This is a genomic window from Paraneptunicella aestuarii (assembly GCF_019900845.1).
Lineage (GTDB): Bacteria > Pseudomonadota > Gammaproteobacteria > Enterobacterales > Alteromonadaceae > Paraneptunicella > Paraneptunicella aestuarii.
On sequence record NZ_CP074570.1, the window covers coordinates 4556047 to 4613717 of the forward strand.

Sequence of the window (57671 nt, forward strand, 5' to 3'; positions counted from 1 at the left end):
CCAAACGACCTTCTGTCGCTGTGATACGACCTTCTGCATCAGTCAAACGCCCATCTTGAACTCCATTCGCAACATTAATTGCCGCGATATCCGCATCGTGTCCGTCTAAACGAGTTTCCGCCGCTGTTGCACGGTTTTCAGCAACATCTAATCGGCCATCTTGTACGCCATTCGCGGCATTAATTGCAGCGATATCGGAGTCATGTCCGTCTAAGCGAGTTTCCGCTGCTGTCACACGGTTTTCAGCAACATCCAAACGGCCTTCGGCATCAGTCAAACGACCATCTTGTACGCCATTCACAACATTAATTGCAGCGATATCTGCATCATGTCCATCTAAGCGAGTCTCCGCCGCTGTTGCGCGGTTTTCTGCAACATCCAATCTGCCTTCGGCTGAATCCAAACGGCCTTCTGTCGCAGTGATACGGCCTTCTGCATCCGTCAAACGACCATCTTGTACGCCATTCGCAACATTAATTGCAGCGATATCTGCATCATGTCCATCTAAGCGAGTCTCCGCCGCTGTTGCGCGGTTTTCTGCAACATCCAATCTGCCTTCGGCTGAATCCACACGGCCTTCTGTCGCTGTGATCCGGCCTTCGGCATCAGTCAAGCGACCGTCTTGTACGCCATTCGCAACATTGATTGCAGCGATATCCGCATCGTGTCCGTCTAAACGAGTTTCCGCTGCTGTTGCGCGGTTTTCAGCAACATCTAATCGGCCTTCTGCTGAATCCAAACGACCTTCTGTCGCTGTGATCCGGCCTTCGGCATCAGTCAAGCGACCGTCTTGTACGCCATTCGCAACATTGATTGCAGCGATATCCGCATCGTGTCCGTCTAAACGAGTTTCCGCTGCTGTTGCGCGGCTTTCTGCAACATCCAATCGGCCTTCGGCTGAATCCACACGGCCTTCTGTCGCAGTGATACGGCCTTCTGCATCGGTCAAACGACCATCTTGCACGCCATTAGCAACATTAATTGCAGCGATATCTGCGTCATGTCCATCTATACGCGTTTCCGCCGCTGTTGCGCGGTTTTCAGCAACATCTAATCGGCCTTCGGCTGAATCCAGACGACCTTCTGTCGCTGTGATCCGGCCTTCGGCATCCGTCAAACGACCATCTTGTACGCCATTCACAACATTAATTGCAGCGATATCTGCATCATGTCCATCTAAGCGAGTTTCCGCCGCTGTTACGCGGTTTTCTGCAACATCCAATCTGCCTTCGGCATCAGTCAAACGACCATCTTGTACGCCATTAGCAACATTGATTGCAGCGATATCTGCATCGTGTCCATCTAAACGAGTTTCCGCTGCTGTTGCGCGGTTTTCTGCAACATCTAATCGGCCTTCGGCTGAATCCAGACGGCCTTCTGTCGCAGTGATACGGCCTTCTGCATCGGTCAAACGACCATCTTGCACGCCATTAGCAACATTAATTGCAGCGATATCTGCGTCATGTCCATCTATACGCGTTTCCGCCGCTGTTGCCCGGTTTTCTGCAACATCCAATCGGCCTTCTGCTGAATCCAAACGACCTTCTGTCGCTGTGATACGACCTTCTGCATCAGTCAAACGCCCATCTTGAACTCCATTCGCGGCATTAATTGCAGCGATATCGGAGTCATGTCCGTCTAAGCGAGTTTCCGCTGCTGTCACACGGTTTTCAGCAACATCCAAACGGCCTTCGGCATCCGTCAAACGACCATCTTGTACGCCATTCACAACATTGATTGCAGCGATATCCGCATCGTGTCCGTCTAAACGAGTTTCCGCTGCTGTTGCGCGGCTTTCTGCAACATCCAATCGGCCTTCGGCTGAATCCAGACGACCTTCTGTCGCTGTGATCCGGCCTTCGGCATCAGTCAAGCGACCGTCTTGTACGCCATTCGCAACATTGATTGCAGCGATATCCGCATCGTGTCCGTCTAAACGAGTTTCCGCTGCTGTTGCGCGGCTTTCTGCAACATCCAATCGGCCTTCGGCTGAATCCAGACGGCCTTCTGTCGCTGTGATCCGGCCTTCGGCATCAGTCAAACGACCATCTTGCACGCCATTAGCAACATTAATTGCAGCGATATCTGCATCATGTCCATCCAAGCGAGTTTCCGCCGCTGTTGCGCGGTTTTCTGCAACATCCAATCTGCCTTCGGCATCAGTCAAACGACCATCTTGTACGCCATTCGCAACATTGATTGCAGCGATATCTGCATCGTGTCCATCTAAACGAGTTTCCGCTGCTGTTGCGCGGTTTTCTGCAACATCTAATCGGCCTTCGGCTGAATCCAGACGGCCTTCTGTCGCAGTGATACGGCCTTCTGCATCGGTCAAACGACCATCTTGCACGCCATTAGCAACATTAATTGCAGCGATATCTGCGTCATGTCCATCTATACGCGTTTCCGCCGCTGTTGCGCGGTTTTCAGCAACATCTAATCGGCCTTCGGCTGAATCCAAACGACCTTCGGTGACATTAATTCGACCTTCTGCATCGGTCAAACGACCATCTTGCACGCCATTAGCAACATTAATTGCAGCGATATCTGCGTCATGTCCATCTATACGCGTTTCCGCCGCTGTTGCGCGGTTTTCAGCAACATCTAATCGGCCTTCGGCTGAATCCAAACGGCCTTCTGTCACTGTGATCCGGCCTTCGGCATCAGTCAAACGACCATCTTGCACGCCATTAGCAACATTAATTGCAGCGATATCTGCATCATGTCCATCCAAGCGAGTTTCCGCCGCTGTTGCGCGGTTTTCTGCAACATCTAATCGGCCTTCGGCTGAATCCAGACGGCCTTCTGTCGCTGTGATCCGGCCTTCGGCATCAGTCAAACGACCATCTTGCACGCCATTAGCAACATTAATTGCAGCGATATCTGCGTCATGTCCATCTATACGCGTTTCCGCCGCTGTTGCGCGGTTTTCAGCAACATCTAATCGGCCTTCGGCATCCGTCAAACGACCATCTTGTACGCCATTAGCAACATTGATTGCAGCGATATCTGCATCGTGTCCATCTAAAAGAGTTTCCGCTGCTGTTGCGCGGTTTTCTGCAACATCTAATCGGCCTTCGGCTGAATCCAGACGGCCTTCTGCATCCGTCAAACGACCATCTTGCACGCCATTCGCGGCATTGATTGCAGAAATATCAGCATCATGTCCATCCAAGCGAGCTTCTGCGGCATCTAGACGCCCATCCTGCACAATGTTGGCAGCCTCAAGATCAGCAATAACACTTCCTCCGCCTCCGGTGCCACCATTACCATTTCCTCCACCAACGCCTGCTGGCGGAGCCGCCATTGCAGATGTTGAAACACCTATTGTTGCCACCAGTATTGCTGCGGTGATCTTATTTTTCTTTATCATAATTATCATCCTTCATTTTCAATTAATCGTCATACCACCTCATTGACGATACGCTTACCTTGTACCGCTAATTGATATACATGGGATATGCCTTTTCCTTATGCAGTAACAAGATATGTTGAGTTCCAATCTCACTCACTATCAAGCCCGAAACCTTATAGCCTCGCCTGACGGTGACATCTCCATATTGGGTTTTTAAGGTCGCCTTCAGAACCCCTTGCTTGTCTGCATATATTGAAGTTAAAGAAATGTTTGCAATGGGATCGGATTCTGATTCGCCCTTCTGGCTTTGCGCCAGTAAATGCTGTCTTTCAACCTGTAATTTGGTTAGCTCGTTTTGAAGTTTTTCATGCTCCAGATTTTGTTTTATTTCCTGCAGCTTTAAGCGATTAATATCGTTAACAAGTTGCTGCTGTCTCCAAGAATTGGCAGCGATGATATTTTCTGCCACTTCACTCTCTGATAAACCGTTTTTAATGAGTTTGGCGGCGGCTTCGACTTCATCAAGTGATGGCACTTTTGCTAGTAATGGTTGTATATCCGTTCCTTTGTCTGCCAAGACTTGGGTGACAAGGATAAATATCCCAAACAATGCAGCCAGGATCATCGAAGTACGTTTATTCATGAGTTAACTCCAACCATTTTCAGGCTAATTTCTCCGCTAAGTCCTTCAGAGTCAGAGACGTCAAGTTCTGCATATGAAAATGAAATAGGCAGGCCATCAATTAAAGTCCCCAAGTCCAGCAAGTCCTGATATGAGTATTGCTTCAACTGTATTCTTACAATGCGGGTAAAATAGGCTTCGTTATGCTCTTCATCTTCTTCAAAAAGAGGAGGGGGTTTATTGGGTAAAGTAAATCTGAATGCGTCCAGCAAATAAGCCGACACATCCGAGATATTCATTAGTTTTGCTTCCGTAAGCACAGGAAGATTTTTCTGACTTCTAACCAGAGCTGTACCGTTATGATCGACATTGACAAAGAAATAATGTTGGGTGGCCCAGTCTTGGAGTTGGGCTAGCGTGCCGTTACGATTTTTCAGGAAATAAAAGCTATGGTTGCTAACCAGTTTGATTTTATTGACTTCCCATCCCTGCAACTCTTGATAGTCACTGGCATCTATCAGGAGCCCATCGAAGACCATCTTAACGTTAGTCCCATCTTTGGTGAGCAGCTCGATCAAACCATCATACTTTTCTTCCTTACCAAAAAAATCAAAACAGCCAACCAATAAAAAGAGACATGCGCATAGCAACGAAAACCTAATGACCATAGAGCTCTCCCGTTCGTGTACCGCCGTTCAGTACGTGCGGTGATAGCAGGATGAGCATTTCGCTACTTTGTTGGTCGTAAGATTTACTGCCTGATAACCAAGGCTGACCAAACAGTCCTCGCTCTTTTACCTGATTGCGGGAGTTCTTGAATCCAGCCAACATTAATGTGTCGCCCAAAGTCACTTTGGCTTTTTGTAAAATGCGTTTATTTCTGACGTTCGGAGCTTGTATCTTGGAATTGTTCGATTCCACGGTTGTAATATCTTGCAAGGTAGAGAAAGTGCCAAACACCTGTAGAAGCACTTCATCGCCAACCAATAATGGCAAGACATAAAGCTCCAGTCCTGCTTGTACGACTCCAGGTCTGAGTATGGTTTCTGCCCCTACATTTGCAGTGGTTCTGGATGACGAAGAGGCAAGATAGGTAATTTGCTCTGTAATGGCTATTTCAGCCATTTGATTGTTTAAGGTGACTACTCGAGGAGAACTGACCACACTCACTTGGCCTTGCTCTTCCAGTGCATTGATGAGTAATGAGCTGCCCGCATACTGTGATGTGGCATCAGTGATTGATGCATTTAACGTAACAGGGGCATTCACATCGAAGTTGGAGAAACCTGTACCAAACTCTACAGCTCCACCCAACGACATTGATTGCTTTACAATATCCCAGTTAATTCCATAATCCATACCATCGTTCATGCGCACTTCTATAACCTGCACATCGATGTAGATCTGCTGGGAAAGCTTATCGTTTAGTCGTTGGATATACTGTTCAATTTCATCCAATTTCCAAGGCTTGTCTTTTACCGTAAGAGTCGAGCTGGATTGAGATATCGAATGAATGCCTTTAGGGCTTAAGATACTCTTTACCGTGATATTAAGTTCATTCCAAATATCACTGTTCATTGAGTAATTTGATCTTTCGGATTTAGGAATACTTTCAGAATCTGACTGCAGCGTATCCGACGATGTTAGATAAGAGTCTGTATCCTGACTATTCTCAAGACGCTGACCCAGTGAATATTGGGAAGCACCAGGAATAAAACTGACATCAAATACTCTGGTTTCAAATTGATGCCAAATAATTAAGTTATCTTTTAATGTAAAATGTAAATTCGCAAGCGACGCAACCTGCCGTATTAGCTCACCAACATCACCTTGAAAAGTAATATTAATGGTTTTATCAGAGAAGCTCTCTTCGGTGAACTGATAAGAAACGCTATATTCCTTTGCAAGTTGCTTCATTAAATCAGATAAGGAAATATTCTGACCACTTATAAATGGAATTTCTTCAAACCACCAACCAGGTTTATTTAATACACTTTGAGAAAGTGGGGGAGCATAAAAAGCATCTATAATCTGGACGTTTTTAAGCCTTTTGAGATTATTATTTTTCTTATTTTCAATTGAATTATTAACTTCATCTAGACGATTCTGTATTTCTGATATTTGACTATTCAAATTAGAACAGGATGCTAACAACAGAGAAAAAAAGACAACAAAAACTCTCAGCAACATAAAATTAAACTCATCTGTCAGCGTAATAAACCCTAACCACTTTATTCTTGGTAAAGAACTGGGCTTTTATTTGTTTTGGTGTTACGTAAGCGGAGATAATTTGATCTGTCATATGATAGATATCTCTGGCATGCACATCCGCGCCAACCAGAACCTCATGACGGTCGCTCACTTCCCATAACAACTGATAGTTACTGTTGTGCTCAAACATTCTTTCCAAATTTTGCTTTAAGAAGCCAGAACGTAAGGAAAATGTAACTCCCTGCTCCAAGTTATTAATTTCTTCCTGAGAATTAGCGCCTAAACTTATAAATATAAAAACCAGAAATAAAATACGATTCATAAACAACAAAATACAAACAATATTAAATTCACATTATCAACTAATACAAATCGCTAAAAGTTGTTATTTTAGACAGTAAAATCAAAATACCAACAAGGTTATTTTATTAATCAAAAATCAATAAAAAAAACAAAATGGATATTTAGGAGTCTTTAGGGTAACAATAAAAAGACTCTTGATATTAAGGGGAGGATTTTCAAAAATATGAAATTTATAATCATTTTGGCATGGGTTATTTATCAATAACCCATGCCAAAATTAAGTTTTAAAAGAAGAAATGAAATAAAACTAACTTAACCCCATATATGGGGTTAACTTAATCTTGATTGCGGCTTACTAAAATAGAAACCTTGGCCGTAACGAATATCAAGAGAGGTCACTGCGGCCAGGCTTTCCTGATCTTCAATATGCTCAGCAATGACAATAATATTGTTTTTCTGAGCCTTGGAGCGCAAATTTCGAAGTAAACGGTGAGAAACCTTGTCTTTCAGCATCCGGGCAAGAATATCCGCTTCAATTTTAATACCATCAATGGGCATATCCAGAACATCGGTGATACCCGCCGACACATTACGGAAGTTGTCTATTACCAACTTAATATCCATATCCTTACAGGCGACCAGAAAGGCATTAAATTCTTTGGGGTATTTGGTAACCGTTTCCGCCATTAACTCAAGACTAACGCGCTTGGTATTCGGGTATTGAGAAAGGTATTCACTTAAAAAACGAGTGGTGAGAGGATCTAACACATCCCGCTCACTGATATTGATGCTCCAGCCTGTATTGCGATCTCTAAAGTATTGAGCGCTGTGATGGAACATTCTTTGGGTCAGTTCGCTGCTACAACGTTGATTTTCAACTAAATGTAGAAATTCGCTGGGCAAGAATGTTTGCTCCGATTGGGTTACCAATCGAGCCAAACACTCGTAGCTCCAGACCACATTGTCTGACATGTCCATAATAGGTTGAAAGAAGGGTACGATACTATCCAAAGGAAAGTTACCCTTCACTGTTTGTACTTGCATAAAAATCGCGATTTGACCGAAGTACCCTTAATATATAGCACTAAAGCCAAAAAAAGCGTAAAAATACTGAATACTTTTTATGCAGCTGGTATTTAAAGCGATACCTTTTGAATTCCTATTTAACCTGAATAGTTCAGGTTATTTAATCCAAATCAACCTGGATATTGTCAATCAATCGTGTTTTTCCTAAAAAGGCAGCACACAATATCACCAGGTTTTTCTCTTCATGGCTTGGATGTAACAAGGTCGAAGCAGAGCGAATTTCAATATAATCAACCTTGAACCCAGATTGATTTAATAATGCCTTATGCTCAGCAATCAAGGCGGTAAAATCACGTCGTCCCTGCAAAATAGCATCAGCTACCAAGCTAATCGTTTCATATATCCTGGAAGCTCTCTGACGTTCTTCGACCGATAAATAATTATTGCGAGAACTCATGGCTAAACCATCTTCTTCTCTGCGAGTAGGAACGCCGTGAATGGTTAAATTCATGGACAAGTCTTGAACCATTCCCTTGATAACCTGCAATTGTTGAAAGTCCTTCTCGCCGAAAAAGGCATGATTGGGCTGTACCATGTTGAACAATTTACAAACAATGGTAGCAACACCACGAAAATGCCCCGGACGACTCGCACCGCAAATCATGTAAGACAAGCCGGGCACTTCTACAAATGTTTGTTGCTCTAAACCGCGAGCATAAATATCTTCGACTTTAGGCACAAATACGCAGTTGACTCCCAGAGCTTCAAGCGCTTTGCAATCTGCGTCCATGGTTCGAGGGTAAGCATCAAGATCTTCATTGGGCCCAAATTGCATTGGGTTCACAAAAATGGATACGACAACCACGTCACATTTTTCTCTGGCTCTTCGCACCAAATCCAAATGCCCATCATGCAAGTTTCCCATGGTTGGCACAAAGCCGATAACCTTACCTTCGATTTGCCACTTTCTACGCTGTTCCCGTAACGGGAGGATTTCATTGATTACTTGCATAACTTTTTAATATTACGTTGATTTAGCACCATCCCAGCTGGTATCGACGACTTGTCCCAAAATAATTATTCAAAACTATGTTCAGTTCCAGGAAACACACCTTCTTTAACTTCTTTAATGAAAGCTGCCACGGCAGCACGGATATCACCATGCTCGTTCAGGTAGTTTTTGGAGAACTTAGGCATATAATTAGCGCTAATTCCAAGCATATCGTGCATAACCAGCACCTGCCCATCGGTTTTCACGCCAGCACCAATACCAATCACTGGCACATCTATCGCCTTGGAAATCGCTTCTGCCAATGCTGACGGAACACACTCAAGTACCAACATTTGAATGCCCGCTTGAGCTAATGCGACTGCATCATCAATCATTTTCTGAGCTTGTTCAGGTAAACGCCCCTGAACCTTAAAGCCACCGAAAACGTTAACGGATTGCGGCGTTAAGCCCAAATGTCCGCACACAGGAATGCCACGCTGAACCAAGCCTGCGATAGTCGGTAACAACCACTCACCACCTTCCAGTTTTACCATATTGGCACCAGAAGCCATGAGCTGAGCAGCGCTTTGATAAGCTTGCTCTGTTGTGGCGTAGGTCATGAACGGCATATCGGCTACAACCAAAGCGCGTTGCGTACCTTTGCGTACCGCTCGGGTATGATAGGCGATATCGTCCACCGTAACCGACAAGGTATCATCCATACCTTGCAGTACCATGCCCAGTGAGTCCCCAATCAACAAGACTTCAACGCCTTGCTCGTCAAATAATTTTGCGAAGCTAGCATCATAAGCGGTCAAGACCGTAATCTTTTCCCCATCTTGCTTCATCTTTCGCAATGTGGAAGTCGTTACTTTCTTCATCATCTAGCCCCAATCATCAAAAAACACGCACTATACGGATTTTAACCGGGATTGCCAATTTCATTCGGGAGTCTTTTTATACCGTTTTCAGGCACCTGAACCAGAAGCTCTTTTAAAACCGTGCCACAAGGCAAAATGAGTTCAGAAGAGATTTCGGCCAAGGGATATAAAACAAATTCTCGCGACTTCATACCATAATGCGGAACGATGAGGTCAGGTTCGTTAATCACCTCATCACCATAAAGAAGGATGTCCAAGTCCAGAGTTCTTGCTCCCCATCGTTGTTCTTTTCTTACTCGCCCATGCTGCAATTCAATACGCTGCAGTTCATGCAATAAAGAATGACAATCCAGTTCAGTTTGCAACTCAGCAACCGCATTCACATAGTCGGGTTGATCTGAAGGCCCCATAGGACGACTCAGATAAAACGACGAGACCAATTGAACATTGGTCTCGGGAATATTGCTCATGTCCTTGATGGCACTACGCAACTGCTCGGCGGGTTGCTCCAGATTACTTCCCAATCCAATGAAAGCGCTTATACTCACGAAGGCTTTCTCGGCTTATTCGGTCGGCTACGGCGACGGTTTCCGCCCTCATTATTACGCAATGAAGATTGCATTTTCTTCTGCTTTCCGGGGGCGGCTTCCTGAAACTCAGTCCACCATTGCGCCAACTCGGTTAATTCACCGCCTTCAATTTCTGAACGAATCAGCAGAAAATCATATGCAGCTCTAAAGCGCGGATGTTCCATCGTAATATAGGCTCTGCGCCCCAAACGCTTACTCAAGCGTTGCTGCAAATACCAAATATCGCGAATAGGCGTGGTAAAGCGTTTCGGGATCATGATCCTTTGTACCTGACGCGATAACACGTCGGTAATCGCCAAATTAAAGGCATCGTGAGCGGGTAAGCCACCTTCTCCCATATGCTGTTGCATACGATCTTCCACGCAATACCATAAGCTCGCGGCATAGAAAAAGGCTGGAGTGATACGTAAACCACTATTGATGCGGTTATCTGTGTTACTCAACACTTTTTCCAGCAACTGATATTCCCTGCCCTTCTGATTATCCAAAAAGGGTTGCAATTGCGGGAATAACTGCCCAAACAGCTTGTATTCTTGTAGTAAAACAAAGGTTTTCAAACCACTGCCCAACAGCATTAATTTAGACACTTCTTCGAACAGCCTTGCAGGTGGAATATTAGCCAGCAAGGGAGCCAGTTGAGGAATAAGTTCTGCCGTTTTAGAGTCAATATTCATGTTCAGTTTGGCGGCGAAGCGAATAGCTCGCAGCATTCTTACCGGATCTTCGCGATAGCGGGTTTCCGGATCGCCAATCAGAACAATTTCTCTCTTTTTCAGAGATTCAACACCATTAGCAAAATCGGTAACTGTGAAATCGGCAATGTTGTAATACATTGCGTTGAAGCTAAAATCTCGACGCTCGGCATCTTCTTCAATGCTTCCAAAAACATTGTCTCGAATTAACTGACCATGCTGATTTTGATGACTGGTTACCTTCTTGCCAACAGGAGCTTCCGTTTCTTCTGGAACGTGATGCCCACGGAAAGTCGCGACCTCAATGATTTCACGCCCAAAGATAATATGAGCCAAACGAAAGCGGCGTCCGATTAGACGGCAATTACGGAACAGGCCTTTCACCTGTTCAGGCGTTGCATCAGTCGCGACATCGAAATCTTTGGGATGCAATCCCAACATTAGGTCACGCACGCATCCACCGACCAAATAGGCCTGAAAACCGGCATTATGCAACCGATACAACACCTTCAATGCATTATCGCTGATATCTTCACGGGAAATCTGATGTTCAGCACGCGGGATGATACGCGCCTTGAGGATCACCTCAGGTGTGGCATCCTGCTCCGATTGCTTAGGTTGTTCCTGATCGGTCAGTACCTTTCTTATTTTGTCTATCACCCTTGAAATAATAGCTCTGTCCTCCACCCTACAGACCTTACATTAACCTATTATTAGTCAGCACTAAAACGACTCTATTTGTGTCACTTTTTATAAAAATCAGTAAGAAAAATGGTCACAATTAAATTGCGACAGAAAGCTTGCCATTTCTCTCTCTGGTTTAGCATACAGTGAGCCGACACGCCAATTTTCAGCGCCCCACCGCAAAATATTTTCTGGCGTATCATGCATGATTGTAGCCGGAACAGGAAGTCCTAAAAATGCTAAAGCCAAATAAAGATTTTCTGACGCCAACTTATCTCTAAGCGGCTGCGCATGTCCCTGCTTGCTTAATTTACGTCCCGGACTAAATACCGCAACAGGTAAATGCAACATATTTGGCGGCTTGGCGTGTAAAGCTTCAAACAGCGCTAGTTGGCAAGCACTGGGATACAGCAAATCAGCGCCTCGGACTACCTCGGTGATGCCAAATTGAATATCATCAACGACCGATGCCAAGTGATAGGCATATAATCCATCTTTACGTTTGATAATAAAATCTTCCCCAGCAATATTTTTAGGGAATGAGATATGCCCCAATAATGCATCGGTAAACTCAAAGCTTTCGGCATCATTTCTAAAACGCATTGAATGGTCGTGCGAACCTAAATTCAGCTCTCGACAATGTCCAAGGTACACGCCGCCCTCAGCATGAATCTGCTTGCGAGTACATTGGCAATAATAAGAAAGCCCTTGTTGCTGCAACCATTCAATAACATCATCATAAACCTGACTTTGCTGGCTTTGGAAAATAATGCTCTCATCCCAAAATAGATGATGCGCTTCCAAGCTACGTTGTATCAGATCGATTGCCTCAGGATCTTGTCTCGGCGGATCGATATCATCAATACGCAGTAACCATTTCCCTTGCTGTGTTTTTGCCTGTAAATAACCACCAACTGCTGCTACCAACGAACCAAAATGCAAGGCTCCTGAAGGTGATGGTGCAAAACGCCCACGATATTCATTACTTACGTTGTTACTCTGAATTGGCGGGAATGATTCAGATGAATGCATACAGATATTTTTCACAGAGGATGATATTGAAACACATCAATCGGGATTACTATTAATCACCAACGTTAATCGCTAAAAACAACAAAAGCTGCCTAAAGCAGCTTTTGTTTGTGCAAGGTAGAATTTAACCAAGCAATTGCTTTTCTTTAATTTCTGCCATTGTTTTGCAATCAATGCACAAATCAGCAGTGGGTCTTGCTTCCAATCGTTTAACCCCGATTTCAATGCCACAGGCATCGCAAAAACCAAAGTCGTCGTCTTCGATACGCTTCAGGGTTTTTTCAATTTTCTTGATCAGTTTACGCTCGCGGTCTCTGGTGCGAAGCTCCAAACTAAACTCTTCTTCCTGGGCTGCACGATCGACCGGATCAGGGAAGTTGGCAGCTTCGTCCTGCATGTGGTGAACCGTTCTGTCTACTTCTTCACGCAGTTGGTCGCGCCAAACAGACAACAGCTTATGAAAGTGCGCACGTTGCGCTTCGTTCATATACTCTTCGTCTGGTTTTTCCTGGTAGGGCTGTAACCCTGCTAGCGCCAGTAATCCCAAAGATTTTGAATTGTTATCAGTTGGCATAGGCCAATTCTCCTAAACTGCAATACAGTAGCTTAAAAGCTTAAGGGCGGTATCTATATCAGAAAGCTATCCTTCTAGCAAGACATTAGCCCATTAGCAAATATGTCAAGGCAGCGGCGCATAGCGCGGTACGCGGCTCATCGAGAAAAGCGGTGATATGGCAACGACCTTGAGAAATTCAATACAAATCTCACAAATTAACTGGAAGAGATTGATTTAAATATATATTTTCAGGATCAATTGCTGCTCTCCAAGCAATCACTTCAACTCCTTGTTGCCGTGCTTCACGACACAACTGCGCATAAGCGGGATCGATATGTTCCGCAACACACACTTCATTAATACCCGTATGTTGCACACAAAAAAACAATACTGACCGATGTCCGGCTTGCGCAATGGATACCAATTCACGCAAATGTTTCTGCCCACGTTCTGTAACCGCATCTGGAAAATACCCAATTCCATCCTGCTTCAATGTCACAGATTTTACTTCAACATAACAATCTAACTGATCAGCTCCTTGCAGGAAGAGATCAATGCGGCTGCGCTCTTGCCCGTATTTTACTTCTCGTTTCAGGCTATCATACCCGGCAAAGGTATCGATCTTTCCGGCGAGAATCGCTTCTTCAACAAGGATATTGGCTTTGTGTGTATTCACCCCTATCCAGTCTCCCTGCGAATTAATAACAATCTCCCAGGTAAATTTTAATTTCCGGTTTGGATTGTTATGTTCTGATAGGTATACACGACTCCCGGGATCTGCACAACCAGTCATTGCCCCCGTATTTGGACAATGTGCAGTTACCAAGCGTCCGTCCTCTAATTCAACGTCGGCAAAAAATCGCTTGTATCGCTTAATTAACGTTCCAGGCAAAAGATTTGTTTCAAACCGCATGTTGTGACCTTGAATTGTGAGTTATAAGATTAAGAACAATTTCACCTAGGTTGATATTCAACCCGACACGAAAACTAACGCATCATAATAATAGGAATGAGCATGTCAAAACTCTCGGTTTCTCTTTCTCAAGAATCAGCTCCCTCGCAATGGGGTAAAAACGCCCTTGTTTCCTTCACAGAATCATCCGCTGTCATCCATATCGATAACAATGACTCCCTGGTAAAAATACAAAAAGCCGCTCGAAAGCTGGATGGCTTTTGCTCACAAGCTCAACTGGTTGGTGAATGGAATATAGAACAACAGTGGGCTTTCGCGCTTGGCTTTGATACCCCAGCCAAAAACAACAGCGTGGAATGGTGTGAAAATCAAAATAAAGATGAACTGAGCAAACGTTTCGCGGTATACCAATTTGCACGCAATTTGGTCAACGGTTCACCTGAAGATATTTTCCCGGAAAGCCTAAGCCAAAAAGTAGAAGACTGGCTGAAAGATATTGCGGGTGATCATATCACTTGCAAACGCTGGACAGGTGAAGAGCTAAAAGAAGCTGGCTGGGTTGGCGTTTATAATGTGGGTCGTGGCAGCGACAGACCGCCAGTTTTGTTAGAGATCGATTTCAATCCAACAGGTAACCCCGATGCGCCAGTGTCTGCTGCATTGGTTGGCAAAGGCATTACCTATGACAGCGGTGGTTACAGCCTAAAACCCAGTGACTCCATGTCTTATATGAAATGCGATATGGCCGGTGCAGCAACAGTTTCCGGCGCATTAGGGCTTGCTATTTACCAAGGCTTACAACAGCGCGTTAAGCTATTCCTATGCTGTGCAGAAAATCTGGTTAGCGGACACGCGTTTAAGCTAGGCGATATTCTAACCTACAAAAACGGCGTTACCGTTGAGATCCTCAATACTGACGCTGAAGGTCGTTTGGTATTAGCTGATGGCCTTTTAGCTGCTGGCGAAAGTGGCGCCAAGATGATTATTGACGCAGCTACGCTAACTGGTGCTGCAATTGTTGCATTAGGCTATGACTACAACGCGGTTTTCACGATGGACGATGAGCTACGCGAAAAAACCGTGCGTCTTGCAAATAGCGTAAATGAACCCGCATGGGCTTTGCCACTTGCTCCATTTCATCAAGAAAAATGCCCATCGCCTTACGCAGATACCGGTAATAGTAGAGCGGAAAAAGGTGGCGGCAGCGGTGGCGCGAGTAATGCAGCAGGATTCTTATCTCGATTCGTTCCCAATAATGGGCAGGGCTGGGTACACCTGGATTTAGCCGGAGCATTTTTGAACAGCCCCACCAGCACGCGCTCAGCTGGGGGCACAGCGTCGGGTTTCAGAACCATCGCTGAATTGCTGTTAAAACAATAATCTGAATTCTTTTTATTCTCGTGGAATAAAAAGAAGGGAAGAGAATCCAATAAAAAAGGCATTAAGAATAAATCTTAATGCCTTTTTGATGAAGATTAAATGCCGCCAATTCTCTGCGCAAACTCTTTATATCTCTCGACGTCCTCTCTATCAAATAAGGGTTTTCCGTCGGCATCTTTGTCTTTCGACACCAACAGACTCTCTCTTTCTAGTCGCTCAACCCTTACGTCCTGGACTCCCAAATATGACGCTACTTCTTCAACAGTCATCAAACTCATCGAAAATTCCTCAAACAGCCATCTGGTACTTATCAGGTATATAAACCTACTTATTTCGTTATGCCAACCAGATACATTGTTGTAAATTTAGAAACAACAGCAATATCCTGTAGATATCGCCAAAACATCTTCACAATGATGAGAAGTATTTGTAAGAGAAATACAATACTCCCGCAATAATTGCAGAGGAATTTAATAGTAAATATCCCCTACACTTTTTATTCATAGCATAATTTAGGCATAATCGAAACTTAAATGCCAAGTCGCATGAATTCTCGGTGGAAATGTAAGCATAAAGACTTTTTTGAAAAGTCGTTCTTTCACGCTGAGAAGCAAGAGTTTCTCTACATTTCGGCTTTAACTAACTTTTAATATGGCACAACCTTGAATAAAAAACTGACAATATTTCAGGACGTAAGAGAATTAAATCAATGGAAGGCAATCGCTTTCGGATGCTCACTTATTGAACGTATGCTTCCGAACTACCAAGTGTTCTGTTCAGCGACTGAGTTTGCTGATAGTTCAATTATGGACAATCTACTGCAAATTTTATGGAGCTGGGTGATCGACCCCAAGATGAAGGTCAACATTGACGTGCAGTTGGAAAAGTTGGAAGAAATCACCCCCGACACACACCAGTTCGACCATTATGGAGTGTATCCTGCCTTAGATTGCGCGATGTCGATGGCAGCCATGTTTAACTTGTTGAAAAAAGAAGATGAACAAGGTGCCGTGGTCGTCAGCAAATTATCTCAAGGTACAGTGGAAAGTTTCATTGATGCCACCAGCGAAGAAGAGCCGAACAGTGAAGAAATTAAAGCTCACCCTCTGATGCAGTGGGAAATCGAAACACAAAAAGAACTTTTGGATTATTTGAAAGATGCCAAGCGCAGTAAAGAAACCGTTAAAGCCCTGCGCCAAATGGTCACACAAGAAGGTATCAGCAATATTGGTATTGAAATCTAACCGCTATTGCCAACTCACTTAGTAATGTTCGCCTAATTCGCAAACTCAGGCGTTGATGATCAAACGCATTTATGGATTAGGCGATAACTAAATTGCTTGGTTTCTTTCAGTTTCAGTTCTTGCCATTGTTCAGGCAAAGTGGGCATCACTGCACCTTGCTCCATTTCCACATAAATCAGGCCATCGGCAGCAATTAATTGCTTTTCCCAAACAAGATTTAAAACCTTTTCTACCAGGCCTTTGCCAAAAGGCGGATCCAGAAACAATAAATCGATACTTTCAGCTGAACAGCTCTTTAGAAAAGCAAGCGCATCGGTGTTAAACACTTGCGCCATTGCATCATCAACCTTAAGCGTTCTCAAATTATTACCAATGATCTGGAATGCCGATTTATCTAATTCGACAAACGTCACTTGAGACGCACCTCGAGACAATGCTTCAAATCCCAGTCCGCCACTTCCAGCAAATACGTCAACACAACGACGTCCCGCAACATCATTCATTAACCAGTTAAACAGAGTTTCCTTGGTTCGATCTGTTGTAGGTCTGAGCCCTTCTGCATCAAGTACCGGTAGTTTACGGCCTCGCCATTGCCCACTAATAATACGAATGGCTCCAGTGGCTTGCCGAACTGTTTTGTTTGCAGGCTTTTTGCGGTGCTGCATTGAGTGTGAATTCCCCTGTGGTATCATCTGCCGCAAAGCTTACTATAACTTTACGAACGATTCCCTTTAACTTAACGCTGCGCACAGGATTTACAGAGTTTATGTCCAAGTTTTTCGGTTGGCTGAAACGAAATAAACCAACACAAGATACACCACAGCAGGAAGAATCCAGACAGGAACTCCCTCAAACTGAACCAGAAGTCATTCAGGAACAGATTTCCAACAATTCCCCACAAGTACAGGTAACTCCTGAACAAAACGATATAATTTCAGATGAAAAAGTGGCGACACCTGCCGCTGTAGAAGCAGTCATTTCAGAGCAAAAGAGCGAATCCGCACCGCTAGCTTCAGTAGAACCCAAGGAAATTGAAACCGGGCACATTGAAAAACAAGACTCCGTTAAAAACCAGCCAATTGCACCTTCTGAGGTAGTGGAAAAAGTTGAAGAAGTCAGCGAGCAACCTCAGGAAAAGCCTTCTTTCTTTAGTCGTTTAAAACAAGGCTTAGCGAAAACCAAAGCCAATATTGGTAGCGGCTTTGCCAATCTGTTCATGGGCAAAAAGATCGATGACGAATTGTTTGAGGATCTGGAAACCCAGCTATTGATGGCTGATTTGGGCGTTGAAACCACAACCAATATTATCAAGAAGTTAACTGAATCAGCCGAACGAGGACAGTTAAAAGACGCAGACAAACTGTATCCTGTTTTAAAAAATCAAATGGCGGAATTGCTTGAGCCTATCAGTGCCCCCCTACAACTTAATTCAGGAAACACACCTTTTGTTATCCTGATGGTTGGCGTTAATGGTGTGGGTAAAACCACAACCATAGGTAAAATGGCGAAACAGTTTCAGGCGCAAGGAAAGAAAGTCATGCTAGCCGCTGGCGATACATTCCGTGCTGCCGCAGTAGAACAGCTAAAAGTTTGGGGCGAGCGCAACAAAATACCGGTTGTGGCGCAGGATACAGGCTCAGACAGCGCCTCAGTGATTTATGATGCCTTGCAATCAGCCAAAGCTCGAAATATTGATGTGCTTATTGCCGATACCGCAGGGCGCTTGCAAAACAAAGATCATCTGATGGAAGAATTGAAGAAGATCGTACGCGTCATGAAAAAGATTGAGCCCAATGCGCCTCATGAAATCATGCTCACCATTGATGCCGGCACAGGGCAAAACGCCATTAGTCAAACCAAGTTATTCGACGATGCAATCGGCTTAACCGGGATCACCTTGACCAAACTGGATGGCACCGCAAAAGGCGGCGTTATCTTTGCACTGGCTGAGAAATTCAAAGTACCAGTGCGTTACATTGGTATTGGTGAAGGCATCGATGATCTGCGCAGCTTCAACAGTAGAGACTTTGTCGAAGCTTTATTTGACACTCATAACGACTAAATAAGCTTAAATAATGATCCGATTCGAAGACGTTAGCAAAACCTATCCCGGCGGTCAGCAAGCGCTGCGCCGAGTGAATTTTCACGTTGCGCCGGGAGAAATGGTCTTTCTTACGGGTCACTCAGGTGCAGGGAAAAGCACCCTGCTCAAGCTTATCAGCCTTATGGAACGCCCCACCGTTGGCAATGTGCTCATCAACGGTCACAACCTGAATCACATTACTCGTCGCGATATCGCTTACATACGACGCGATATCGGTATGATTTTCCAGAATCACCAATTGCTCATGGACAAGAATGTCTTTGACAACGTTGCTTTGCCTCTGGTGATCGAAGGCTATACTCGCAAGCAAATTGAAAAACGGGTTCATGCCGCGTTAGATCGTGTCGGCTTGCTACGCAAACAGCGCAACTTGCCAATTATGTTATCGGGTGGTGAACAACAACGCGTAGGTATTGCCAGAGCCATTGTAAACAGTCCACCAATTCTCTTGGCTGACGAACCAACCGGAAACCTGGATCCCGCGCTGTCACTTGAAATCATGAGTCTGTTTGAAGATGTGAACCAGGCTGGCGCTTCGGTATTTATTGCCACCCACGATCTGGGCTTAATCGCCCGTATGAAATATCGCACCCTAACCTTGAAACAAGGTCAGATGATCACCGATGGTTTAACCCAAAACTGGCAAGGAGAAGACGAATGAGTCTGCTGTTTAAGGGAAGACGCCAAGGTGGCGCACAACGGCTTAAGATATCGCCGCTGCAAAAACTATTGATGTTTTTCAATGACAATTTACGCCAGGCAATCAGCAGTTTGGGTGAATTGACCAGAACACCGCTAGCATCATTCATGACCATCGCGGTGCTAGGTTTGAGCATTACACTTCCCAGTGCTCTTTACGTACTGGTTAAAAACCTGGATCGCGTGAGCGCCGATTGGCAACAGGCTTCTGAAGTCTCTATTTTTCTTCGTTCAGATATCAACAACAAAGATATCCAACAGCTGTTAACCCGGCTACGTAGTTGGCCTGAAATAGAAAAACTGGAATACATTTCAGCCGAAAAAGCCTTAGAAGAATTTACCTCATCATCAGGATTTGGTGATGCTATGCAGTACCTGGATGACAACCCTTTACCTAATGTCATTTTGGTTTATCCCACGCAAAAACATACAACACCCTCCAGTGCCCGACACCTTCTGGATAAGCTTTTGAAGGAAAGAGAAGTCGAAGTGGGCAAGCTAGACATTGAATGGCTGGAGCGCTTACATGCTGTGGTCGCGATCGCACGTGAACTGGTCTTTTTAGTCGCGTTACTGTTGTTCTTGTCGGTTATTTTAACCATTGGCAACACCATTCGTTTGAATATCTATAATAAGCGCGATGAAATTCTGGTAATGAAACTGGTCGGTGCAACCGACGCATTTATCCAACGACCATTCATGTATACAGGATTTTGGTACGGCTTGCTGGGCGGGATCATCGCCTGGATAACGGTAGCGTTAATGCTATGGTGGATGAGTAGCAGCATCAAAGCCGTTATTGCCCTGTACAATCAATCCTTCCACTTGAGCGGCTTAGACTTTTCAGTCTTGTTCGGCATGTTAGGCATTTCTATTTTGTTGGGGCTAGCAGGCTCACATCTATCCGTACGTCGCTATGTCGCACAAATAGAGCCTAAGTAAACGCTTAGACTTTAAGCTTATTAATTAACACATGAAGTCATAGCATGGCTCCAGACGATAGACTGGTTATACGCGCCATGAAGTTTTCTCTGTTCCACACCGATACGGTTGCTAATCGCTCGAACCTTATTCCAATTTGCAACTTCGAAACATTTCACTAATTCAAGATACAGAAATAGCGCGTTTTTCTGCCCACAAAGCGCCCCTTTCAATTCGTCCAGAATGGGGAGTTTTTGCATCAAATCAGGCATTCTTTTATCCAGCAGGGCATCTAATAAAGAGAACAATCCCACCAAAAATCCCTTGGGAGGATTATCAGATTCACCGCATTCCTTGGCGACCAACTCGCAAAACTTAGCTCTGATCAATGACATTGCCAATAACTCCCCAGGCTTTTCCTGACCCAGATTAGCCAATGCCAACAAAGCAATAAACTTCTTCACTTCACCATCTCCCATATAATTAAGGGCATGGCGTAACGACGAGATTTTTTGCCGCTTATTAAACAGGGGATTGTTAATGAAACGTAGCAGCATGTAAGACAAGGACACATCATGCTCAATAATCTTATTAATTTTGTCGTAATCCATTTCCTTGGCAGCACTTTCAACCATGAGTTGCATCAGCGACATTTTTGAAGCAGGGAGCTCTTTTTTGCGGATTACCTCTGGCTTGGCGAAAAAGTAGCCTTGGAACAAGTCAAATCCCAGCTCCCGATACGCGTGAAACTCATCATAGGTTTCAACCTTTTCAGCCACCAGCTTGACGCCATTTTCTATATATTTGGGAATATGCTTTCGAGTTAACTCTATCGGCATTTCCCGTATATCAACCTTTAAAATAGAGGTATAAGGAAGTAGCACTTCCCACTTTGGATCAAAGTTATGGTCATCAAGTGCAATCTTATAACCCAGCCCACTAATGTGCTTACAAGCTGCGACTAAACCTTCGGTAATCGGAGCCGTCTCAATCAATTCGATAACCACCAACTTGGGATCCAGTGAAGTTGGGAAACCATGTAGCAATGTATCTTCATAAAAATTCACAAAGGCAGTTTTGCCCTCGGTTATTTCTTCTAATCCCAATGTAAGATGAGCAGATGTGAGTAATTTCGAAGTTGCTTCATCGGGTTCTATTTCCGGAAAACAATTCTGCTTACCGTCGCGAAACAAAAGCTCGTAGCCCTGGATCTCCAGATCTCGATCCAAAATAGCCTGACGAGCTACATAAGCGAACATATCAATTCCTCATTAAGTCACGAATATCAAAGAATAAGCCTATTACACCGCATAGCTTTTCGTTAATACCAACCTGAAAATATGCCAAAGTGGTGAGTTCAGTTACCGTTTAACAGGCACATGTAAAATGTAACCAATCATGTGATTAGAATCTTAATTCTAGTACCGCATTCCAGAGATTGAAATAAGACTTTTTGAGGGAACTAAACGCTTTTTTTGATATCGAACAAAGCAATGAAATGAATTCCGTCAATCCAGTTTCCTATAGGAATAATATTGGCGATCGATTGCCCCCTATGCTAAGCTTTGGGCGCAAATTTTAAAGAGGTAATTATGAGCGCAAACATGCAAACAATGGCGTTAAGCATTCCACAAAGTGGGAGCCTGGATGCCTATGTGCAGTACGTTAGCAGCATTAATATGCTTTCCGCAGAGGAAGAAAGGGAACTAGCCACCCGTTTACGGGAAAATGAGGATTTAGAAGCGGCGCGTAAGTTAATTATGTCTCATCTTCGCTTCGTTGTGCATATTGCCAAATCTTACTCTGGTTATGGCTTGCCTCAAGCGGATTTAATTCAGGAAGGCAACATTGGCTTGATGAAAGCCGTTAAACGTTTCGACCCTACTGTGGGTGTTCGTTTGGTTTCATTTGCTGTGCACTGGATTAAAGCAGAAATCCATGAATTCGTATTGCGTAACTGGCGAATTGTTAAAGTAGCAACCACTAAAGCGCAACGTAAATTGTTCTTCAACTTGCGTAAAGCCAAAAAACGCCTGGGTTGGTTTAGCCACGAGGAAGTTCAAACAGTTGCAGAAGAACTGGGTGTTAGCACCAAAGAAGTGTTGCAAATGGAAGCTCGTATGAGCAGCCAGGATCAAGCCTTCGATTTATCAGCTGACGATGATGAAAATAGCAATTTTGCTCCAGTACAGTACCTGGAAGACAAAAGTGAAGATGTTGAAACTCAGGTAATTAATGCAAACTGGGATCAAGACACTCAAAGCCGTCTTTATGCAGCCATCAGAACACTGGATGAGCGTAGCCAGGACATCATTAATACTCGTTGGTTAACTGACGATAAAACCACATTGCAAGATTTGGCAGATAAGTATCAGGTTTCTGCTGAACGAGTTAGACAAATTGAAAAGAATGCAATGAAGAAACTTCAAGAAGCCATTCTATAAAGGCTTCTTCTTTTTCAAGTCTCGTTCTTACAAGACAGATACAAAAACGGCGATTTCTAATAAATCGCCGTTTTTTATTGTCTGTTTTGCAGAATAAGAACTAGATGCTCACTCGCTTATATTGACGATACTCCGCCCTCCAGAAGTTCTTCTCGATTTTCTCCTTCAAAACATCGTCTTCAAGAACAAGAGCCAACTGCTCTTCTTGCGCTTTCTTGGCGACAGCAAACGCAATCTTCTTGCTTAGCTCAGGCACTTCTTTTAACGGTGGCAACAAATCTTTAGATTCGCCATTCGCATTTGGAGAGTATTCGGCAAGCGTTTCACTCGCTACCATCAACATACCATCACTTATCAGCTGTGCTTTAGAAGCCAACACTCCTAATCCGATACCCGGGAAAATATAGCTATTGTTACACTGTGGTATTGGATACATCTTTCCATTGAATTCAACAGGTTTGAATGGACTCCCAGTTGCAACAATAGCTTGCCCATTTGTCCATTCAATGACCTTTTCAGGATGCGCTTCGATCTGACGAGAAGGATTACTCAATGGAAATATAATGGGTTTCTCACAGCCTTTATGCATGGCCTTAATCACGGATTCAGTGAAAAGCCCTGCTTGCCCAGATACGCCAATTAGCACTCCAGGTTTAATATTCATCATGACATCCATCAACGAAGGATATTCACCATCAAACTGCCAGTTTTCCAGATTAGAATTTGCCTGAGCCAGCTTTTGTTGGAAGTCACGCAAATTAGGGGTAGATTCAGTCACAAGGCCAAGTCGATCCATCATGAAAATCTGACTACGAGCTTGTTCTTCGGAAATGCCCTCAGCACACATTTGCTGAATGATTTGCTCTGCAATACCACAGCCGGCTGAGCCAGCACCAACAAACACAACATTTTGTTGAGACAACTTCGCACCTTTGCTTCGACAGGCGGCCAGCAAAGTTCCTACAGTAACGGCTGCGGTCCCCTGAATGTCATCATTAAAACAGCAATATTTATCGCGGTAGCGATTCAATAATGGCGTAGCGTTGTGCTGTGCAAAATCCTCAAACTGGATCATAGCATTAGGCCAGCGCTTGTGTACCGCCTTCATGAAAATATCAAGAAACTCGTCGTACTCTTCCTGGCCTATACGCGGCATACGAGACCCCATATACATAGGGTCATTCAAGAGCTTCTCATTGTTAGTGCCCACATCAAGCATAATAGGCAAAGTATAAGCCGGACTTATGCCGCCACATGCGGTGTACAGAGAAAGCTTTCCGATAGGAATACCCATCCCACCAATACCTTGATCACCCAAGCCAAGAATGCGTTCACCATCGGTAACTACAATCACCTTCACGTTGCGCTTGGTCGCATTACGTAAAATGTCATCCATTTGATGGCGATCGCTATAAGATAAAAACAAGCCTCGAGCATTACGATAAATATCTGAAAACTGCTCACAGGCATCACCAACCGTAGGCGTATAGATGATAGGCATCATCTCATCAATATTTTCCTGTATCAGGCGATAAAACAAGGTCTCGTTATTATCCTGAATAGCACGCAGGTAAATATGCTTGTTCATAGGATCAGAAAAGCTGCTGTATTGGGCATAACAGCGTTTTAACTGTTCTTCAATAGACTCATACCTTGGTGGCAGCAAACCCGTCAGATTAAACGCCACCCTCTCTTCGGTACTAAATGCACTACCTTTATTTAGTAATGGCGTTTCAATCAATGCAGGGCCAGCATGTGGAATATATAAAGGATCGCTTATTCTTTTGTCGGTCATCTTACTACTTGCTTAGTTGGCGATTTTAATTTGTGGAAGCCGATGCGTTTTACGCTATTGTTATTTTTAGAAAATCTCTTCGGCAGCCGCAGGTTCAGTTTCAGATTCCCCTACCGGATCAATAATTTCATGCTCTTCGACAAAAGCCTGTGGCTCTGTTCCTGCGATGAAATACTCGAATCGGGAGGTGTGATCAATTCTGTTTGTCAATTTGCCTGTAGTGCGATCAATACGCACAGTGACAATACCTTCAGGAATATGCTTACTGGCTTCTTCTTTATCAGCCAAAGCAACATCCATAAAACGAATCCAGGCAGGTTGCGCAACACGGGCACCATCTTCTCCGCCCACCATCGCATTACCTATAATATTAGGGCTACGCTTTGTCAGCTCAGAAACTCGATTAAACAAGTATTTATTTCGAGAGGTGCGCCCTAACTCACGGTTCATATCGTCAAAGCCGACCCAGGATGTTGCCACAAGACCCGGCCCAAAACCGCTGAACCAGGTATCTCGAGCATCGTTCGTTGTACCTGTTTTACCAGCAATATCTTTGCGATTAAGTAAAGTATTGGCACGCCACCCGGTGCCACGCCAGTATGTTTTATTTCGACTACTACCACCACCAGTGATTGCAGAATGCATCATTTCACCGACCAAAAATGCATTTTGCTCAGAGATAACTCGCTCGGCTTGAGGAGGAATAGGGTTACTGGCATTTTCAGATGGATGAGGAACATTCTCAATTGCAGGTTCAAGTTGCGCTGTTAAATTATTTCCTGCAACACATTCAGGGCATGCTGTAGATGGATTAGCTTGCCAGACAAACTCACCAAATTGCCCCTCGATACGTTCAATAAAGTGAGGTTGAACTGAGTACCCACCATTAGCAATAACCGAGAACCCCGTAGCCACTTGCAACGGTGTTAGCGAAGCCGTCCCCAAAGACAAGGATTCATCCCGAGGCAAATCAGCCAACTCAAAACCAAAGTGACGCATGTGCTCACGAGCATTATCAATGCCCACGGCCCTTAACAGCCTCACGGAAACAACGTTTTTCGATTTACCCAGTGCAATACGCATTCGTATTGGTCCATCATAAACAGGAGGGGAGTTCTGAGGTCTCCAGGCATTACCCGAACTGCGATCCCATTGGTTAATGGGGGCGTCATTAATAACGGAAGCCAGTGTGTAACCATTCTCCAGTGCAGCGGAATACAGAAAGGGCTTGATGTTTGAACCAACCTGACGCTTCGCTTGGGTAGCTCTGTTAAACTGACTTTGATAAAAACTATAACCACCAACAATAGCTCGCACTGCACCATTATTAGGGTCGATCGCAACTAAAGCACCCGACACCTCGGGAAATTGAGAAAGTTGCCATTCTTGTTCGGTAGCCCCTTTCCAGCTTGCAGGTCTGATCCACACATAAGCACCGGCAGAAACAATATCACTGGCTAACTGTGGATCTTTGCCTTGCTTGTTATCACTGATAAAAGGACGAGCCCAAGCCAAACCATCCCAACTGATGTAATGATATTCGCCAAACTTATCCAGAACCGTAACCGCTTGCTCATAGACTTGGGTGACAATGGCCGGCACTAAGGGATCGTATTCCGTCTTGTCGGACAAATACTGCAACATCTGCTCTTCATTCCATGAAGGATCATCTAAATTGCTACTAGCTTTACTGTCAGAAGTATCTGAAACATCATCACTCATTTCAGTGCCCTCTGTTTTCACAGGTTCACTTTCAGGCATTTTCCATAATTGCGCGATAGGGCCTCTATATCCGTGACGTTCATCATAATCATGTAAATTCGCAATGACCGCATCACGCGCTGCAATTTGCATTTTTGATGGAACGGTCGCGTAAACATTATAGCCACCGGTTTCAGCTTCTTCTTTACCATAAAGAGCGATCATTTCTTCATAAATAAGATTCGCCAAATAAGGCGCATCCAACTCAATCTCAGCGCCATGACGCTCTGCCGTAACCGGTTCTTGCGCAGCAGTTAAATATTCTTGCTCGGATATATAGCCTTCACTCAACATACGCGAAAGCACCACTCTTCGGCGCATTACTGAACGTTGGGGACGACTTATTGGATTCATCGTGGAAGGCGCTTTTGGCAACCCAGCTAACGTTGCTATTTGGGCAAGATTGAGCTCTTTGATGTCTTTTCCATAATAAACCTGAGCAGCGGCACCGAAACCAAAGGCTCGATGTCCAAGCTCAACTTTATTAATGTAAAGAGTCAGTATTTCTTCTTTGGTTAATACGCGTTCAATGTGCCAAGCAATGAAGGCTTCTTTGAATTTACGTAAAAAGGTCTTTTCCCGACTAAGGAAAAAACCACGAGCCAACTGCATTGTTAAGGTGCTACCGCCCTGACCTTTTTCCCCGGTGAGCACCAGATTAACCACAGCTCGCATCACGCCAACAGGATCGATGCCTGGATGCTCAAAGAAACGGCTATCTTCAGTGGCTAAAATGGCATGAACTAACTGCTCAGGAACCTCGTCCAGTTCGAGTGGAATACGGCGCTTAACACCAAATTGAGAAATGAGTTTCCCGTCTTGAGTATAGACTTTCATAGGGGTCTGCAAACGCACATCCTTCAACACCTCGACACTGGGCAAGTCGGGTTTGATATAGAAGTACAATGCAGCTACCGCGCACACCCCCATAACCATGGAGATAATAGCAAAGCCCACTAACCTTTTAATGTATTTCACTACTTATCTGGTGTCCGCTAGAGAGAATGTTTTTAACAATGTCGTATTGTATATAACAATTTAGTTGATGCCATGGAAATTGCGATTTTCTAACCCAATTTAACGGTTATTTGCGTATCAAAAGCTATGAATAAGTATACCTATTCACTGACCCCGAGTATTTTAGTCAAACATACCTGAAATTACTGCCCCCTGAATGACAAAATCGATCAGGTAAGACCTGTGTTAAAGGTGTTTTATTCCATAACCAATCTGGCCTCAAAGCGATAGTACCAGTTGGACTTAGAACATGAGTTATTGCTCGAATCAATATTACCTCCTATGCTAAATCAAAGAGCAAATTATCCGGTTTTCTTAATGTCCAGATGCTAACAAGTATTTGGTAAGGCACAGGAAAATATACCTAAGTACATTAAAGAGAACCAAAGATGTGACCGATTTAGGTAATATTAAAAATTAACAATATAAAAACAATGGATGGAACGGTTTGTGCTGAATACGCTTTTTCAGGCTAAAACCCCTCAAATGCTTGGTCTCGATATTGGCACTCGATATGTCAAGGCTTTGCTATTGGAAAAGAAAGGGGAACAGCTTCATGTCAATGCAATGGCGTGTGAACCCATTCTTGGGGACGCTTTCGCTGAACGTGAAATCAAAGATTTTGACGCGGTAAGCAATGCCATTCGTAAAATCAAACACAACCTGAAATTGAAAGTTAAAGATGTCGCTGTTGCAGTATCAGGCGCAGCCGCATTAACCAAAGTTGTACAAATGCCATCAGGGCAAACCGATTTAGAACTGGAAGGTCAGATCGAATTAGAAGCCGACAGCCTCATCCCTTACCCGCTTGAAGATGTATATCTGGATTTCGAAGTCCTAGGTGTTAATAACAGTGACTCGGAAAAGAATGACATACTACTCAGTGTGGCTCACAAAAATATCGTCGATAGTCGTATTACTCTGTTAAGAGAATTGGAATTCGAACCCAAAGTGATGGATATGGAAGGATACGCGCTCGGCAATTCACTGGTTCAATTTATTTCTGGTGAACCAGAAAAAATTCACTGTTGTTTTTGTGTGGGAGCAAGTCAGCTTCAACTTACCGTTATCCAAGGGAATAGAGTTATCTACAGCAAAGAGTTTCCATTTGGTGTAGACAAACTGATTTCAGATTTATGTTTATTGCATGGATTGGACAAGATCACTGCCGCCAAGCAATTACATAGTAATGAACTTCCAGAGAGCTGGAAATTTGATACCTACCCGCAATTTTTAGGTAACCTTCAACAGCACATCAATAGAGCTCTACAGTTATATCAGAATGCATCTAATGCTCCTCTGCCAGAACAACTTTTATTGTGTGGTGGAGCAAGTGCTATTGAAGGATTGGTCGATGACCTCTCCAGCGATCTTGGTAAATCTATAAAGCTGTTTAACCCATTGGATTCGATGATCCTATCCGAAGACATCAAAAGCTCATCGCTGTTCGGTTCACAATTTGCCATTGCGGCAGGTTTAGCTATAAGGAGTTTAGACCCTTGTCACATATAAACCTGTTACCCTGGCGCGAAAAGCTTAGAGAAAAACAAAAACAACAATACATCGGCGTACTTGCTGGCGTTGCAGTATTCATGCTGACAATCATGTTTTTAGTTGCATCTTTTGTCGATAAGCTCATAGACAACCAAAATAAGCGCAACCTATTCCTGCAACAACAAATAGCGGTTTTGGATGTCAAAATAGCAAAAATAAAGAGTATTAGAGAAAGTAAGCAATCACTTGAGCAACAAATCGCACTCATAGAACAGCTTCAAGCCAACCGCAATATTGCTCCACAAATCATAGATGAATTAGCCAAACTGGTTCCTTCCGGTATTGCATTTAAGAGCTTAAAACGTACTGAAAATCGTATTGAGGTACTTGGTATCAGCGAGTCCAACAATCGACTTTCCGAGTTCATGCGTAATCTGGAACACTCAGAGGTGTTTATCAATAATGAACTGTCATCCATTGTTGCTGGTGCATCTTCCAACGAAGCCGGCAGTGATTTTAAACTCACATTTAAGATTAGCCCTAAAGTTGCACCTGAATTTAAGCCCTTGAGCACGGAAGGGGAGCAGAAGTCATGAAGTTTGATTTCGAAAAACTCAAGGAAATGAACGATCTGGATCCGGAACAGATCGCAATATGGCCTTTTGAAGTCAAAATTGTCGTCGCATTATTTTTAGCGATTATCATGGGTGTGCTTGGATACTTTGTCATGGTCAAAGACAAGCTTCCAGCATTGGACATTGCTCATGCAACAGAACAGGAATTACGCAATAGCTACCGCTCCAAGTATTCTATTGCATCCAATATGGAAGCCTATGAAGCTCAACTGGAAAAACTGAGAGAAGACTTCGACGCCATGCTCAAGTCCTTGCCCACCAGCAATGAAACCCCAGGCTTGTTGGACGACATCACCTTTGTTGGCACTTCAGCCGGACTTACTTTTAGGCTACTGAATTGGCAACAGGAGATCCCAAAAGAATTTTACGCCGAACTTCCCATCCAAATGGAAGTGACTGGTACTTACCATGAATTTGGTCAATTCCTGTCAGATATTGCTGCACTGCCTCGTATCGTGACAGTACATGATCTGGAAATGCAAGAAGACGGGGAAGCATTGTCGCTGAAGCTACAAGCAAAAACCTATCGCACCTCAAAACTGGAAGATGATTCAAATAAAGAAAAGGGAGGTAACTAATGAATAAGTTACTTAACCTTTCACCTCTATTTGTACTTTTTTTATTGGCAGGATGTGAGCCCCAAATGGACGATCTGGAGCAGTTTCTTGTTGAAGTATCCAACACTCCCCAAACAGGGATTGAACCCTATCCAGAATTTGAAACCAAGCCCGCATTCAAATACTCGGCGGCACAATTACGCAGTCCATTTCAACGATTACGTAGCAATGAAGTAGCAGTTACCGCACCGAAATTATTGAATTGTCTACAGCCAGACACCAAACGCGGTAAGATGGCTCTGGAGAAATACGGTATTGATGCTTTAGCGATCCATGGCTTTTTCACCAGTATGGGGAAAACCTTCGCTGTTATTTTGACTAACGACGGTAGTCTTCACAAAGTGACCGTTGGAGATTACATTGGTCTTTTCTTTGGCAGAATAACCAAAATAGAAAACAACACAATTTACTACACCGAATTACTGCCTGATGGCACAGGGTGTTGGAAAGAGAAGAATTCGAAACTCACCATGTCGAGCGACACTGGAGAAAATAATAATGTCTGAGTTGACTTATAAGGAGCGCAGCTCGAAGCCAATCTTTGAATTGCGATCAGTGATCATTTTCACTTTGCTGAGTGCCATTTTTACTTACGCAACACCTGGAGTAAGCCAGGTTCAACAGCCTGTTTTGCTAGACACCAGCAAAGCAATGCCATCCGATGAAGCCGTTCGGCTAAATAATATTGATTTTCAACGTGATGGTGAAAATGGTGGTAAAGCTATCATCAAATTTAGTCAGCCCGGATACCAACTGATCGTCAGTAAGAACGGCAATCAAATCGCCGTCGATCTTCCCGGTGTTCGCTTGGGCGAAGAACAGCTATATCGTTTGAATGTTGCTGATTTCGGCACCTTGGTTAAAAGTATTGAAACCTTCGAAGACGCACGCGCTAGTCGCGTGATCTTGCGTATGGATGGTGACTTTGAATATAGCCATGCCAAGGAAAGAGACTTATTAACCATTCGCGTTAAACCACAAGAAAAACTGACTGAACAGGAAGCTGAGGCGCAGAAATATGTCGGTGCGCCAATCTCTCTCGATTTCCAGGATGTTCCCGTACGTCAGGTATTACAAATTATCGCTCAGGTTAACGGGTTTAATCTGGTTACCACGGACACTGTCTCCGGTAACGTCACCATTACTCTAAATAACGTACCTTGGGATCAGGCTCTAAGTATGATCCTGAAAATCAAAGGATTAGATCAACGTCAAGAAGGCAACATCTTGCTCATTGCCCCTGCTGAGGAATTATCGGCAAGAGAAACCCAACAGTTGCAATCAAAGAAACAAGTCGCCGATCTGGCTCCTTTGGTTTCTCACAATATGCAAGTTAATTACGCTAAAGCATCAGAACTCGCACCGATTTTAAAATCAGATGACGGCAGCATATTGAGCCAACGAGGTTCAGTCACCGTTGATGAACGTACCAACACACTCATTATTCGAGATACCGAAGAATCTATTGCAACAGCGATTGATACAATCCGCATTCTTGATATTCCAGTGCGTCAGGTACTCATTGAATCACGCATGGTCACTGTACGCGACGGTGTGGACGAACAACTAGGTGTGCGTTGGGGCTTTACTGATCAGCAAGATTCGGATGGGATTTCTGGTTCATTGGAAGGCGCAAATGCTGTTGCAGCCGGGACAATTCCGGGAATCGCGGATCGTTTGAATGTTAACTTACCGGTGAGCAACCCTGCTGGTCGAATTGGTATTAGTGTTGCCAGATTAATTGATGGCACGATTCTGGACTTGGAACTTTCTGCTCTGGAAACAGAAAACAAGGGCGAAATCATTGCCAGCCCACGCATTACTGTGGCAAATCAACATGAAGCCTATATTGAACAAGGTGCCGAAATTCCATACGTACAGGCCACATCAAGTGGGGCGACTTCAGTGGAATTTAAAAAAGCGGTATTAAGTATGCGCGTTATCCCTCACATCACACCTGACAATCGTGTCATTCTGGATCTTGTCGTTACACAAGACACCCGAGGTGAAACTGTATCCACGCCAACAGGGCCGGCAGTCGCTATTGATACACAGGAAATCAGCACTCAGGTTTTGGTTGAAAATGGTGAAACCATTGTGCTGGGGGGAATATTTCAACAAACCGTAACAGACACAAATAGTCAGGTTCCTCTTTTGGGAGAACTCCCTATCGTTGGCAAACTGTTCAAGAACACTCAGCAAGTTAACGATAAACGCGAACTGTTGATTTTCGTAACACCCAAAATCCTGACTGAGGCATTATAAATAACTGCTACAATTTATGGCTGGATTAACAAGCTTATAACCACTTACTTTAGGGGTAAATATATTCACATTGATGTATTCTGGAAAATTGATAAGTGTGAAATTTTCACTAGATACACCAACATTTTTGTAACTATTGGCGTAAGTTTCATCGTTTAGTGCTTTATTTCGATGAAAATACGCTTGGGCTGTGGATAAAATTTGTAAGCCTTCAGCCCTTGTTTTATAGGCTATGCGAGCATTTTTCTGTCTCTAAAAGGAGTTTATTAAGGCCAGTTGCAGAGGAAAACTTGCATATGCCGTCCGAGTCCTGAGATAATCCCGCTCTCGAAAATCTCGAGGGAGGTTAGTTTCTCCTGACACATCATTGAATAAATTAATTTTGACGTAATTGTAAAATGGCCGAAAAACGTAATATTTTCCTGATTGGCCCTATGGGGGCTGGTAAAAGCACTATCGGTAGACATTTAGCAGACCAACTTCATCTGGAATTTTTTGATTCCGACCAGGAAATTGAACGCCGCACTGGGGCTGATATAGCTTGGGTGTTTGATATTGAAGGCGAAGAAGGTTTCCGCGAACGTGAAGAAAAAGTAATCACCGACCTAACCGAAAAACAAGGTATCGTGCTAGCGACAGGCGGCGGCTCCATTATCCGCAAATCTGTTCGCAACAGACTCTCTGCACGAGGTATCGTAGTTTACCTTGAAACAACTGTTGATAAACAAGTAGCAAGAACACAACGCGACAAGCGTCGCCCTTTGCTGCAAAACACAGATAGCCCTGAAACCGTTCTAAAAGATTTGGCAGGCGAGCGTAATCCTCTTTATGAAGAGATTGCCGATTATACCGTTCGCACCGACGACCAAAGTGCCCGAGCAGTGGCCAATGAAATCATCAGCCAAATCGGGTTGTAATTAGTATCATTTAACCCTTTTAAAATTGGAGATATGCGCTTGTCCACCATTCACGTAGCATTGGGAGAGCGCAGCTATCCCATCACTATTGAGCCCGGCGCTTTAGAAATCAGTTCTCTTTCAAGGCTGATATCACCACACATCAAAGCGAAGCGTGCGGTTATTATCACTAACCCGACGGTACAAGCATTGTATGAAGAAAAGCTGCGTCAAGCTCTTGGGGCAGAATTTGATCTCCATACCATAGTGATCCCTGATGGAGAACAGTACAAAAGCTTTGCAAGTTTTGAAGCAGCCAACACTCAATTATTGGAAATAGAAGCTGCTCGAGACATTACCATTATTGCGCTTGGCGGTGGTGTAATAGGTGATTTAACAGGATTTGTCGCCGCTTGTTATCAACGAGGCGTGCCTTTTATTCAAGTTCCGACTACGCTTTTATCTCAAGTGGACTCATCTGTAGGTGGCAAGACAGCTATCAACCATCCTCTCGGAAAAAACATGGTTGGAGCCTTCTATCAGCCGCAAGCCGTCATTATTGATACCAATACATTGAGCACGCTTCCCGCACGCGAGTTTGCTGCTGGCATGGCGGAAGTCATTAAGTATGGGATCATCTATGATGGGGCGTTTTTCTCATGGCTGGAGAATCATACATCTGAGCTTAAAGCACTGAAACCCGAAGCCTTGCAATACGCGATCCGTCGTTGCTGTGAAATTAAGGCTGAGGTGGTCTCGCAAGATGAGAAAGAATCAGGGATCCGTGCTTTATTGAATTTAGGCCATACTTTTGGTCATGCTATTGAAGCCGAACAAGGCTACGGTAAATGGCTTCACGGAGAAGCAGTAGCGGCTGGCATTGTTCTTGCTTCACAGGTAGCAATGCAGAAACAATGGCTATCAGAGACAGATTTCCGACGCATTGAAGATTTACTGAAGAAGTTTGACCTTCCAATTAAGAAACCAGATGACATGAATTACGACGACTTTATGCGTCACATGCGTCGGGATAAGAAGGTTGAATCAGGTAATATTCGCTTTGTCATACCACAGAGTATTGGCGCAGCTATCGTCACCAAAGATGTCTCCGAGGCAGAATTACACAATATCTTGTAACCAGTTAAACAAAAGAGGAGGCGGTTGTTTTGCATATGCACAATTTATTAAATGAATATACCGACCTTTCTCAACGTCTGGAACACCTGGTTGCCTACTCATCGCAGATGGTTTTTATCAGCGGCGAACACATGGGCAACCAAAAAGATTTTGTTGAAGCCTTTCTGAGCACTCGCCAAGACGACCTTGATGTCATCTACATTACCGGGAATAACTTTCATACTAACGAAGATGTACGCAGTGAGTTTGCTCGTCAATTACTCGGCAATGCGCCACGCCTTGATCTATCGCTTTTACAACTGATTTCAACACGCGAAGACAAACGTAACCCTCTATTAATTGCCATCACGAGAGCAGAGCGATTACCCGACCAGATTCTGCGAGAGCTTTGGGATCTGGTTTTACAAAACCGCTTTGCCAGAAACCAGCAACAAATCAATATCTTGCTTTTCGGTGAACAGGAATGGGCTGAACGTACCAAAGCTTGGCTGCCCACCAATAACAATGACAAGCCGGTATTGTTAACCAGTGAAACCGTCGAGGTTCAATCTGAACAAGAAATCGAAGGTGATCTGGAAGAATACATCAAAGCAAAGCGTAAAGAATTTAATGAACGCCTGAAATTACGAGCGCTAACCCATGAACCAACTAAATCAGTCTGGTCAAACTGGTGGCTAAGGTTGCTTGCCGCTTGTGTATTCATTGTCTGTTTCAGTGGCATTTTGATTTGGCAGTATTTTGATCTGACCCAATCAGCTATTAATGAATTTGCAGGATTCCTGTTCCAGGGCGATGTTAAAGAGCAACAAGTGGAAGGAAGCAACGATGATTGGCAAAAAGCAAAAGACTTATTAGCTGAAACTGATACCCTGAAGGTTGAAACCGTTCAACCAGCACTAACTCAAGCACAAGACTCAACCAAGACTCAGTCGAACGAATCAGGTGAGAAACTAGAAAGCAGCACTCTTCCAGCAGATCAGGCACGAGTAACCAGTTGGCAAGAAGCGTCCAGGAAATTGGAACGTCAATCTGTAGCTCTTAACTTACCGGAAGAACAAGCAAAATCAGGGGTGAATTCATCATCGGTCAGCAATCCACAACCAGAAAAAATGCCTACTGAATCAGGCGGTATGGAATTGTATGAATCAGAATCTTTGGTGCAAGTACCGAAGGAAAAACTGATGCAATTACAACCTCAAGAAGCCATAACTGAATCAACAATTATCGTTAATTCTTATGATAATACTCAGTCTGAAAAGGCCGCTAATGAGATAGGGCCGCCAATACCGCAAGCATTACAAGCAAAAAACTCAGTTCCAACTCAGTCCGAGCAAGATCAAGTTGCTGCAACATCCGTTCAAGAAGCTCCTGTAGCAGTCGTAACTGCGGCGACATCTGAAGCCATTACAGAGGAAGACGACGTCGTTGACTATCAGGTGGAAGATATTGTTTCTGTTGAAGAATTGCCTCAGTCCCCATCCAATCAAGTTGTTACTGCCGAACCCGAACCGGCCTATCAATTTGATGAAACCGCCTTATTAGCGTTACCTGAAACGAGCTATTTACTGCAAATATCAGGGATTAGTAGTCGCCAAGTGCTGAATGAATACCTTGTTGACAATAAATTGACAGACAAAGTCTGGATATACAAAACTCAGCGCTATGGTGGCGACTGGCATGTGGTGCTATACCGCAAGAACTATGCAAGCCTAAATGAGGCCAGAGACTCTGTTTCCGAGCTACCGCAAACAAGTCGTCAAAGTGCGCCCTTTGCCAAATCCATTGCCATGATCCGCGATGAGATTCAGCAGGGTTATCCAGAGTAATTTCGCTGCGCAATAGCTCATAGAGCGAAATTTATAGCCTTATAAATCTTCCATATAATCCTAAAAGCGCTCTTTGCCTCGTCAGTTGCACTGATTGTGTTAACATCAGGCTCTGCCTAAAACATCGCTTTTATAGGAGTAACTGTCAGTGAAACTCATTTCACGTATCTCTCTCTGCCTCATTCTTTTTTCTTCATTAACCTTGGCTGACAATACCAAACCGATCACCACAAAACCAACAGGCTTGGTTGTTGAAAAAGCGATGGTTGTCTCAGCTCGTGAAGAAGCATCAAAAATTGGTTCTGACATTCTCAAAAAGGGAGGTACGGTTTTCGATGCAATGGTCGCAACCGAAATCGCACTTGCTGTAACATATCCATCGGCGGGTAATATCGGTGGTGGTGGCTTTGCCGTATTCAGAAAAGCCAATGGCGAAGTCGGCGCTCTGGATTACAGAGAGAAAGCTCCAATAGCGGCAGACCGGGACATGTATCTGGACGAGAAGGGCAATGTTATTGAGGGCTTAAGCCGCTTTGGTGCTAAAGCCGTTGGTGTACCCGGCACTATTGCAGGCATCTTCGCCATGCATGAAAAACACGGCACTCTTCCGATGAAAGACCTTCTGCAACCAGCCATTGATTTAGCCAGATCTGGCGTGGTAATGACCCCATACTTTAAGTCGTCGCTGGATAAAGTACGCAAAAGTATCAACAAGGTAAGCGGCTCCGACACGATATTCGCAAAGCAATACGAGGTGGGAGACAAGGTTGTATTTTCAGCATTAGCTGACACTCTGGAACGCATTGCCAAAAATGGTAGAGACGAATTCTACAAGGGAAAAACCGCACAAAAGATTGTCGATTTTATTCAGAAAAATCGAGGTCTGATCACTATGGAAGATCTGGCTAAATATGAAGCTGTTTGGCGCGCCCCCATCACTTATACCTACAAAGATCTCACACTAACCAGCATGAGCCCACCGAGCAGCGGCGGCATTACCATTGCGCAAATATTAGGGATGATTGAACCCTATAACATTGGCCAGTATCCCCATCATAGCGTGCCAATGGTTAGCTTGCTGGTTGAAGCAGAGCGACGGGCTTATGCTGATCGCAACTACTTTTTAGGCGACCCTGACTTTGTCAAAATGCCAATCAAAGAGTTAATGGATAAAGAATATCTAAACAAACGCATGAGTAGCTTTAGCTTCGATAAAGCGACGCGCTCAGCAGACGTTGGGCACGGGAATATTCAAATTCAGGAAAGCATGGAAACAACACATTATTCCATTGTGGATCAATATGGAAATGCCATGGCCGTTACCACCACACTCAACGCGAGTTACGGTTCCAAACTATATAGTAAAGAATTAGGCTTTCTATTTAACAATGAAATGGATGACTTCAGCGTAAAACCTGGAGAACCCAACATGTACGGCCTGATTGGTGCAGAAGCCAACAGCATTGAGCCACAGAAACGCATGTTGAGTTCAATGAGCCCAACGATTGTGGAGAAAAATGGCAAGCTCTCTATGGTTGTTGGCACACCCGGCGGCTCAACGATCATCACTTCCGTTACTCAAACCATTCTAAATGTTTATGAATTTGGCATGAGTATGCAAGATGCCGTTAATTCACCACGATTTCATCACCAATGGCTACCCGATATGGTCATGATGGAACAAGAAGGCTTTTCTGAGGAACTGATGCAGGCTCTCACCGCAAAGGGCTGGTTAGCTCGCCATTCTCGCTTCCCTGTTATTGGAAAAGTAGATGCCATATTGGTGTTGCCCGACGGTAAACTGGAAGGCGGTGCCGACAGACGCGGTGATGATAAGGCTGTTGGGTTTTGAAACATCAAACCTATTTCAGAACAAGAACAGAAATAAGCCCCTGATCTAGGGTTATAGCCCTTTTACTCATTTTCAATCTAATTGTGTGATGAAATAAGCACTGATCTATAAACTTGGTTGCTGTGCCCCCCTAAACAAGCTGCACATCAGCTACATGATGAGATAGAATGCACCAAATTTCGTGATGCTATAAAAAACTAGAGTAAATTGTGATATCTAAAGCTGACTCAAACAAATTAGCTTATATTGGTAATAAACCAGGAGCTACAAAAAAGCGAGACTCCGATTCCTGGTTTACCCCAGTAGAATATATTGAATCAGTACGAACAGTATTAGGGACTATTGATTTGGATCCATTTTCTTCTGAAAAAGCCAATGAAATTGTTGGTGCAGCAAAAATTTTCACTGTAGACAATAGTGCATTTGATCACGACTGGAAGGTTGGCAAAGAAGTCAAAGTATTTATGAACCCACCATACTCTGCAGGGCTGTGTGCACGGTCAGTGGATAGATTTATCGATCAGTATGAAGCAGGAAAATTTGTTGAAGGTATTGTATTAGCTAATAATGCAACTGATACTCGTTGGTTTAGTGCGCTTGTTAATCGCTGCGCAGCTATTTGTTTTACCGATCACCGGATCAGCTTCTGGAACGCTGATAGAAAAAGCGTCTCAGGAAATACACGTGGACAGGCATTTTTTTACTTTGGAAAAAAACACCAGGAATTTAAGAAAACATTTATAAAACACGGGTTTATAATGATCCCGGCGAAATAGTGACAACTCACATTAGTATTTACTTCATTTAAGGCTTTATTTCTTTACCCTGTAGAAGCCTTACGTCTACAAACTTTACAGTCACTTTGATCTCGACGTTCATTAGTCGTTCGGGTACTGTAACTTTCAAATGGAAGTTCATCCCTACAAGCTGGACAAAGCTTAAAAACGACTCCGTTTTCAATTGAGCACAAATTGGTTACTCTAAGTCCCTTTCCGCCATTTTCTGTAGAGGAATCATAGCCACTAACTGTTATTGGGGTATTTTTCGAATCTAGAAACAAATACTTTCCTGATAAAAAAGAAGCATCTAACACTTCAGTGTTAATTCTCTTCTTATTAGACTTATCAGCTACAACAATATTTCTATCCAGTTTTATTGGAAAAACTAACATTAGGTTAATGTCCCCTATTTTTATTTCTAATGTAAATTTAGACCAGCCAAATGTATGCGTTGTGCAAATTTCTCGAACACACAAAAAGGTATATATTACGACCAATTACAACATTCATTACCAGAAAAAGAAAGCTTACTAACAAGGAGATTACTCGACAAACTAACCAAACAGGTAGATACAACAGGAAAAGACCAAAGAACTGCTGGTAATCAACAACAAGTAACAGATGACAATGCCAACCTTTTCAGTTTTAGCTCATTGAGGGAAAGTCAGGAAACGGCCAGATTCACCACGAACATGATTGTCGCAATAAAAATAAGCACAAAGATAATGCCAACAACGACAAAAGGCACTACAGACTTTTTCTGAAAATCCATTTCACGATTTTTTTCGCTTTGAACGCCGAACATGCTTGCTGCAACACTTTTCAGTATTTGCCAGTATTCAGCCACAGACACTAAGGTTTTAAAAGACAATATGAATTCCTTGCTAAGCAGAACTATTCGTAGGAAGGCGGGGCACTTTCTGAATCACGACCATCACTTCTAAATAACAATTCCAATAAATCCAGATAGTGGAACTGCTTGGAGCGGCTATCACCAACTAACCATGAGTGCCAACTCACATCAGTGGAGGACTCCTTGGTACAGGATTTATGTTCTTTAGTGGTTGAGGAATTTTCGTTGTGAGGTTGTTGAAATGACAGGTCGTCACAATCACATAAGCGAATCATTTCGTAGTCAGATACATCAGCTACAGCAACTGCCGTGAAAAAAGCAGCACCGAAAAATATCAAGCTGTGTTTTCTAATACTCAACATATTAATAACTCGCTACGTAAGACTTGGTTACATTATAGCTTTGGACAAACTTTAAGCAATTGCATTTCGCCGCAAAAATTTAGCGTCTTGCCGTCAAATCAATGAATAATCCAAGAAAGAATGTAAACCGTTTAAGTCGGAGGAAAATAAAAGCCATGTGTTTCGCCGTTATTTCAATTTCTCTTCAAGGCCTATCCAACTTCAACCGGTTACGACGCTTTTATCAAAGTTGCCCAACATTGCGGTTGAAATTGTCGCTATTCTAGCATGAATTGATACTGAATTAGTTTATTTCACGTATAAGTTTTTCGGCTAAAGAATAGAAATATTGAGGGAAATCTGGAGCGGGGCTACATATCTCTTAACGGATATTTGTTCACCCCTTTTTTGCAGTATCCGTACTGCCCCGAGTCAATGTCACATTGGTGCGAAATGTGACGCTAAATTCTTTTCTGTCGTTGGGTATTGCGGTGGTGCATCACCGCATACCCTTTAGGTACTTGATTTACGAGTTAAATAAGGAATTAAAGATCGAAAGATTTTCCGATGCTGAACAGGATGGTTTCATCGTCATCCAGATCGCTACCACTGATAACAACCGAAACGCCAACATCAAAGCCACCTACCTCTGTGCCATAGCCAGCTTCAAAATAATCGCCATCAAATTCATCCCCCCATGAACCATAAGTGCCATAGAAGCCTTCATGTTCAAGAGTCAAAGCGAAGAAAGTGTAATCTGATTCTGTAATGCCTAATGCAGCATCATCAGATTGAGTACCGATTGAGTATTCGATAGAAGCAATTCCATAGCTCAAACCAAGGTTAACTTCGTTATAAGCAGAATCGAAATCGCCTGTATATTGATAAGTAGTAAAACCAATGCTGGCACCAAAACCATTGTCAAATTCAAAGCCATAGCCGCCGTAAATATCTACTTCCAGGCCATCGCTTACATCAGCTACCCATGTACCTACGTAGAATCCACCATTTTCATAGTCTAGACCAGCACTGGCAGAAGCATCTGAAGTTTGTGCGATACCACGGAAGTGGTACTCAGAAACTAAACCAATGTTTGCACTTATCTCTGCTGACGCTGCCTGAGCATATGCCAAAGAGGTAATTGCCAAGGCTGCCAATGAACTTAACTTAACTGCTTTCATGTTAATCCCCGTACTTCAAGTTGTGTGTTTCAAAAATGTAAAGCTACCGAGGTTTTGCAAAAGCAATGCCTATTCATACCAGAATTCGTGCATTCCCACGAAACAAGATTATCTTTTTGATAAATAAAGATAATTTCTTATTCCTTGTTCAATGAGTACAGATTCTTATAATTGGCATAGTGCAAATTAAAATTATCATTGCACAAAAATAGTACATTTTCACCGGTTTAGTGCATTTTGACAGCAAATCATTGCTTCAAAACCAGCATTTTGATTAATTCAAGGGGTTTTTTATGACTAATTATATAATCGCACCTTCTATACTTTCTGCGGATTTGGCGCGATTGGGTGATGATGTGCAAAAGGTGATCAATGCAGGTGCCGATGTGGTGCACTTTGATGTCATGGACAATCACTATGTTCCAAACCTGACATTTGGCCCCAGTATTTGCCAGTCACTGAGAAATTACGGTATTACTGCAGATATCGATGTTCATTTAATGGTGAGTCCGGTAGATGAACTAATTACCGCCTTTGCAAAAGCGGGAGCAAACTACATCAGCTTCCATCCGGAAGCCAGCCACCATGTTGATCGCAGCATTCAACTCATTAAAGATGCAGGATGCAAAGCAGGATTAGCGTTAAATCCCGGAACATCATTGCATGTTCTCGACTATGTTTTGGATAAGCTGGATTTTGTCTTACTGATGTCGGTTAACCCTGGATTCGGCGGACAGGCCTTTATTCCTAACACCTTGGAAAAGGCTCACGCGCTAAAACAAAAAATCCTGAAAACGGGTAGAAATATCCACATAGAAATTGACGGTGGCGTAAAAGTCGATAACATTCGCGCCATTGCTGAAGCTGGCGTAGATATGTTTGTTGCTGGTTCAGCCATTTTCAATGCGCCAGATTATGGTAAGGTAATCGCCGATATGCGATCCGAATTGGCGCTTGTCGAAAATTAATTCTTTCCCATTAAACTCATTAACCATATTTAAGTGTTGCGAACTATGAATAAACCTATTGTATTAAGTGGCTGCCAGCCTTCAGGACAATTGACGATTGGAAACTACATGGGCGCCCTGAGACAGTGGGTAAACATGCAGGATGACCACAACTGCTTATATATGATCGTTGATATGCACGCGATCACCGTTCGTCAGGATCCCGCTAAACTTTACGAGGCCTGCCTGGATGGATTAGCACTTTATGTTGCCTGTGGCATTGATCCTGAGCGCAGCACATTGTTTCTTCAATCCCACGTACCAGAACACGCTCAGTTGGGATGGATTATGAACTGCTACACCCAAATGGGCGAGCTTAACCGCATGACGCAGTTTAAAGATAAATCAGCCAAAAATGTCACCAACATTAACGTGGGCTTGTACAGCTACCCAGCATTACAAGCGGCTGACATATTGTTATATCAGGCGAATAAAGTGCCAGTGGGTGAAGACCAGAAGCAACATCTGGAACTCACTCGAGACATCGCAACTCGCATGAATAACCTATATGGCGATCTGTTCACCATACCGGATCCATTCATTCCTGAATCAGGCGCGCGTGTCATGAGCTTGCAAGATCCTGATAAGAAAATGTCGAAATCTGACGACAATCCCAACAACTTTGTTGGCTTGTTGGAAGATACCAAAAAGGTCGCCAAGAAAATCAAACGTGCAGTCACCGATTCCGACGAACAAGCTCGTATTTATTACGACCCTCAAGAAAAGGCCGGTGTCTCTAACTTGTTGTCTATTTTGTCTTGCTGCACCAACAAATCCATTGAGCAGTTAGTACCAGAATACGAAGACAAAATGTATGGACACTTGAAGACAGATGTTGCTGATGCCGTGGTTGCTCTACTGGAGCCCATTCAACAGCGTTATCACGAACTACGTGAAGACCGTGCGGCATTGAATGACATCATGCGTAAAGGTGCTGAGCAAGCCTCAGAGAAAGCAGCAAAAACCTTGGCTAAAGTATACGAAGCCATCGGTTTTATCGCTAAACCATAAACGCACTGAAACACTATTCAAGCATTAAAAAACGGGGATCCATTTAAGATCCCCGTTTTTGTTTTCAAACCCGATATAGCCAGCTTAAGTCCGAAACTGTTGAGTCACCAATACCATATTACTGGATATTTTGGTCAATTCTTCCGAGGAGCTCGCTACTTCGTGTGAAGCCTGAGTTAGCTGCGTAACCGATTCCATAACCCGAATCATATTCTGATTAATAGAGTCACAATTATATTGCTGCTGCTCAGTTGCGGCGGCAATGTTCTCATTCATTCCAGCTAATTCATCAATATTAACATTGAGGCGCGATAAGGACTGACTCACCGACTCAACCAGTTCAATACCACCATTAGCTGATTTCGACGCCTTCTCCATAGAGTTAACCGCTTCATGTGCGACTGTAGATAAACGCGAAATCTTATTCTGAATTTCTATCGTACTTTCCTGTGTTTTTGACGCCAATTGACGCACTTCGTCAGCAACAACAGCAAACCCACGCCCATGTTCTCCAGCTCTCGCAGCCTCTATTGCCGCGTTTAACGCCAGCAAGTTAGTCTGATCGGCAATGCGATCAATCACTTCCAGCACACCACTAATGCTTTCCACTTCTTTTTCTAACTTACTCATCGCCTCTGAAGAACCATTCACTTCTTCTACCAAAATTCGGATCTGAGATGCAGCATCATTAGCTCGACTAGTGTTTTGAAGCGTGTTCTCTCGCGTCTTGTTGGTATTTGAAACGGCAGAAGTTGAGTTACTGGAAATTTCCGTAATAGAACGATTGAACTCACCAACGGACTCTGTCACCTGCATCGCCTCAGTATATTGTTGCTGTGCCGAAATACTGGTTTGCTTGGTCGTTACGCTAAGTTGCGCGCTTGCTGATGCGATGGATTCCGCTTCTCCTTTAATGGTGTCAACAACCCTCTGGATCTTCTCAACAAACAGGTTAAATCCGTCACCAATGCGACGGATTTCCTTAATAGCGGAAGGAGGAAGCCGCTTTGTTAAATCAGCCTCATTTGAATTCAACTCATCAAAATGATTGCCGATTCGGTTAATAGGGCGCAGCAGTCTTTTGGCAAGCAAGGTAGCAACAACTAAACTTCCTACAGCAAGCAAAACACTCACTAAAATTGTCGCGGATATAATACTTCTGGTAAGTGATTCGGCTGGTGCATAAGCCTCTTCATAATCAATTTCAGCCAATATCGCCCATGTCATATCACCAATTTGGATTGGCGCGTAAGAAGACAAGACATGAACATCGCGATAATCACGAATATGCTGAAAACCACTCTGCCCTTGCAGTGCTTTTTGTACTCCTTCGCTATTTACTGGTTGCAAGCTGATACCCGTGCCTTTCAAAGCAATTAATTCATACTCTTTAATGCCAGCTTGCTTTAACGCCTCAATGTAATCGCTTTCATTTTCCATGAAAAAACGACTTTCTGAGCGAAGACGAGAATCTTCCCCAACCAGATACACTTCTCCGCTTGAGCCAAATCCCATTTCTTCCCATTTCTGATTTTGGGTAAGAATGTTATTGATACGATCAATGGGCATTTGATAAATCAATACACCGGCTAGCTGACTCCCATCATAAATTGGGCTGGAAATGAAACTCGCCGGATTGTTGTAAGAGGGTAAGTAAGGCTCAAAGTCGGTTAGGTAGGTTTCCCCTGATTGCAAAGATAGAGCCTTTTTGAAAGCTTTCCCAATACCCGAACCCGCATAAGGCCCGGTAATCAGATTAGTCGCAAAATCCAGCTCCTTGTATACGCTATAAACGATGTTTCCCGACTGGGCATCGACCAGGAAAATATCATAGTAGCCAAAGGTTTTAAGAAATTGACGAATATCCGGGTGAAATTGTTTATGTAGTTGAGCATAGTCGCTCACCGACCCAGGATCGTTTAGATTATCCTTCTCGCCCAGTGAACTGGGATTATTACTGATAAAATCATACTGCAACAACTCAGTGGCTCGACTTAGTCCTCCAAACATATTTAGAACACTAATTCTCTCAGAGTTTTGCTCTTCATACTTATTCGCAAAATCGTCTTTATAATAACTCTGAACCGAATTCTGGAGTTGCTCTGTCGGTATAGACCGTTGAGTTGAATACTGATTATATGCTCGCGTAAAGTCGTGGATTGCTGACACAATACTTTTATCGCTCGCCATTAAAGTAATTTGGTTATCTATCATGGAAAAATAACCCATCACCTCCTCTTTCATAATATTTCTTTTAAAACCCAAGTCTTGTTTAAATTGATGTTCTAAAGTTGAATTCATTTCAGATGTCGATATAAATACTGTGAAAAATCCCGTAATAATAAGAGACGTTAGCACTGTAAAAAGAAGCGCTAGCATTAAACGGATTTGTAAAGACAATTGCATAACTAACATCCTCAAAGAACGACAAATTTTATAACCGAATAAAATTAGCCCAAGCTATAAAGCCCATCTGACTTAACTCTGACTTATAGTCACTAAAAAGTGATGAAGTTAACAATAACTGTTTTAAAGCAGAAATAACCAAAGGTAAAAAGCACCAAGATAATGCAGTGATACCAATTGACACTTTTCATTTTTGCGAACTAAACCCCTCTAAAGTTCGCATTTTACTGGCATTTAATTCAAATTTAAGAACAAAGTAAGTGGCATATGGAAAAACGATATGGTTTATTTTTTCCTCTCAACATTTTGAACCATAATAGTGCAAAACAACATAACAGCTTTTGATTCACTTATTACCGAAAAATAAACTGTTTTGTGAGCTTAAAATTACTTATGTAAAGGACAGAAAACATAAAGCCTCTTTCGAAGTAGCGCTTGTATGGATGTTTATGAGCAAGAGACTTGAGTTTAGCTGTGATTAACGGTCTAATTTCAGCTTTTGTGAACTCCATGAATCATCCTGCATCCACGCACATTTTCATGGCGTGACATTTTCATCGCTTGAACCGACGCTTTTATAAGGTGCAATAAACCTTGGTACTCCTAATAGACAACTACGACTCATTTACATTCAACCTAGCTCGTTATTTTGAAGAAATTGGCGAACAAGTGGTCGTGGTCAGAAACGATGACATTGACTTACAAGGCATTGCCGAGCTAGCACCAGATTGTTTAGTCTTCTCCCCCGGCCCATGCACACCTGACTCTTCAGGCGTAACCCTGGAAGCAATACGTGAATTTCATCATCACATTCCCATGTTAGGCGTTTGCCTTGGACACCAAGCCATAGCTCAGGTTTTTGGCGCTACTGTTGAAAGAGCTTCCAAAGTAATGCATGGGAAAGTATCTCGAATCAGCCACAACAACCAAGGTGTTTTTAAAGACCTTCCACCAACCTATCAAGTCACACGCTATCACTCATTAGTCGTAGCAGCCGACTCATTACCCGAATGTTTCAATATAACAGCTTGGGTTAAAAAGGATGGAGACAATGCACAAGAGCAGCACCAAGAGATCATGGCAATTGAGCATAAAACTCTTCCCATCTTTGGTGTGCAATTTCACCCTGAATCCTTGTTAACCGAACATGGACATCAACTGCTTGAAAACTTCATTGCGATAGCAAAAGCAAATTCCAGGCAATAATCTCTAAAGTTATCGTTAAAGTGGAAGAAAAACATTCTGCGCAATCAGCAAGGTTATGCACTTTATCTATGGAAATTGAGAAATAGTTATCAAAAACATTAAAAATCCTTTGGTTTTCAGCTCAATATTAGTGCACCCCTTATATGACTTGTATTATGCTTAATACCTAAGTAAAAAATTTAGTAACTTCTGAATATTGACGTAAAGTTAGGCAAGACAGCAACTGAATGACTTTATACCTTACAGGTTATGTTTATTAGGGCTGATCCCCCATATAGCAGTTAAAAGTGGCTTAATAATGAGCAGGTAAACATCAGGTGCAACGAGTAAATAAATGCTCGCTCTTTGCATTTTAATCAATGAGTTTAATTCCCGGATAGAGTGAATAGATGACTGACAGAATGGACATTAATCAAGAAGTAGATAACCGTTTCTACAATCTGCTGATTGGTTTATCAAATGCTCAGGAAGTTGCTGGTGTTGAGGTTGAAGGCAAAGTCAAAGCTGAACAGTCAGAGCAGTTTAACGCTCGTCGTAATCTACTGCGCATTGAAAAGCTTGCCAAAAGAGACATGGAGCTAAATAAACGCTCTGAAGAAAACTTTGTCGAAAGCGTCCGGGATAAAATTAGCGCAGCAGTCTGTGAACGCGTTGAACTACGTTTGGAAGATCTCGAAGAGTTATATTCCAAGCAACTCGGTATTCATGAAGGTTTGCCTGAATTGCTGGATACCTTGTCGGTTAAAGCCACATCAATAGCAAAATTAGAGCCTCTGGTCGCCCAAATAAGCTGGTTGGCCACAGATTTGTTAAAGCTGGTTAATACGCCCAAATACCGCAAAACCGATCGTCTGGGACGAGTAGTTGTTGTTGAAAACTTACGTATAGCATTAAGTTTTCTCGGTATAGAAAATCTGAAAATGGTTATTCCATCAATGGTATTTCGACGTGCAATCCCTCAAATTACCGACCCCTATCCCGTCTTTAAAGCCAAAATTTGGGAACATGCCATTGGCTCTGCGGTGTCATGCCAACGAATAGCCACCTTATCCAAGGTTGATCCTGGTCACGCTTTTATCTTGGGTATGTTCCACGAATTCGGTAAGTTGATCATTACAAAACTGTATTTCAAAACCTTCGATGAAGTACATAGAGAAGCATTAATAGAAGCCCATGATGATCAAAAAAGGGACGAGCACAGTGCCTTACTCAAGATCGGCCCGACTTCGGATGTTTTACTCTCTTTAATGTGGAAACACTCCATATCACTCAGTTCAAGAATTATCTCCCATATGGGAATGCGCAGAGTATTTATTGCCAACGCGATGGAAGAATTTGCCTTAAAAACACCATGGGGAAAAATGAGCCCTATTGCGAAAGTATTGCTACAAGGCAACGGCTACAGCAAATACAATATGTTGAAACGATACAAGCTTATTTCTACAGATGAAGCCAAAGCTTTTCTTAAATCACTCCACATGGCGGCAACAACCGTATTGGCTTTACAAGGCACCGACTTACGCAGTTTGAATCTAACTATGGATGATGAATAATAAACAATTCAGCTCTCCTCCTAATATGAAGTTGATGTAGTTTATTTATCCTTCTTTTGCTCATACAGCTCAAAAAATTACAATATTTTTGTGCAAATAAACATGCAGGGTATTTTTGTGAAACCCGTGACAGGTGCCAGCAATATCAATCGCTAGTGCAGCCCGCATCAACACGATGCGTATACTTATTCAATATTCCTGCAAAATTACTGAACCCCTTGAAAATAAAGGCTTGTAAAGACATAACAAGACAAGACAAATGCCGCCATTTCTGGAATAATGCGGCTTCTTTTTTGACTAATGAACCTGAATATCTGTCATAGATACTCTTATCTCATTAATAGATTCAGGTCTTATACCAATTGGTAGATGTTTTAATTTTGGAGACCCAAATGCAGGTTACTCGTGAGTTATTCGACGAAGTTATGGCCCCAAACTACAACCCGGCAGCCATGATCCCGGTAAAAGGACAAGGTTCCAGAGTATGGGATCAAAATGGTGACGAGTATGTTGATTTTGCAGGCGGTATTGCGGTTAACAGTCTTGGACACTGCCACCCTGCATTAGTCGCAGCATTAAAAGAGCAAAGCGAAAAGCTATGGCACTTAAGCAACGTATTCACCAACGAGCCAGCGCTTCGTTTAGCCAAGAAGATCACTGACGCAACATTTGCAGAGCGCGTTTACTTCGCCAACTCAGGAGCAGAAGCAAACGAAGCAGCACTAAAACTAGCACGTCGCTGGGCGCTGGATCATTACGGCGAAGAAAAAAGCCAAATCATCGCATTCAAACAAGGCTTCCACGGTCGTACGTTCTTTACCGTTACCGTTGGTGGTCAAGCCGCCTACTCTGATGGCTTCGGCCCAAAACCAGGCAATGTAGATCACGCAATTTACAATGATCTGGAAAGCGTAAAAGCGTTAATCTCCGACAACACCTGTGCCGTGATGATGGAACCTCTTCAAGGCGAAGGCGGTATCATCAGCCCAACCAAAGAATTCGTTCAGGGCGTAAAAGCGTTGTGTGAACAACACAATGCACTGCTGATTTTTGACGAAGTTCAATCTGGAGTTGGCCGTACTGGTGAGTTGTACGCCTACATGGGATTAGGTGTAACACCTGACATTCTATCTACTGCGAAAGCCTTAGGTGGCGGCTTCCCTATCGGTGCCATGTTAACTCGCGCAGATATCGCAGCAAGCTTGAAAGTAGGTACTCACGGTAGTACCTATGGCGGTAACCCCCTTGCTTGTGCAGTAGCGGAAACCGTATTTGATATTGTCAACGACAGAGCGTTACTGGACGGTGTTAAACAAAAAGCAGAGCTATTCCGTGCAGAATTAAATGCGATTAACGAAAAATACAACGTATTCAGCGAAATTCGCGGTGAAGGTTTGTTGATCGGCTGTGCTCTTAATGAAAAATATGAAGGTCGTTCACGCGATTTCCTTAATGCATCAACGGATATGAAGTTGATGAGCCTGGTAGCTGGTGCAAACGTTGTTCGCTTTGCTCCATCTTTGATTATCCCGGAAGAAGACATCAAAGAAGGTATGGCTCGTTTCGAAAAAGCAGTTGCCAAAGTAGTTCAAGGCTGATCCCAACTCACATAGAGGACGACCTGATATGAAAATCATGCGCCCTATCCGTAAGGATGACTACGAAGCATTGAACCGCATAGCAGTGGAATCCGGAGTAGGCTTCACCTCCCTACCGGTTGATGAAACGCTTTTAAAAGGCAAAATCGACCGCGCAGTAGATTCGTTTTCCAAACACGTGGATAAGCCCGGTTCGGAGCATTATCTGTTCGTGATGGAAGATACTGAAACCGGTGAGGTTGTAGGAACGGCAGGGATAGAAGCAGCAGTGGGTACTGACGATGTATTCTACTCCTACCATCACGGTATAGTTGTACACTCTTCTCGCGAGTTGGGTGTACACAACGAAGTAGAAACACTGACCCTATGTAACGATTACACGGGAATGTCGGAGATCTGTACACTGTTTTTACGTGAAGTGGCTCGAGAAGGTCACAATGGCCGTTTCCTGTCTCGGTTCCGCTTTCTGTTTTTAGCAGAACACCGTAATCGCTTCACGAAAAAAGTCTTTGCTGAAATGCGAGGCGTGAGTGATGAAAATGGCTCATCACCGTTTTGGAAATGGTTAGAGGAGCACTTCTTCTCTCTGGATTTCCCAACGGCAGATTACCTGACAGGTGTTGGGCAAAAAGTGTTTATTGCCGAGTTAATGCCGAAGTATCCAATCTATGTAAACCTGCTCAGTAAAGAAGCGCAGGCTGTGATTGGAGAAGTGCACGAAAGAACTCGCCCTGCGCTGAAATTATTGCTATCCGAAGGATTCACCTATTCAGGGTATGTCGATATTTTCGATGCAGGCCCTAGTATAGAAGCAGACATAGACAATATTCGGACAGTTCGACTGAGTCGCCGTTTACCTGTAAGCATTGACTCAAGCATAGCGGAAGGCAAACCAGAATATTTCGCGATTAATACTAAACTTGAAGATTTCAGAGCAGCAATGCTGAATCTGAAAGTAGATGAAGAAAATCAGATTGTGCGCATTAGTGATAAAACTGCGTCGGCACTTAAAGTCGAGAATGGTGAATTCATCCGTTTTGCGCCAATCGTTAGTGGAGATTAGCAAGTGGCAGAAGTTCACTTAATTGCAGGACATTGGGTTTCTGGTGAAGGACACGATATTGAATCGGTCGATCCCGCCAAAAATGTTGTTATTTGGAAGGCAAAATCTGCCAGCCCTGGTCAGGTAGATAGTGCCGTTAAAGCTGCTCGTGAAGCCTTTGAAAGCTGGAGCTCTCGTAGTGCAGAAGAACGTATCGCCATCATCCAGAAATTTGTTGATTTACTGAGTGAAAACAAAGAACGTTTAGGCAAGATCATTGCTCAGGAAACGGGAAAAGCTGAGTGGGAAAGTGTCACTGAAGTCGTCGGCATGGCTGCAAAATTAGCGATTTCAGTTAGAGCATTTAACGAGCGCACAGGCACAGTCGAAAATCCGATGCCCGCAGGTAAAGCCTATATTATGCATAAACCTCATGGTGTCGTTGCAGTATTCGGCCCCTACAACTTCCCAGGGCATCTACCCAATGGTCATATCATTCCGGCATTGATTGCTGGTAACACAGTCATCTTCAAACCAAGTGATCTGACCCCTAAAGTAGCCGAAGAAACCGTAAAACTATGGGAAAAAGCCGGTATTCCTGCGGGCGTTCTGAACATGGTTCAAGGGCATGTTGAAACTGGTAAGGCGCTTGCCGCTAACCCAGATATCGACGGCTTGTTCTTCACTGGCAGTTCACGCACAGGTAAATTGCTTCATGAACAATTTGCCGGGCATCCAGGAAAAATTCTGGCTCTGGAAATGGGCGGTAACAATCCTCTTATCGTTAAAGATGTTGCCAACCTTGACGGTGCGGTTCACGACATTGTGCAATCAGCCTTTGTTACCTCAGGCCAGCGTTGTACTTGTGCTCGTCGTTTGTTCCTGGAAAACTCAGAGGAAGGCGACAAGATCCTGGCACGTTTGATTGAAGTCACACGCAATATTCAGGTCGGTCATTACGATGCAAACCCACAACCCTTCATGGGCGCCATGATTTCAGCCAACGCAGCAAAAATGATGGTTAATGCTCAACAAGAGCTACTGGATTTGGGAGCCGTGTCGTTAGTGAAGCTTGAGCACACAGATACAGCGACAGGATTTGTGACTCCGGGTATTATTGATGTCACCTCAATTCTGGATAAATTACCTGATGAAGAACATTTTGGCCCATTATTGAAAGTGATTCGCTTTGACAACATCGACGATGCGATCAATGAAGCGAATAACACAGTATTTGGCCTTTCAGCCGGTGTTATCAGTGACGACAAAGAACTGTTTGAGACATTCCTGAAGCGTTCTCGCGCAGGGATTGTCAACTGGAACAGACCAACTACTGGCGCAAACAGTGCAGCTCCATTTGGTGGTATCGGTGAAAGTGGTAATCATAGAGCCAGCGCATACTACGCTGCTGATTATTGCTCATACCCTGTAGCTTCGATGCAATTAGACGAAGTTCAATTCCCAGACAGCCTAAACCCTGGTCTGAAGTTTTAGTCTTCTGTACGACTAAATCCAACATAAGAACGAATACAAAAACGGCTAGTTCAATGAACTAGCCGTTTTTTTGTTCTCAATAGAAATAATAAACCAGTAATGAATTCTAGTCGGTAATCAAAGTACCGAAATGGCCTCTTCCATCTGCAACATCAATGAAAGTGCCCGGTTCCCTGGAAGATGCGATACCTATCATTTCAACACCATAATCAAGCAATCCCATCGCTTCCTCAAAATTTAAAATAGTATCGCCTTGAAAGACTCCATCCGAAATTAAATGAGTTGCTTGAGCTCGAGTAATCTTTTTAATTCGAGATTCAGGATCATCGATATCTTTATAAATAGCGCCTTTTTTGCTGGTAAATAACAACAACTCGGCTTGAAGAGCTCTTGCAATGGCCACCACGGTCGTATCGGCATTGATATTATAGATCTTGCCGTCATCGCTAATGCCCAAGGTCGCAATTACAGGAACAAGATTAAAATAGAGCATATTTTGCAGAAGTTTAGAGTTAATTCGGGTTACATCACCTACTTCACCAAAATCTATCGCTTTTTCTTCGCCCTCAATCATTCTTGGTGGACGTTTTACAGCTTGAATGAGCTTACCTGATGCGCCATGACAACCAAATGCATTGACATTTTGAGCTTGCATAGCGGCAACAAGATCGACGTTAACCTCACCAGCAATTGCCTGCTTTACAACCTTAAGGTCTTCTTTACTGGTAATGCGACGCCCTGCGACCTGATTGGTCGTTATGCCCAGTTTTTCCTGCAGAGCGTTAGTTTGGCTTGCTCCACCATGTAACAACACAACATTCCAATCATCTTCCACTAACTCTTTTACATTCCCTACCAACCCCTGTAATTCCTCGTCATCCAACAGTACATCGCCGTTTACTTTAATAACAGCAATAGGTTTTCTGCTCAGATCAGTCATGGTAGTTTCCTGATAAATTGGTTAGCCCAGCATGAGAGCACATTTATAAATTCCAATACATGCCGTCAAAATCATTTCGACTTCTGTTAAACCATAATAATTGGGACGCATGGGGTACATTACAAGCATTGAAATCGTTTGCAATTTTCGTTCATAGGCACTGTGCCATGAACTTGCTCCAAGCGTATCCAAAATTAATTGTTGAGAACGTTCCGGAGAAAAGCTGCCCGATTTAAATCAAAACGGCTCAAAATGAGGCTTAGTATAAACAGAAGAATTTGATTAAAGCCCGCGGAGCAAGCAACAATAAACACACTTACGGTGAAAATTTGCTACCCCATCAATACTTCAAACCTCGCAAAAATTCCATTCACAGAGCTTTTGCCAAAGAAAGATTAGCATAACAAATGGTATTTATACTGCAATACGCAAAAACACAGAGGGAAGTTAACTTGCTGTTGAATAAGTGGTTTTTTAAATAAAAATGTATTTAGGGCGATAATGGGAACCGCCCTAAATAACTAATTATCTACAACAACTGATAATTTATGCAGACCAGCTTCAGCAGCTTGGTCTAATACTTTAACAACCGTGCCGTGCTTGGTCTTTTTGTGAGCTTTAATCACTGCTGAATCAGTATTGTTTTCAGCGAGAAAGCTTTGAATATTTGCGGTAACGCGTTCAGAATCAATGAGACGATTGTTCATATAGATCATGCCGCGCTCATCTATCCAAATCGACACAGTTTTAGCTTTTGAATTGGAGTTAGCCGAGCTGTCAGGACGATTAACTTCGAGCCCTTCTTCCTTCACAAAGGAAGTGGTTACGATAAAAAAGATCAGCATGATGAACACGATATCAAGCATCGGTGTCATATCAATACTGGCGTCTTCTTCATCTCGAAAATGCTTTTTCTTCATTGTCTAAGCCTCAAATAACATCTAAAGCGTATATTACTCAGAATGTCATAAAGTAAATGATTTGATGAATCTTAAGCGCCTCACCAAAATTTAGGAAGTATTCTGCTTTCACGTAATACTAACTGCCGTAACAGTTATTCTAGTGGTAAAAGCATCATAGCGCCTGAAAAAGCGGAAGCGAAAATTGCTTAAGGGAGACGAGATTAACCGATTCACGAGAAAAAGTCAGTTGTAAATTGCAGTCCTGATAAATATTTTTATTTAACCCAAACCAGGCTCAGTTACACGGCAGGAACTTAAAATCAATTATATTCACCATAAGATAAGCTACATCTTAAAAGTCATTGTTTAACCGCATTACTTCTGACACAGGATAAATAAAATCAATGAATAATCGGGTTAATTAATAAATTAGCTACAGACATAATCTACCAACAAGGGTATTATGGAACCTATGGTAGACATAATTTCAAAATCACAGTTCGCAGAAAGACTACATCTTTCCCTCGACATACTAGGCTGGAAACAAAGAGGAAGACCAAAGCAGCTACAAGATTATTACTCTAGCAAAGGCGTCAATCTTTCAGAAAAAACCTTCCACAAATGGCTTAGAGGCCAATCTTTTCCAGACTGGGATAATCTGATTCATCTAGCTCGCTTAACCAGCAAATCAATTAGTTACCTAATATATGGAATTGATGAGGCTGAGCTGATTCAATCGTTTTCATGCTCTGATGACAGTGGCTTTTACAGCAAACAGGAACTACAAACAGCCTTTGTGGACGCGCTTGAACAAGCAGCCGTTTTTAATTTGATCACCTTTAATAACAATAGCTCGCCAGAGCAAATGTTCCGAGCCTTCACCAAGGCACTGAGTATAACAGAAAGCTCTGAACCCAGTCGTAATCACCAACTCTAAAGATTCTTTCGCAGCTTATCTTGCTCTTCGGTTTGATAAAGTGCGTGATGTTTAATTCCCTCAACATAATGGCGAGCTCTGGCAGTCCATTCTTGCTGTTTTGCATAATAGGCTCCGGTACGCGGGCCTGAATACTCCCACAACTCAACCTGTTCCAAAATTAAGTTCTGCGCTGTATGGGGAAGTGGGCGAGACTGGATAGTGGATTTTTTTTGAGCTGTATTCTGTGGCTTATACTTAATAGCTTGCCAAGTATTAGCAACAGCAAATATGAACACCAGAAGTAGTATGAGAACTGATAAAATTTGCACCCTTGTATCCTTTAAGTTTACAGGTTATTCCTGAATTTGAGGTATAGCTTGTACTATGACCTTCACCACAATTAGACCCGGAGGCAACCTTTCACCTCAATCCAACAAGGGTAGCAAATATTACCGAAAAGTGTGTTATTTATTATTCCGTTTATTAAAAGGATATTTGACAACGTTAGCATCATTGGTCGCAGACTCTATGCCTTTGACATAAGCCGTGACTTTCTTTTTCCATAGGCTGTGCCGTTCACACTGAACGACAAAATCAGATTCATTATGCATTTCATCCAATTCCACCAATAAAGACTGAGCAATATTAGGCGCAAGTCTTGTTCTGATCTTTTCTTCCGCCTTGTTTTTGTCGCGTTCAAAATCAGTAAAAGAAAGATACACAATCAAGATCGCAACGCCAAACAACGCCAACAGAAAAACGGTTACGAAGATGCTTGCCATCGAAACGTCTCCTTTACTGTAAGGATGATGTATTGCCAAATCATCAAAAGCGCAATTGCGATATTAATTGCATTAATCCCAACACTATAAATCAATGTAATAGTGTCGGTTTTATGAAAGAACACACTGTCAACATAGCCTACGATTTGCAATGCAATCATACATAACAAACCCAACATATAAGCTTTGGCGAGGAAGCCCAGTTTCTCCTGAATTAACTTATGACCATAGCGAATACTGACAATCGCCATCATGTCGATAATCACCCAGGTTCCATACCAATAAAGAGGATAATGGGGAAGCTCGGGAGGAACCGCTCCCCCCCGAGCAATAACCAGTAGCTCCGGGCTTAAATGATTCATATAACCATCAAACGCGGCAATAATAAAACTGGTCAACAAAAATGAACCAAACCTTTTGCCTGTAATAAGTGCCAATACTGGTACAGCGATATGAACAAAGGTCACTCTGTTATATAACTGAAATAGCAACTCTTCCACTAGGGTCGTACTCCAGGTCCATTCTGTATTTCCACATCACCGGAATATTCTTCGGGGCGAACACCCGGGCCATTTTGTAGCTCGACACCACCAGTACGGGATTCAGGGCGAACGCCAGGGCCATTTTGCAGCTCGACACCGCCAGCACGGGATTCAGGGCGAACGCCAGGGCCATTTTGTAGCTCGACACCACCAGTACGGGATTCAGGGCGAACGCCAGGGCCATTTTGAAGCTCGACACCATCAGTACGGGATTCAGGGCGAACACCCGGGCCATTTTGTAGCTCGACACCACCAGCACGGGATTCAGGGCGAACGCCAGGGCCATTTTGTAGCTCGACACCACCAGTACGGGATTCAGGGCGAACACCCGGGCCATTTTGCAAAGCCAGCTCTGCAGCAAATAGACTTTTCGCTTTGTCCGATACATTTACCACATCAGCAGTCTGATTATTGGCAACATTAGAAATCTCGTTTTTATTTTCAGCTACCGAAACGCCGCTAACATTATGTTTGGAAACGGTGTATCCCACATTATTAGCTATTCCATCCACCATAATTAATCTCTCAAATTGTAATATGTGATTAACAAATCGCCACATTAGTTGACCCAATGGCATAAATCTCTTTACAAAAATCAACCAATAGTTCTATTATTGAACTGCTGGTTCTGTTTGAAGGATCGATGATGTCACTAAATTAGGCGAAATCGACGGCAAAAAAGTAACACATGGATGCTAAAAATACTAACCAATGATCACAAAAATTATGAAAAATTGGTAAAAAAAGACGGTAAAGCCAATGAAAATAGCGACTTCATGTAATGTTGTTAACTTCAACAAGCTGAGTTTATTTTCTCGGTGAGGGAGTTTATTTTCATATAACTAATAGTGATTTTATCTACCATTGGTATCTATCACTACATTGACATCCAGATATTAGTGATCTGAATCCATCCAGATTCTGCAGTTATCACGCTCACCAAACATAGTCAGCGATAAAAAATTATAAATACCGAGAACGTCTTGATTTCGACTTTTAACGCTGTATGTGCCCACCCACAGAAAGTCATTCTCATTGCGCTCTCATCTGCAGCATGGCTGATTAAGTGTTGATAACAGCTATAAACATAACAACAACGAGGATAAACATGAATAACTACGCAACAAAAAAGATACTATATTGTCTTTTTGGGTTTAAGCAGAAAAACGTTA

At 43.2% G+C, this 57671-nt stretch carries 53 protein-coding genes (1 of these 53 running past the window's edge); 24 read left to right on the forward strand and 29 right to left on the reverse strand.

What is annotated here, in order from left to right:
* From KIH87_RS17810 to sfsA, 13 genes are all read right to left on the reverse strand, one after another.
* A protein-coding gene (locus KIH87_RS17810) for a tropomyosin (protein WP_232359195.1) crosses the window boundary here: on the reverse strand, nt 1-3373 show its 5' portion. It extends 1628 nt beyond the left edge of the window; 3373 of the gene's 5001 nt are visible here — the first part of the coding sequence; its start codon is at nt 3371-3373; its stop codon lies off the left edge, out of view.
* 67 nt (nt 3374-3440) lie between these two features.
* Nucleotides 3441-3998 (reverse strand): hypothetical protein, encoded by a 558-nt coding sequence (locus tag KIH87_RS17815; protein ID WP_232359196.1) that lies wholly within the window; start codon nt 3996-3998, stop codon nt 3441-3443.
* A complete protein-coding gene (locus tag KIH87_RS17820) occupies nt 3995-4645 on the reverse strand; it encodes a hypothetical protein (protein WP_232359197.1) in 651 nt (216 codons plus the stop codon). The genes KIH87_RS17815 and KIH87_RS17820 overlap by 4 nt, the downstream gene beginning before the upstream one ends.
* Nucleotides 4635-5894, reverse strand: coding sequence for a type II secretion system protein GspD (locus tag KIH87_RS17825; protein ID WP_232359198.1), 1260 nt, complete (start codon nt 5892-5894; stop codon nt 4635-4637). Before KIH87_RS17825 ends, KIH87_RS17820 begins: the two co-directional genes overlap by 11 nt.
* A gap of 283 nt (nt 5895-6177) precedes the next feature.
* Entirely contained in the window at nt 6178-6378 is a 201-nt protein-coding gene (locus KIH87_RS17830; RefSeq protein WP_232359199.1) for a toxin co-regulated pilus biosynthesis Q family protein, read from the reverse strand.
* Between the two features lie 443 nt (nt 6379-6821).
* Nucleotides 6822-7535, reverse strand: coding sequence for an EAL domain-containing protein (locus tag KIH87_RS17835; RefSeq protein WP_232359200.1), 714 nt, complete (start codon nt 7533-7535; stop codon nt 6822-6824).
* A gap of 142 nt (nt 7536-7677) precedes the next feature.
* Entirely contained in the window at nt 7678-8529 is an 852-nt protein-coding gene (gene panC / locus KIH87_RS17840) for a pantoate--beta-alanine ligase (RefSeq protein WP_232359201.1), read from the reverse strand.
* Nucleotides 8530-8594: 65 nt separating this feature from the next.
* Nucleotides 8595-9389 carry a 3-methyl-2-oxobutanoate hydroxymethyltransferase gene (gene panB / locus KIH87_RS17845; protein WP_232361519.1) on the reverse strand — a complete coding sequence of 265 codons (795 nt, stop codon included), beginning with the start codon at nt 9387-9389 and terminating at the stop codon, nt 8595-8597.
* A gap of 41 nt (nt 9390-9430) precedes the next feature.
* Complete coding sequence (gene folK / locus KIH87_RS17850) at nt 9431-9937, reverse strand: 2-amino-4-hydroxy-6-hydroxymethyldihydropteridine diphosphokinase (RefSeq protein WP_232359202.1); 507 nt, start codon at nt 9935-9937, stop codon at nt 9431-9433.
* Complete coding sequence (pcnB, locus tag KIH87_RS17855; protein ID WP_232361520.1) at nt 9934-11235, reverse strand: polynucleotide adenylyltransferase PcnB; 1302 nt, start codon at nt 11233-11235, stop codon at nt 9934-9936. Before pcnB ends, folK begins: the two co-directional genes overlap by 4 nt.
* A 195-nt stretch (nt 11236-11430) precedes the next feature.
* Nucleotides 11431-12387, reverse strand: a complete 957-nt coding sequence (gluQRS, locus tag KIH87_RS17860) for a tRNA glutamyl-Q(34) synthetase GluQRS (RefSeq protein ID WP_232359203.1) — start codon at nt 12385-12387, stop codon at nt 11431-11433.
* Nucleotides 12388-12511: 124 nt separating this feature from the next.
* Nucleotides 12512-12961, reverse strand: coding sequence for an RNA polymerase-binding protein DksA (gene dksA, locus KIH87_RS17865; protein ID WP_232359204.1), 450 nt, complete (start codon nt 12959-12961; stop codon nt 12512-12514).
* 190 nt (nt 12962-13151) lie between these two features.
* Nucleotides 13152-13856, reverse strand: a complete 705-nt coding sequence (gene sfsA, locus KIH87_RS17870) for a DNA/RNA nuclease SfsA (protein WP_232359205.1) — start codon at nt 13854-13856, stop codon at nt 13152-13154.
* A gap of 102 nt (nt 13857-13958) precedes the next feature.
* Here sfsA and pepB point away from each other — a divergent pair, with 102 nt between their 5' ends.
* A complete protein-coding gene (gene pepB, locus KIH87_RS17875) occupies nt 13959-15236 on the forward strand; it encodes an aminopeptidase PepB (RefSeq protein WP_232359206.1) in 1278 nt (425 codons plus the stop codon).
* Nucleotides 15237-15331: 95 nt separating this feature from the next.
* Here pepB and KIH87_RS17880 read toward each other — a convergent pair whose 3' ends face one another.
* Nucleotides 15332-15514: a helix-turn-helix domain-containing protein gene (locus tag KIH87_RS17880; protein WP_232359207.1), complete on the reverse strand. Its 183-nt coding sequence runs from the start codon at nt 15512-15514 to the stop codon at nt 15332-15334.
* 384 nt (nt 15515-15898) lie between these two features.
* Between KIH87_RS17880 and KIH87_RS17885 the strand changes: the two genes are divergently transcribed.
* Nucleotides 15899-16480 (forward strand): YjaG family protein, encoded by a 582-nt coding sequence (locus KIH87_RS17885; RefSeq protein ID WP_232359208.1) that lies wholly within the window; start codon nt 15899-15901, stop codon nt 16478-16480.
* 59 nt (nt 16481-16539) lie between these two features.
* Here KIH87_RS17885 and rsmD read toward each other — a convergent pair whose 3' ends face one another.
* Entirely contained in the window at nt 16540-17145 is a 606-nt protein-coding gene (rsmD, locus tag KIH87_RS17890; protein WP_232359209.1) for a 16S rRNA (guanine(966)-N(2))-methyltransferase RsmD, read from the reverse strand.
* 101 nt (nt 17146-17246) lie between these two features.
* Between rsmD and ftsY the strand changes: the two genes are divergently transcribed.
* The 3 genes from ftsY to ftsX are packed head-to-tail and all read left to right on the forward strand — an operon-like array spanning nt 17247 to nt 20225.
* Nucleotides 17247-18542, forward strand: coding sequence for a signal recognition particle-docking protein FtsY (ftsY, locus tag KIH87_RS17895; RefSeq protein WP_232359210.1), 1296 nt, complete (start codon nt 17247-17249; stop codon nt 18540-18542).
* A 13-nt stretch (nt 18543-18555) separates the two neighbouring features.
* The gene (ftsE, locus tag KIH87_RS17900) at nt 18556-19245 is read left to right on the forward strand and encodes a cell division ATP-binding protein FtsE (RefSeq protein ID WP_232359211.1); all 690 of its coding nucleotides are present in this window, start codon (nt 18556-18558) and stop codon (nt 19243-19245) included.
* The gene (ftsX, locus tag KIH87_RS17905; protein ID WP_232359212.1) at nt 19242-20225 is read left to right on the forward strand and encodes a permease-like cell division protein FtsX; all 984 of its coding nucleotides are present in this window, start codon (nt 19242-19244) and stop codon (nt 20223-20225) included. The genes ftsE and ftsX overlap by 4 nt, the downstream gene beginning before the upstream one ends.
* A 20-nt stretch (nt 20226-20245) precedes the next feature.
* Here ftsX and KIH87_RS17910 read toward each other — a convergent pair whose 3' ends face one another.
* A complete protein-coding gene (locus KIH87_RS17910) occupies nt 20246-21463 on the reverse strand; it encodes an EAL and HDOD domain-containing protein (RefSeq protein ID WP_232359213.1) in 1218 nt (405 codons plus the stop codon).
* Nucleotides 21464-21796: 333 nt separating this feature from the next.
* Between KIH87_RS17910 and rpoH the strand changes: the two genes are divergently transcribed.
* Nucleotides 21797-22648 carry an RNA polymerase sigma factor RpoH gene (gene rpoH / locus KIH87_RS17915; RefSeq protein WP_232359214.1) on the forward strand — a complete coding sequence of 284 codons (852 nt, stop codon included), beginning with the start codon at nt 21797-21799 and terminating at the stop codon, nt 22646-22648.
* A gap of 100 nt (nt 22649-22748) precedes the next feature.
* On the opposite strand, the gene KIH87_RS17920 is transcribed toward rpoH, so the two are convergent.
* Both KIH87_RS17920 and KIH87_RS17925 read right to left on the reverse strand, forming a co-directional pair.
* On the reverse strand, nt 22749-24443 hold the full coding sequence (locus KIH87_RS17920; RefSeq protein ID WP_232359215.1) for an NAD-dependent malic enzyme: 1695 nt from the start codon (nt 24441-24443) through the stop codon (nt 22749-22751).
* A 66-nt stretch (nt 24444-24509) separates the two neighbouring features.
* A complete protein-coding gene (locus KIH87_RS17925; protein ID WP_232359216.1) occupies nt 24510-27182 on the reverse strand; it encodes a penicillin-binding protein 1A in 2673 nt (890 codons plus the stop codon).
* Between the two features lie 489 nt (nt 27183-27671).
* Here KIH87_RS17925 and pilM point away from each other — a divergent pair, with 489 nt between their 5' ends.
* The 10 genes from pilM to KIH87_RS17975 all read left to right on the forward strand — a co-directional run bounded on the left by pilM (nt 27672) and on the right by KIH87_RS17975 (nt 38719).
* The gene (gene pilM, locus KIH87_RS17930; RefSeq protein WP_332460722.1) at nt 27672-28733 is read left to right on the forward strand and encodes a type IV pilus biogenesis protein PilM; all 1062 of its coding nucleotides are present in this window, start codon (nt 27672-27674) and stop codon (nt 28731-28733) included.
* Entirely contained in the window at nt 28721-29311 is a 591-nt protein-coding gene (locus KIH87_RS17935; RefSeq protein ID WP_232359217.1) for a PilN domain-containing protein, read from the forward strand. The genes pilM and KIH87_RS17935 overlap by 13 nt, the downstream gene beginning before the upstream one ends.
* On the forward strand, nt 29308-29928 hold the full coding sequence (locus KIH87_RS17940) for a type IV pilus inner membrane component PilO (protein WP_232359218.1): 621 nt from the start codon (nt 29308-29310) through the stop codon (nt 29926-29928). The genes KIH87_RS17935 and KIH87_RS17940 overlap by 4 nt, the downstream gene beginning before the upstream one ends.
* Complete coding sequence (locus KIH87_RS17945; RefSeq protein WP_232359219.1) at nt 29928-30473, forward strand: pilus assembly protein PilP; 546 nt, start codon at nt 29928-29930, stop codon at nt 30471-30473. The genes KIH87_RS17940 and KIH87_RS17945 overlap by 1 nt, the downstream gene beginning before the upstream one ends.
* On the forward strand, nt 30466-32232 hold the full coding sequence (locus KIH87_RS17950) for a type IV pilus secretin PilQ (protein ID WP_232359220.1): 1767 nt from the start codon (nt 30466-30468) through the stop codon (nt 32230-32232). The genes KIH87_RS17945 and KIH87_RS17950 overlap by 8 nt, the downstream gene beginning before the upstream one ends.
* 398 nt (nt 32233-32630) lie before the next feature.
* A complete protein-coding gene (gene aroK / locus KIH87_RS17955; RefSeq protein WP_232359221.1) occupies nt 32631-33149 on the forward strand; it encodes a shikimate kinase AroK in 519 nt (172 codons plus the stop codon).
* 39 nt (nt 33150-33188) lie between these two features.
* Nucleotides 33189-34265 (forward strand): 3-dehydroquinate synthase, encoded by a 1077-nt coding sequence (gene aroB / locus KIH87_RS17960; protein WP_232359222.1) that lies wholly within the window; start codon nt 33189-33191, stop codon nt 34263-34265.
* A 35-nt stretch (nt 34266-34300) separates the two neighbouring features.
* On the forward strand, nt 34301-36091 hold the full coding sequence (locus KIH87_RS17965) for an SPOR domain-containing protein (protein ID WP_232359223.1): 1791 nt from the start codon (nt 34301-34303) through the stop codon (nt 36089-36091).
* A gap of 148 nt (nt 36092-36239) precedes the next feature.
* Nucleotides 36240-37943, forward strand: a complete 1704-nt coding sequence (gene ggt, locus KIH87_RS17970; protein WP_232359224.1) for a gamma-glutamyltransferase — start codon at nt 36240-36242, stop codon at nt 37941-37943.
* Nucleotides 37944-38152: 209 nt separating this feature from the next.
* The gene (locus KIH87_RS17975) at nt 38153-38719 is read left to right on the forward strand and encodes a phage N-6-adenine-methyltransferase (RefSeq protein ID WP_232359225.1); all 567 of its coding nucleotides are present in this window, start codon (nt 38153-38155) and stop codon (nt 38717-38719) included.
* Nucleotides 38720-38763: 44 nt separating this feature from the next.
* Here the strand turns inward: KIH87_RS17975 and KIH87_RS17980 are convergent, their stop codons facing one another.
* The 4 genes from KIH87_RS17980 to KIH87_RS17995 all read right to left on the reverse strand — a co-directional run bounded on the left by KIH87_RS17980 (nt 38764) and on the right by KIH87_RS17995 (nt 41097).
* The gene (locus tag KIH87_RS17980) at nt 38764-39114 is read right to left on the reverse strand and encodes a hypothetical protein (RefSeq protein WP_232359226.1); all 351 of its coding nucleotides are present in this window, start codon (nt 39112-39114) and stop codon (nt 38764-38766) included.
* Nucleotides 39115-39386: 272 nt separating this feature from the next.
* Nucleotides 39387-39593 carry a DUF2970 domain-containing protein gene (locus KIH87_RS17985; protein ID WP_232359227.1) on the reverse strand — a complete coding sequence of 69 codons (207 nt, stop codon included), beginning with the start codon at nt 39591-39593 and terminating at the stop codon, nt 39387-39389.
* A gap of 23 nt (nt 39594-39616) precedes the next feature.
* Entirely contained in the window at nt 39617-39937 is a 321-nt protein-coding gene (locus KIH87_RS17990) for a hypothetical protein (RefSeq protein WP_232359228.1), read from the reverse strand.
* 524 nt (nt 39938-40461) lie between these two features.
* Nucleotides 40462-41097: a TorF family putative porin gene (locus KIH87_RS17995; protein ID WP_232359229.1), complete on the reverse strand. Its 636-nt coding sequence runs from the start codon at nt 41095-41097 to the stop codon at nt 40462-40464.
* A gap of 293 nt (nt 41098-41390) precedes the next feature.
* Between KIH87_RS17995 and rpe the strand changes: the two genes are divergently transcribed.
* Together rpe and trpS are read left to right on the forward strand one after the other, a co-directional pair.
* Nucleotides 41391-42065 (forward strand): ribulose-phosphate 3-epimerase, encoded by a 675-nt coding sequence (rpe, locus tag KIH87_RS18000; protein WP_232359230.1) that lies wholly within the window; start codon nt 41391-41393, stop codon nt 42063-42065.
* A gap of 45 nt (nt 42066-42110) precedes the next feature.
* Nucleotides 42111-43115 (forward strand): tryptophan--tRNA ligase, encoded by a 1005-nt coding sequence (gene trpS, locus KIH87_RS18005; RefSeq protein WP_232359231.1) that lies wholly within the window; start codon nt 42111-42113, stop codon nt 43113-43115.
* An 84-nt stretch (nt 43116-43199) separates the two neighbouring features.
* On the opposite strand, the gene KIH87_RS18010 is transcribed toward trpS, so the two are convergent.
* Nucleotides 43200-45359: a methyl-accepting chemotaxis protein gene (locus tag KIH87_RS18010; protein ID WP_232359232.1), complete on the reverse strand. Its 2160-nt coding sequence runs from the start codon at nt 45357-45359 to the stop codon at nt 43200-43202.
* A 756-nt stretch (nt 45360-46115) separates the two neighbouring features.
* Here KIH87_RS18010 and KIH87_RS18015 point away from each other — a divergent pair.
* From KIH87_RS18015 to astD, 5 genes are all read left to right on the forward strand, one after another.
* Nucleotides 46116-46727: an anthranilate synthase component II gene (locus KIH87_RS18015; RefSeq protein ID WP_232359233.1), complete on the forward strand. Its 612-nt coding sequence runs from the start codon at nt 46116-46118 to the stop codon at nt 46725-46727.
* A 389-nt stretch (nt 46728-47116) separates the two neighbouring features.
* Entirely contained in the window at nt 47117-48280 is a 1164-nt protein-coding gene (locus KIH87_RS18020; RefSeq protein WP_232359234.1) for an HDOD domain-containing protein, read from the forward strand.
* 392 nt (nt 48281-48672) lie between these two features.
* Nucleotides 48673-49878 (forward strand): aspartate aminotransferase family protein, encoded by a 1206-nt coding sequence (locus KIH87_RS18025; RefSeq protein WP_232359235.1) that lies wholly within the window; start codon nt 48673-48675, stop codon nt 49876-49878.
* A gap of 28 nt (nt 49879-49906) precedes the next feature.
* Entirely contained in the window at nt 49907-50941 is a 1035-nt protein-coding gene (gene astA, locus KIH87_RS18030) for an arginine N-succinyltransferase (RefSeq protein WP_232359236.1), read from the forward strand.
* A 3-nt stretch (nt 50942-50944) separates the two neighbouring features.
* A complete protein-coding gene (astD, locus tag KIH87_RS18035; RefSeq protein ID WP_232359237.1) occupies nt 50945-52414 on the forward strand; it encodes a succinylglutamate-semialdehyde dehydrogenase in 1470 nt (489 codons plus the stop codon).
* A 106-nt stretch (nt 52415-52520) separates the two neighbouring features.
* On the opposite strand, the gene argB is transcribed toward astD, so the two are convergent.
* Entirely contained in the window at nt 52521-53354 is an 834-nt protein-coding gene (gene argB / locus KIH87_RS18040) for an acetylglutamate kinase (protein ID WP_232359238.1), read from the reverse strand.
* Between the two features lie 521 nt (nt 53355-53875).
* Entirely contained in the window at nt 53876-54274 is a 399-nt protein-coding gene (locus KIH87_RS18045; protein WP_232359239.1) for an ExbD/TolR family protein, read from the reverse strand.
* A 454-nt stretch (nt 54275-54728) separates the two neighbouring features.
* Between KIH87_RS18045 and KIH87_RS18050 the strand changes: the two genes are divergently transcribed.
* Nucleotides 54729-55193 (forward strand): hypothetical protein, encoded by a 465-nt coding sequence (locus KIH87_RS18050; RefSeq protein WP_232359240.1) that lies wholly within the window; start codon nt 54729-54731, stop codon nt 55191-55193.
* On the opposite strand, the gene KIH87_RS18055 is transcribed toward KIH87_RS18050, so the two are convergent.
* The 4 genes from KIH87_RS18055 to KIH87_RS18070 form a co-directional block, all read right to left on the reverse strand.
* Complete coding sequence (locus tag KIH87_RS18055) at nt 55190-55504, reverse strand: hypothetical protein (protein ID WP_232359241.1); 315 nt, start codon at nt 55502-55504, stop codon at nt 55190-55192. The genes KIH87_RS18050 and KIH87_RS18055 overlap by 4 nt on opposite strands.
* Nucleotides 55505-55639: 135 nt before the next feature.
* Entirely contained in the window at nt 55640-55957 is a 318-nt protein-coding gene (locus KIH87_RS18060; RefSeq protein ID WP_232359242.1) for a hypothetical protein, read from the reverse strand.
* On the reverse strand, nt 55939-56457 hold the full coding sequence (locus tag KIH87_RS18065; protein ID WP_232359243.1) for a hypothetical protein: 519 nt from the start codon (nt 56455-56457) through the stop codon (nt 55939-55941). Before KIH87_RS18065 ends, KIH87_RS18060 begins: the two co-directional genes overlap by 19 nt.
* Nucleotides 56457-57014 carry a hypothetical protein gene (locus KIH87_RS18070; RefSeq protein ID WP_232359244.1) on the reverse strand — a complete coding sequence of 186 codons (558 nt, stop codon included), beginning with the start codon at nt 57012-57014 and terminating at the stop codon, nt 56457-56459. The genes KIH87_RS18065 and KIH87_RS18070 overlap by 1 nt, the downstream gene beginning before the upstream one ends.
* Between the last annotated feature and the right edge of the window lie 657 nt (nt 57015-57671).

Bases quoted from the DNA above. Each gene is read 5' to 3' on its own strand.
- KIH87_RS17815 (WP_232359196.1), bottom strand. From the start codon at position 3,998: ATGAATAAACGTACTTCGATGATCCTGGCTGCATTGTTTGGGATATTT.
- KIH87_RS17820 (WP_232359197.1), bottom strand. From the start codon at position 4,645: ATGGTCATTAGGTTTTCGTTGCTATGCGCATGTCTCTTTTTATTGGTT.
- KIH87_RS17825 (WP_232359198.1), bottom strand. From the start codon at position 5,894: ATGAAGCAACTTGCAAAGGAATATAGCGTTTCTTATCAGTTCACCGAA.
- KIH87_RS17830 (WP_232359199.1), bottom strand. From the start codon at position 6,378: ATGTTTGAGCACAACAGTAACTATCAGTTGTTATGGGAAGTGAGCGAC.
- KIH87_RS17835 (WP_232359200.1), bottom strand. From the start codon at position 7,535: ATGCAAGTACAAACAGTGAAGGGTAACTTTCCTTTGGATAGTATCGTA.
- panC (WP_232359201.1), bottom strand. From the start codon at position 8,529: ATGCAAGTAATCAATGAAATCCTCCCGTTACGGGAACAGCGTAGAAAG.
- panB (WP_232361519.1), bottom strand. From the start codon at position 9,389: ATGAAGAAAGTAACGACTTCCACATTGCGAAAGATGAAGCAAGATGGG.
- gluQRS (WP_232359203.1), bottom strand. From the start codon at position 12,387: ATGCATTCATCTGAATCATTCCCGCCAATTCAGAGTAACAACGTAAGT.
- dksA (WP_232359204.1), bottom strand. From the start codon at position 12,961: ATGCCAACTGATAACAATTCAAAATCTTTGGGATTACTGGCGCTAGCA.
- sfsA (WP_232359205.1), bottom strand. From the start codon at position 13,856: ATGCGGTTTGAAACAAATCTTTTGCCTGGAACGTTAATTAAGCGATAC.
- pepB (WP_232359206.1), top strand. From the start codon at position 13,959: ATGTCAAAACTCTCGGTTTCTCTTTCTCAAGAATCAGCTCCCTCGCAA.
- KIH87_RS17880 (WP_232359207.1), bottom strand. From the start codon at position 15,514: ATGAGTTTGATGACTGTTGAAGAAGTAGCGTCATATTTGGGAGTCCAG.
- rsmD (WP_232359209.1), bottom strand. From the start codon at position 17,145: ATGCAGCACCGCAAAAAGCCTGCAAACAAAACAGTTCGGCAAGCCACT.
- ftsY (WP_232359210.1), top strand. From the start codon at position 17,247: ATGTCCAAGTTTTTCGGTTGGCTGAAACGAAATAAACCAACACAAGAT.
- ftsE (WP_232359211.1), top strand. From the start codon at position 18,556: ATGATCCGATTCGAAGACGTTAGCAAAACCTATCCCGGCGGTCAGCAA.
- ftsX (WP_232359212.1), top strand. From the start codon at position 19,242: ATGAGTCTGCTGTTTAAGGGAAGACGCCAAGGTGGCGCACAACGGCTT.
- KIH87_RS17910 (WP_232359213.1), bottom strand. From the start codon at position 21,463: ATGTTCGCTTATGTAGCTCGTCAGGCTATTTTGGATCGAGATCTGGAG.
- rpoH (WP_232359214.1), top strand. From the start codon at position 21,797: ATGAGCGCAAACATGCAAACAATGGCGTTAAGCATTCCACAAAGTGGG.
- KIH87_RS17920 (WP_232359215.1), bottom strand. From the start codon at position 24,443: ATGACCGACAAAAGAATAAGCGATCCTTTATATATTCCACATGCTGGC.
- KIH87_RS17940 (WP_232359218.1), top strand. From the start codon at position 29,308: ATGAAGTTTGATTTCGAAAAACTCAAGGAAATGAACGATCTGGATCCG.
- KIH87_RS17945 (WP_232359219.1), top strand. From the start codon at position 29,928: ATGAATAAGTTACTTAACCTTTCACCTCTATTTGTACTTTTTTTATTG.
- KIH87_RS17950 (WP_232359220.1), top strand. From the start codon at position 30,466: ATGTCTGAGTTGACTTATAAGGAGCGCAGCTCGAAGCCAATCTTTGAA.
- aroK (WP_232359221.1), top strand. From the start codon at position 32,631: ATGGCCGAAAAACGTAATATTTTCCTGATTGGCCCTATGGGGGCTGGT.
- KIH87_RS17965 (WP_232359223.1), top strand. From the start codon at position 34,301: ATGCACAATTTATTAAATGAATATACCGACCTTTCTCAACGTCTGGAA.
- KIH87_RS17980 (WP_232359226.1), bottom strand. From the start codon at position 39,114: ATGTTAGTTTTTCCAATAAAACTGGATAGAAATATTGTTGTAGCTGAT.
- KIH87_RS17990 (WP_232359228.1), bottom strand. From the start codon at position 39,937: ATGTTGAGTATTAGAAAACACAGCTTGATATTTTTCGGTGCTGCTTTT.
- KIH87_RS17995 (WP_232359229.1), bottom strand. From the start codon at position 41,097: ATGAAAGCAGTTAAGTTAAGTTCATTGGCAGCCTTGGCAATTACCTCT.
- rpe (WP_232359230.1), top strand. From the start codon at position 41,391: ATGACTAATTATATAATCGCACCTTCTATACTTTCTGCGGATTTGGCG.
- trpS (WP_232359231.1), top strand. From the start codon at position 42,111: ATGAATAAACCTATTGTATTAAGTGGCTGCCAGCCTTCAGGACAATTG.
- KIH87_RS18010 (WP_232359232.1), bottom strand. From the start codon at position 45,359: ATGAAAGAGGAGGTGATGGGTTATTTTTCCATGATAGATAACCAAATT.
- KIH87_RS18020 (WP_232359234.1), top strand. From the start codon at position 47,117: ATGACTGACAGAATGGACATTAATCAAGAAGTAGATAACCGTTTCTAC.
- KIH87_RS18025 (WP_232359235.1), top strand. From the start codon at position 48,673: ATGCAGGTTACTCGTGAGTTATTCGACGAAGTTATGGCCCCAAACTAC.
- astA (WP_232359236.1), top strand. From the start codon at position 49,907: ATGAAAATCATGCGCCCTATCCGTAAGGATGACTACGAAGCATTGAAC.
- argB (WP_232359238.1), bottom strand. From the start codon at position 53,354: ATGACTGATCTGAGCAGAAAACCTATTGCTGTTATTAAAGTAAACGGC.
- KIH87_RS18045 (WP_232359239.1), bottom strand. From the start codon at position 54,274: ATGAAGAAAAAGCATTTTCGAGATGAAGAAGACGCCAGTATTGATATG.
- KIH87_RS18050 (WP_232359240.1), top strand. From the start codon at position 54,729: ATGGTAGACATAATTTCAAAATCACAGTTCGCAGAAAGACTACATCTT.
- KIH87_RS18060 (WP_232359242.1), bottom strand. From the start codon at position 55,957: ATGGCAAGCATCTTCGTAACCGTTTTTCTGTTGGCGTTGTTTGGCGTT.
- KIH87_RS18070 (WP_232359244.1), bottom strand. From the start codon at position 57,014: ATGGTGGATGGAATAGCTAATAATGTGGGATACACCGTTTCCAAACAT.